This window comes from Caldimonas taiwanensis NBRC 104434, from assembly GCF_001592165.1.
In the GTDB taxonomy this organism is placed as follows: Bacteria; Pseudomonadota; Gammaproteobacteria; order Burkholderiales; family Burkholderiaceae_C; genus Caldimonas; species Caldimonas manganoxidans.
Window position 1 is genome coordinate 1 of the sequence record NZ_BCWK01000019.1, and the last position, 55,528, is coordinate 55,528.

The following is a 55,528-nucleotide window of genomic DNA, read 5'->3' on the forward strand; positions in this document are numbered from 1 at the left end:
AGTTCACCCAGGCGGCACGGGAATTCCGTCAAATCACCGACATCGTGCCAAGCCAGCCGGAGTCCGCGCGCGAACGTTCCGAGCGCTTGGTCGATGGCTTCCTCGACAAAATCGATGGGGCGCACGATACCTGCATTCGCTTGCTTCACGAGGCCGCCGGTGATCGCGCCTCCACCCATAGTCTGAACGTGACCGTTTTATCCATGCTCTTGGGCCGCGCCATGGGGATGGGGCCGCAGGAGCTGCGAGATTTGGGCCTGGGAGCGTTGCTGCATGATGTGGGCAAGCTCGAATTGCCCGACCGCGTGCGTTGGAAGGACGAGCTGTCCAGCTCGGCTGAATTGCAGTTTTATCAAGAACATGTGGCCCATGGCGTGAGCCTGGTGCGCAAAATGAAGCTCAGCCCCCAGGCCACGCTGGTCGTGGCTCAGCACCACGAGCAGGCCGACGGCCGGGGCTTTCCGCAGCGCTTGCCCGCCGAACGCATCAGTGCGCTGGCGCGCATCGTGGCGCTGGTCAACCGGTACGACAACCTGTGCAATCCACTGCATCCGGCCAAGAGCTTGACTCCGCATGAGGCCTTGTCGCTGATCTTCGCGCAAATGAAGCAGCGCTTCGATGCACCCACCCTCAGTGCCTTCATCAAGATGATGGGGGTGTATCCGCCGGGCTCGGTGGTCGAGCTCACCGATGGCCGCTATGCGCTGGTCGTCTCGGTCAATTCGGCCCGTCCACTCAAGCCGCGCGTGATCGTGCACGATCCCAAGACGCCTGCCGAAGAAGCCTTGATCGTCAACCTCGAGGCCCATCCGGAGCTAGGTGTGCGCCGCAGCCTCAAGCCTTTGCAACTGCCGCGTGAGGCGCTGGACTATCTGTCTCCCCGCCAGCGCATTTGCTACTTCTTTGAACGGGCCGTGGAATCGTCGGAGCCCGAGGACGAGGGGCCCGCATGAGTGCATCCCATCTGATGCCGGTTTTGCAGCATCTGATCGACGGCATGCTCGAAGCGGTTTGGATGGTCGATCCGGTGGATCTGCGCGTGGTCGCGGCCAACCAAGCCGCCCATGAGCTGCTGGGCGTCAGTCAGGGCAGCCTGGTCGGCAAGGCCGCCATCGAGCTGGCGGCCACGCCGGAAGACATGTTGTTCTGGGAGGATGTGGCCGCCGGCTTGAGCGACCGCATCCTGTCCGACAGCCTCGTGTGCCGGGCCGACGGCACGACCGTCCCGGTCGAGCGCCGGGTGAGTCTGCTGCGCTTGGCGCCAGGCCAATCGCTGTACCTCGTCGGCGTGCGGGACCGCAGCGAGCAGCGGCGTGTGGAAGACGAGCTCGAGCGCCTGGTGTCCGAGTTGCGCGCCACGCTCGAATCCACGGCCGATGGCATCCTCGCCGTGGACCTGCACGGCAACATCCGCGGTTACAACCAACGCTTGGCCGACCTGTGGGGCTTTCCTCGGGCGTTGACCTTGCGTCGTGACGACCAAGCCATCTTTGCGTGGCTGCGCGAGGCCGTGGCCGACGTACAAACCTACGACGACAGGCTCGCGCTCATTGCACGCTCGCCCTTGCTGGAGACGACGGATTTGATCGTCTTGAAATCGGGCCGCGTGATCGAGCGCGTCACCCGCCCTCAATACAGCCGGGGGCGGCCCATTGGTCGGGTTTTTTCATACCGCGACATCACGCAGCAGCTGGCGCAGGAGTCCCAGCTCCAGCTGGCGGCCAAAGTGTTCGATGCCAGCCCCGATGCCATCTTCATCACCGATGGCCAGCTTTCGGTGCTGGCGGCCAACCCTGCCTGCACCCGGTTGTGCGGTGCTCCACGCCAAACGCTGCTGGGTCGGCGGTGGAGCGAGTTGGTTCACGACCCGGCCGATCCAGGGGCCATCGATCGGCTGCGTGCCACGGTCGATGAGCGTGGCAGCGTCGAAGCGGAGCTGCACTACCTGCGCGCCGATGGCAGCAGCGGCCCCTGCCATGTCTCAATGGTCCGTTTGCAGGGGGACGCAGGCGACACCTTGCACTACATCGCCTTCGTCAAAGACCTCACTGACAAGCTTGCAGCCAAGCGACGCATCGAAGAGTTGGCCTACACCGATGCGCTGACGGCCTTGCCCAACCGCTTGGTCTTCGCCGAAAGAGTGGACTTCGCCATTGCGATGGCCAGGCGCGAGCAGGGCCGCTTCGCGGTGATGTTCATCGACCTGGACCGCTTCAAGCAAATCAATGACTCGCTGGGCCACCTCTACGGAGACCGCGTGCTGGTGGACGTGGCCGAGCGGATCAAGCGCTGCGTGCGTGAGGTCGATACCGTGGCCCGCTATGGCGGCGATGAGTTCGTCGTGTTGCTGCACCAAGCCGATGCTCGCGGGGCGGAGGCCACTGCCCGGCGCATTCTCGAGGCCTTGAGCTTGCCAGTGCAGCTCGACGAGCTCAGCTTCACGGTCACCGGAAGCGTCGGCATCGCGATGTATCCGGATGACGGGGCCACGGCCAACGACCTCATCAAAAATGCCGATGCGGCCATGTACCGGGTCAAGGAGCGGGGGCGGGCCAGTTTCCGGTTCTACCAGCCGCAGATGAACGTGGACCTGCTGGCGCGCATGAAGATCGACCATGCCATGCGCCAGGCCTTGCCCGCAGGTCATTTCCGCCTGGTGTACCAGCCGCAGGTGGACATCAAAACTCGCCAGGTGCTGTCGGCCGAGGCCCTGCTGCGCTGGCGCGATCCGGACCTCGGCGATGTCTCGCCGGCGCAGTTCATCCCGGTGGCCGAGGAAAGCGGCTTCATCGTCGCCTTGGGCGACTGGGTGCTGACCCAGGCGGTGCAACAGGCTGCGCGCTGGCAGGCCCAGGGGCGTGCGCTGCAGGTTTCGGTCAACGTGTCGGCCTTGCAATTTCAGCAAGCCAACTTCGTCGACCGCGTCGCCGGCGCGCTGTCGGCCGCCGGATTGGCGCCCGATCGGCTCGAACTGGAGCTGACCGAATCCATCCTGATCCAGGATGCCGAGGAGGCGCTCAGCCGCCTGCAACAGCTGGCGCAAATCGGTGTGCGCCTGGCGATCGACGATTTCGGCACTGGATACTCCAGCCTGGGCTACCTCAAGCGGTTCCCGATCGACAAGCTCAAGATCGACCGCTCCTTCATCGCTGGGCTGCCGGCCGATGAGAGCGATGCGGGCATCGTGCGCGCCATCGTCAGCATGGCACGGGCTTTGCATATCACGGTCATCGCCGAGGGCGTCGAGACCGATCTGCAGCGCCAGTTCCTGTGCGCGGCTGGCTGCGACCAGTTCCAAGGCTATCTGTATGCTCCGCCATCCGATCCCGACGAGTTCGAGCGTCTGCTCCAGACGGTGGCCCCGGCGGCGGGATGCCCGGGCAGCCGCTGAGGGGGGGCGCGCGTCGGAGGATGTGGAGATTGCGGATTGGTCCTTGACCGCCAGGAGTGTTAGAGTCTTGGCTTCAGACTTTCGGTCCTTCCCGTCCCCTTTGCTGGTTTCTGAGTGAATTCGCAGTGAAGGCGGGTCGCAATCCGCCAACCGGTCAAGCCGTGTCGCGGAAGGTTGATCAACCAGCCAACAGCCCTGGAAACCGGGGCATGAGGTGAGCGAGATGATGCAGCAATACAGGTCCAATTCGTACCTGTTCGGGGGCAATGCCCCCTATGTCGAGGAGTTGTATGAGACCTACCTTGACAACCCAGGGGCAGTGCCCGAGAACTGGCGCGCCTACTTCGACGCCCTTCAGAACGTGCCGGCCGTCGATGGCAGCGATTCGCGTGACGTGGCACACGCCCCGATCATCGAATCCTTCGCTCAGCGCGCCAAGTCCAATGCCTTCGCGGTCAAGGCCAGCAGTGCCGATCTGGCCGTGGCGCGCAAGCAGGTGCACGTCCAATCCCTGATCGCTGCATATCGCTTCCTTGGCTCCCGCTGGGCCGACCTCGATCCGCTCAAGCGCCACGAGCGTCCGCGCATTCCCGAACTCGAGCCGGCCTTCTATGACCTCACTGAAAGTGACATGGACATCACTTTCAGTGCGACCAACACCTACTTCACCAAGGCCGACCAAATGACCCTGCGGGAGATCCTGCAGGCGTTGCGCGAGACCTACTGCGGCACCATCGGTGCTGAGTTCATGCACATCACCGAGCCGGCCGAAAAGCGCTGGTGGCAAGAGCGTCTGGAAAGCACCCGCTCCAAGCCGGTGTTCACCGCCGAGAAGAAGAAAACCATCCTCGAGCGCCTGACCGCCGCCGAGGGCTTGGAGCGCTTCCTGCACACCAAATACGTCGGCCAGAAGCGATTTTCGCTCGAAGGCGGCGAGAGTTTCATTGCCGCGATGGACGAGCTGATCAAGCGCGCTGGCGAAAAAGGCGTGCAAGAAATCGTGATCGGCATGGCCCATCGCGGGCGCCTCAATGTGCTGGTCAACACCTTGGGCAAAATGCCCAAGGACTTGTTCGCCGAGTTCGAACACACCGCCAAGGAAGACCTGCCCGCTGGCGATGTGAAGTATCACCAGGGCTTCTCCAGCGACGTGTCCACGCCCGGCGGTCCAGTGCACCTCAGTTTGGCGTTCAACCCCTCGCACCTGGAGATCGTCAACCCGGTGGTCGAAGGCTCGGTCAAAGCGCGCATGGATCGGCGCGGCGACAAAGAGGGCGACCAGGTGCTGCCGGTCCTGGTGCATGGTGATGCGGCCTTCGCCGGCCAGGGGGTGGTGATGGAGACCTTGGCGCTGGCGCAAACCCGCGGCTATTACACCGGCGGCACGGTGCACATCGTCATCAACAACCAGATCGGCTTTACCACCAGCGACCCGCGCGACGCCCGCTCGTCGCTGTATTGCACCGATGTCGTCAAGATGATCGAAGCGCCGGTGCTGCACGTCAACGGCGACGATCCCGAGGCCGTGGTGTTTTGCACCCAGCTGGCGCTGGATTACCGGCAGGAGTTCAACAAAGACGTCGTCGTCGACATCGTGTGCTTCCGCAAGCTGGGTCACAACGAGCAGGACACGCCCTCGCTGACCCAGCCGCTGATGTACAAGAAGATCGCCAAGCATCCCGGCACTCGCAAGCTCTATGCCGACAAGCTCGAAGCCCAAGGCGTGCTGGCTTCCGGTGAGGCCGAAGAGATGGTCAAGGCCTATCGCGCGGCGATGGATGCGGGTCGCCATACCGTTGATCCGGTATTGACCAACTTCAAAAGCAAGTACGCCGTCGATTGGACGCCGTTCCTCGGCAAGAAATGGACCGATGCGGCCGACACCGCGCTGCCGCTGGCCGAGATCAAACGCCTGGCTGAACGCATCACCACCGTTCCGAGCAACTTCAAGCTGCACCCTCTGGTGGAAAAGGTCATTGCCGACCGCGCAGCCATGGGCCGTGGCGAGATCAACGTGGACTGGGGCATGGGTGAGCACCTGGCGTTTGCTTCCTTGGTGGCCAGTGGCTATCCCGTGCGGCTGTCGGGTGAGGACTGCGGTCGCGGCACCTTCTCCCATCGCCATGCCGTGCTGCACGATCAAAACCGCGAGAAGTGGGACGAAGGCACCTACATCCCGCTGCAGAACGTGGCCGACAACCAGGCTCCGTTCGTCGTGATCGACTCGATCTTGTCCGAAGAAGCCGTGCTGGGTTTCGAGTACGGCTATGCCTCGGCCGACCCCAATACGCTGGTCATTTGGGAAGCTCAGTTCGGCGACTTCGCCAACGGAGCCCAAGTGGTCATCGACCAATTCATCGCCTCTGGTGAAGTCAAGTGGGGGCGTGCCAACGGCTTGGTGTTGATGCTGCCCCATGGCTACGAGGGTCAGGGCCCTGAGCACAGCTCGGCACGCTTGGAGCGCTTCATGCAGCTGGCTGCCGACAACAACATGCAGATCTGCCAGCCCACCACGGCCAGCCAGATCTTCCATGTGCTGCGTCGCCAGATGGTGCGCATGTTCCGCAAGCCGCTGGTGCTGATGACGCCCAAGTCGCTGCTGCGCAACAAGGAAGCCACCTCGCCGCTGTCGGAGTTCACCAAGGGCGAATTCCGCACCGTGATCGGCGAAGTCGGTAGTGAAATCGACGCCGCCAAGGTCAAGCGCGTGATCGTCTGCTCCGGCAAGGTCTACTACGACCTGGTCAGGAAGCGTGAAGAGAAGAAGGCCTTCGACGTGGCCATCATCCGCGTCGAGCAGCTCTATCCCTTCCCGCACAAGGCCTTTGCCGCCGAGCTCAAGAAATATCCGAACGCCACCGATGTCGTGTGGTGCCAGGACGAGCCACAAAACCAAGGGGCGTGGTTCTTCGTGCAGCACTACATCCACGAGAACATGCTCGAAGGCCAGAAGCTCGGCTATGCCGGCCGTCCGGCCTCGGCCTCGCCGGCGGTGGGCTACGTTCACCTTCACCAAGAGCAGCAGAAGGCCTTGCTCGAGCAAGCCTTCGCCAAGCTCAAAGGGTTCGTGCTCACCAAGTAAGTCCTGTCCCCGGGTCGGCGACGGCGCCGCGCCTCGTCACCCGGACGCGTTGACACGGGCTGCCCGCGGTGGCCCCTGTGCGCGGCGACACGCATAGCGAAAGAACGATCATGGCAATCATCGAAGTCAAGGTTCCCCAACTGTCCGAATCGGTGGCCGAAGCCACCTTGCTGTCCTGGAAGAAGCGTCCGGGCGAAGCCGTCAGCGCCGACGAGATCCTCATCGAAATCGAAACCGACAAGGTCGTGCTCGAAGTGCCTGCGCCGGCCGCCGGTGTGCTCGTCCAACTCGTCAAGAACGATGGCGAGACGGTCGTCAGTGACGAAGTCATCGCCAAGATCGACACCGAGGGGCATGCCCAGGTCAGCCCGCTGGAAGTCAAGGCCGCACCGGTGGCCGCCCCGGCCGCAGCGCCGGCGCCCACAACCGCCGGTGGTGCCAAGTCCGGTGTGGCCATGCCTGCGGCAGCCAAGCTGATGGCCGACCATCACCTCAGCGCCGCCCAGGTCAGCGGCACCGGCAAGGATGGCCGCATCACCAAGGGCGATGTGCTGGGCGCCATCGAGGCTGGGGTGAAGCCGGCGGCCGCCCCAGCGCCGGCGGCCCCGGCCGTGGCCAAGCCGCTGCCGCAGGTCAACGTTCCCGGCCTGAACCTGGGCGATCGCCCCGAGCAGCGCGTGCCCATGAGCCGACTGCGCGCCCGCATCGCCGAGCGTCTGCTGCAATCGCAGGCCACCAATGCCATCCTGACCACCTTCAACGAGGTCAACATGGCTCCGGTGATGGAGTTGCGCAAGAAATTCCAGGAGAAGTTCGAGAAGGAGCACGGCGTCAAGCTTGGCTTCATGAGCTTCTTCGTGAAAGCGGCCGTGCATGCGCTGAAGAAGTTCCCGATTTTGAATGCCTCGGTCGATGGCAACGACATCGTCTACCACGGCTACTTCGACATCGGCATCGCAGTGGGTTCGCCGCGCGGCCTGGTGGTGCCCATCTTGCGCAATGCCGATCAGATGACCTTTGCCGAGATCGAGAAGAAGATCGCCGAGTTCGGCCAGAAGGCCAAGGACGGCAAGCTGGGGCTGGAAGAGCTCACCGGAGGAACCTTCTCCATCTCCAATGGCGGCGTGTTCGGCTCGATGCTGTCCACGCCGATCATCAACCCGCCGCAGTCGGCCATCTTGGGGGTGCATGCCACCAAGGACCGTCCGGTGGTCGAAAACGGCCAGATCGTGATTCGTCCGATCAACTACCTGGCCATGAGCTACGACCACCGCATCATCGATGGTCGCGAGGCCGTGCTGGGCCTGGTGGCGATGAAGGAAGCGCTGGAAGACCCGGCCCGCCTGCTGTTCGACATCTGAGGGGGCGCAGGAATGAGCCAACAATTCGACGTCATCGTCATCGGCGGGGGGCCTGGGGGCTACATTGCCGCCATTCGCGCAGCCCAACTCGGCTTCAACGTGGCCTGTATCGACGAGTGGAAAAACGACAAGGGTGCCCCGGCACCGGGGGGCACCTGCACCAACGTCGGCTGCATCCCCTCGAAGGCCTTGCTGCAGTCGTCCGAGCACTACGAACATGCGGCGCACCACTTCGCCGACCACGGCATCGGGCTGAGCAAGCTCAGCATCGACGTGGCGAAGATGCTGGCCCGCAAGGACAGCATCGTCAAGCAAAACAACGACGGCATCCTCTACTTGTTCAAGAAGAACAAGGTCAGCTTTTTTCACGGTCGCGGGTCTTTCTCCAAGGCCGTTGAAGGGGGATACGAGATCCAGGTCCGTGGTGAAAAGGTCGAGGAAACGCTGACCGGCAGGCACATCATCGTGGCCACCGGCTCCAGCCCGCGGGCCTTGCCCGGTGTGGCTTTCGACGAAGAAGCCATCCTCTCCAACGACGGGGCCCTGCGCATGGCGGCGGTGCCCAAGACGCTGGGTGTCATCGGCGCTGGTGTGATCGGCCTGGAGATGGGCTCGGTGTGGCGTCGCTTGGGCGCCCAGGTGACCATCCTCGAAGCCTTGCCCACCTTCCTGGGGGCTGCCGATGAGCAGATCGCCAAAGAGGCCAAGAAAGCCTTCGACAAGCAAGGGCTGAAGATCGAGCTGGGCGTGAAGATCGGCGAGGTTCAAGCCGGCAAGCATGGCGTGAGCGTGGCCTACACCGATGCCAAAGGCCAAGCCCAGGTGCTGAAGGTGGACAAGCTCATCGTCTCCATCGGCCGGGTGCCCAACACCACGGGCCTCAACCCCGAGGCGGTGGGCCTGAAGCTCGACGAACGCGGGGCCATCGTGGTGGATGACGACTGCCGCACCAACTTGCCCAACGTCTGGGCCGTGGGCGACGTGGTGCGCGGCCCCATGCTGGCCCACAAGGCCGAGGAAGAGGGCGTGGCCGTGGCCGAGCGTATCGCCGGTCAGCATGGGCATGTCAACTTCAACACCATTCCCTGGGTCATCTACACCAGTCCGGAGATTGCCTGGGTGGGCCAGACCGAGCAGCAGCTCAAGGCCGCGGGGCGTGCCTACAAAGCCGGCACCTTCCCGTTCATGGCCAATGGGCGGGCCCGGGCGCTGGGCGATACCACCGGGATGGTCAAGTTCCTGGCCGATGCCAAGACCGACGAAATCCTGGGCGTGCACATCGTCGGGCCGTTGGCTTCCGAGCTGATTGCCGAAGCCGTGGTGGCCATGGAGTTCAAGGCCAGCGCCGAGGACATCGCCCGCATTTGCCACGCGCATCCCTCGCTGTCGGAGGCCACGAAGGAGGCCGCCTTGGCGGTGGACAAGCGCAGCCTCAACTTCTGACGTCCAGGCACGCGGGCGTGAAGCAGGGCGACGGCCACGTCGCCCTTTTTCTTGAACACGCAGGATCGCCATGACCAGCGTCACCCAGCTGTACGAAGACACACTGAAGACACGCGGCTACCGCAGCGACCCGGCGCAACTTCGTGCCGTGGCTGCCTTGCAGCGCTGTCAGGATGAATGGGCGGCCTACAAGGCTCGGCGCTCGAACGCGCTGACCAAGCTGCTGCGTCATCCCCCCATTCCGCGGGGTGTGTACATGTACGGCGGGGTAGGGCGGGGCAAGAGCTTCCTGATGGACTGCTTCTTCCAGGCCGTCCCGCTCACGCGCAAGACCCGCTTGCATTTCCACGAGTTCATGCGGGAGGTGCACCGCGAACTGCAAGACCTCAAAGGGACGGTCAATCCGCTGGACGAACTCGGGCGACGCATCTCGCGACGCTACCGTCTGATTTGCTTCGACGAGTTCCACGTGGCCGACGTGACCGATGCGATGATCCTGCACCGACTGCTGGAGGCACTGTTCAAGCACCGAGTGAGTATCGTCACGACCTCGAACTTTCATCCCGACGAGCTCTATCCGAACGGGTTGCATCGGGACCGCATCTTGCCGGCCATCGAATTGCTCAAGCAGCATCTCGAGGTCATCAATGTGGACAATGGCACCGACTACCGGCAGCGCACGCTGGAGCATGTCCAGCTCTACCATTGCCCCCTCGGAGAACACGCCGATGCGCAAATGGCCCGGGCCTTCGAGGAGCTGGCCGAGGCGCGCGACGAGAGCCCCGTGCTGCACATCGAGCAGCGCGAGATCCGCGCGCGCCGACGTGCCGGCGGTGTGGTGTGGTTCGATTTCCAGGAACTGTGCGGTGGCCCGCGTTCGCAGAACGACTACCTCGAACTGGCCTCGCAGTTTCACACCGTGCTGCTGTCCAACGTGCCGCACATGCCGGTGCGCATGGCCTCACAAGCCCGGCGGTTTACTTGGTTGGTGGACGTCCTCTACGACCGTCGAGTCAAGCTCATCATGTCGGCCGAGGTGCCACCCGAGCAGCTATACACCGAAGGCCCCTTGGCGCATGAGTTTCCGCGCACGGTGTCACGACTGAAGGAAATGCAGTCGCGGGAATTCCTGTCCTTGCAGCGGCGCGATGTCGATACGCGACTGACCTGAGCCGCGGTGGGCGCCCCAAGGCGCCGATCGGTCCTCAGGTCAACAAGTCCACGCGCACCAAGGCCAGCGACAGGTTGTCGCCACCGCCGCGGGCACGTTGACGGGCTTTGCTCACCAGCATCTCGCTGGCCTCTCGGGGGGGCAGGGTGTTGACGATGGCGCCCAGCTCACGGGGAGTGAAGTAATGCCACAACCCGTCGCTACAGGCCAACAGCGAATCGCCGATTTCGAGTCGTTCGATGTGGTGCAGCGTGATGGGCGGATCCTGGAAGGTGCCCAAGCAGCCCGTTAGCAGGTTCGACTGCGGATGGGTGTTGGCCTCTTCCTCGGAGATTTGTCCCTCGTCGACCAGGCGCTGGACGTAGGAATGGTCCTTGGTGCGGCTGACCATCTCCGGCCCGCGGAAGTGATACACACGCGAATCGCCAGCATGGATGATGTCGCACTCGCGGTTCGGTCCTATCAGGAAAGCGGCCACCGTGCTGTGCGGTTCTTCCTCGGCGGTGATGGCCGTCAGCTTGATCATCAGGTGGGATTCCAACACCAGTTGCTTGAGCACATCGCGCGCGTCCTCGCTCGTGGGGGAGTAGCGGTCGAAGAGCTGACGGGCGGTGAGGATCACCTGGTCGGAGGCCTTGCGGCCCCCGCTCTTGCCGCCCATGCCATCGGCCACCACGGCCAGCACACAACCCGGCACGCGGGAATGGACCAGAATGTCCACCTGGTCCTGTTGGTACATGCGATCCCCCCGGTGGATGCCCGTGGCTGCACTCAGGCGGTATCCCTTGGATGATGTGCTCATGGAATTTGGGCGTGGATAGGCCAAAACTATAATCCAGGCTTCTTGCGCTGCGCCGAAAATTTTGAACGGTGATGGGCCATGGACGAAAACTTGCACTCGCCTCAGCGTCGGCTGATCGAGTTGCGCATGGAGCACGCCGACCTCGATGGCTTGATCGACGGCGCCCAATGCCGTACCCCTCTTGACGAACTTTCGCTGCGACGCCTCAAAAAACGCCGTCTCCTGCTGCGCGATGAAATCGCCCGCCTCGAGGCCGAGCTCGATCCGCCGCAGTCGGCCTGAGGCGCGGCGGCCGTGCAGCCGTGGTGGGGGATGCGGCCGATGAGGGCGTGCGACCAGGCGGCTGCCGCAGCTTTGGTGGCGGCCACCCGTCAGGCCTTTGGGCCTGAGGGGCCGCTGGCCCGTGCCGATGCGCACTATCGCGAACGCGAGATCCAAACCCAACTGGCTGCTGCCATCGCCGAGGCCGTGTCGCTGCGCCGGGTCTTGGTGGCCGAGGCCGGCACCGGAGTTGGCAAGACCTATGCCTACCTGGTGCCCGCGTTGCTGTGCGGTGGGCGGGTGCTGGTGAGCACGGCCACCAAGAGCCTGCAGGATCAGCTCTTCCTGCGCGACCTGCCCCATGTGCGCGATGCCCTTGGTTTGCCGCTGCGCATGGCGCTGCTCAAAGGACGAGCCAGCTACCTGTGCGTGCACCGGCTGCAGCAGGCCCGGCAGATGGCCCAGTGGCCCGACCGCGGCGCGGTGCGCACCCTGGCCCGCATCGAGCAGTGGGCCCAAACCACATCGACCGGCGACTTGGCCGAGTTGCCCGGACTGGACGATCGCTCGCCGGTGCTGCCCTGGGTCACCTCCACCCGCGACAATTGTCTGGGCAGCGACTGCCCCAGCTTCCAGGGCTGCCATGTGATGCAAGCCCGCCGCGAGGCGATGGCTGCCGACGTGCTGGTCGTCAACCACCACCTGTTCTTTGCCGACTTGGCCTTGCGTGAGACAGGCATGGCCGAACTCCTGCCGACGGTCGATGTCGTGGTCTTCGATGAAGCCCATCAGTTGGGCGAAGCCGGCGTGCAGTTTCTCGGGGCCTCGCTGAGCACGGGCGCGCTCATCGACCTGGCTCGCGATCTGCTGGCCGCTGGCTTGCAGCACGCCCGCGGAATGCGTGACTGGCAGCTCCTGGCCGCTGAGATCGAGCGCGCCGCACGTGAACTGCGGCTGGCCGCGGCCGGCCCACTGCACGACTTGCGGGGGGCGGTCAAGCTGCGTTGGCAGGAACGATCACTTCGCCGTGAGTTCGCTGAAGCGTTGATGGTCCTGGACCAGGCGCTGCGCGCTGTCCATGAGGCGGTGCAGTCAGTGGCGGGTGCAGCCCCGGATTTCGTGCGACTGGCCGAGCGCTTGAATCTGTTGGCCGAGCGTGCACGTTCCTTTGCGCAGCCGGTGCCCACGGGGCGGGTGCGATGGATCGATGTCGGTCACCAGCAGGTGCGGCTGATGGAGTCGCCACTGGACATTCGTGAGACCATGCGCGAGCAGCTCGCAGCCTCCTCGAAGGCTTGGATCTTCACGTCGGCCACGCTGGGCGACGACGAGCGGCTGAGCTGGTTCACCGAGCCCTCAGGCCTGGACGAAGCCACCGTGCTGCGCGTGGGCAGCCCCTTCGACTACCCGTCTCATGCCTGTGTCTATGTGCCGCGCCGCTTCCCCAGGCCCAACGAGGCCGGGCACCCGGCGGCCGTGGCGGCGCTGGCCGCACGGTGCGCTGCGGTGTTGGGTGGGCGTAGCTTTGTGCTGACCACCACGCTCAAGGCCTTGCAGCCCATTGCGCAGGCCCTGCGCGAACGGTTCGAAGCCGAGGGGCTGGGCATTACCGTGTTGCGCCAGGGGGATGCGCCCAAACGTCAACTCATCCAGGACTTTCTGGCCCATCCGCGAGCCGTGCTGGTGGGATCGCAGAGTTTCTGGGAAGGCATCGACGTGCCTGGCGATGCCTTGCAGTGCGTGGTGATCGACAAGCTGCCATTTCCACCGCCCAACGATCCGCTGATCGAAGCTCGCGTGCGCCGTCTCGAGGCCGAAGGCCGTAGTGCATTCAACGACTTGTTCCTGGCCGAGGCGGCCGTGGCGCTCAAGCAAGGCGCGGGACGCTTGATCCGCACGGAAAGCGACCGGGGCTTGCTGGTCGTGTGCGACCCGCGCATGGCCACCATGGCCTATGGGCGCCGCCTGCGAGCCGCGCTGCCGCCCATGCGTTGGCTCGATCGCGAAGAAGAGGCGCTGGCTTGGTTGTCGGAACTGGCCGCAGCGGCCCCGACGGTTTGACCGGGCGGGTGGAAGCGTCTCCCGAGCCCTTCAGTTCATGCGGGGCATGCCGGCTTGCCCCAGATAGATGCTTTGCGGGAAGTTCCTCTGCAGCACGCGCAGGGCATCGTCGCGCAGCTGGGGCAGCCCCAAGCGGTCGTAACTTTGCGCCATCAGGTACAAGGCTTCCTCCACTGCAGGCGACAGCTGGTATTCGCGCACGGCGAGCTGAGCCCGATTGGCCGCTGCCAGGTAGGCGCCACGCCGGAAGTAGTATCGCGCCACGTGCACCTCGTACTGGGCGAGGGAATTCACGATGAAATTCATGCGCGCCTGAGCATCGGCGGCATAGACCGATTCGGGATACAGCTCGACGAGTTGGCGGAAGGCCTGGTAGGCTTCCTTCGAAGCTTGTTGGTCACGCTCGGACAGGCTTTGCCGCGAGAAGCGTCCGAACAGCCCGAGGTTGTCGTTGAAGTTGATCAGCCCCTTGAGATAGAGGGCGTAATCCGAAGCCGGGCTGGCCGGATAGAGCTTCATGTAGCGCTCGATCGTGGCCAAGGCCTGGGCGCGTTCGCCGCTGCGATAGTAGGTGTGGGCCAGTTCGAGCAGGGCCTGCTGGGCCAGCAGGCTGCCCGCGGCGCGACCTTCGAGGCGTTCGTAGAGGCGAATGGCACGCTCGTAGTTGCCGGCCGCCGCATCGGCGCGGGCCTCTGAGTACACTCGCTCGACGCTCATGCCGGCCGTCTCGTCCTTCGGGGTCGAGCTGCAGGCCGTCAGCAAGGCTGCGCAGGCCAGCGCCAGTGCGCCACGTCGGCCCAACAAGGCAAAGGGAGTGTGCATTGCGGTTCCATCTGGCGCGAGCCCTGAGGCGCTGCGCCTGTACCAATCTAGACAAGTCACGGATTCTATATGGCGCATGTCAGTTCCCCGCCCGGGTCGCAGGTCCGCCAAGAGCGTTGGCACGAGGCGGACCAGCTCGACGGTGCGGACGATCTGCACGAGGAAGAAGCGATCGAAGTCCGCGAGACGCTGATCGATGCCGAGGCGCACGGCCAGCGGTTGGACCGCGTGCTCGTGAGCTTGGTGCCGGAGTTCTCGCGCACGTGGTTGCAGCAGTTGGTGGCCCAAGGGGCGGTGCAGCTGGATGGTCAGTCGGTGTGCCAGCCCAGCCGCAAGCTCAAAGCAGGCCAGCGCTTGCGGGTCGAGTTGCGTCCCACGCCGCAAAGCCAGGCCTTCCGTCCCGAAGCGATCGCCTTGTCCGTGGTGTACGAAGACGAGCACCTGCTGGTGATCGACAAGCCCGCTGGTCTGGTCGTGCATCCGGCGGCGGGACATTGGTCGGGCACGCTGCTCAATGCATTGCTGGCTCACCATGCGGGGGCCTCGGCCTTGCCGCGAGCGGGCATCGTGCACCGGCTGGACAAAGACACCAGTGGCCTGCTGGTGGTGGGCAAGACCCAAGAGGCCGTGACCGCGCTGACCCGGGCCATCGCGGCGCGCAATGTGCATCGCGAGTATCTGGCCCTGGTGCATGGCGAGATCCGGCAGCCTCAGGCCCTGTCCACGATCGATGCGCCCATCGGGCGCGACCCGCGTTCGCGGGTGCGCATGGCGGTGGTGCCCAGTGGGCGGAGCGCGCGCACGGACGTGGCCCTCGTGGCCGTGGCCGCCGGCTGTTCCGCAGTGCGCTGCACGCTGCACACCGGCCGCACGCATCAGATCCGCGTGCACCTGGCCTGCCGAGGCTTTCCATTGGTGGGCGATAGCCTGTACGGGGGGCACGAGGCCCTCGGTCTGCGGCGTCAAGCCTTGCATGCCTGGAGGCTGCGACTGGAGCACCCCGTGGAGGCCCGTCCGCTGGCCTTCGAAGCGCCGCTGCCGGCCGATTTCGCGGCAGCCTGGCATGCCGTGGTAGATGGGCCACGGACTGGACCGCCCGCCGGGCTACAATAGGCCCCGACGCACATACTGCCGCCCGCTGCCCCGAAGTGGACTTCCAGGGGCCGTGCCGGGCGAAGAGGGTGGCCGCGCACCCGGCGCGGCGATCCCCGTGGCGATCACTGGCATGGCTGGATCCGCAGCGACGCGGCACGACGCCGCTGGCGGCGTCTGCGCCGCCAGACCGCCCGGTCCCAGACGAGGACGACAAACGGCCCATGAACACACAGGATGCAAAGCGCGTCCTCGAGACCGCGCTGATTTGCGCGCACCAGCCTCTGGCGCTGCGCGACATGCGTGCGCTCTTCAATGACGAGCTCGGCGCAGACACCTTGCGCATGCTGCTCGATGAGCTGGCGCGCGATTGGGAAGGCCGTGGGGTCGAGCTGGTGGCGGTATCCACGGGGTGGCGCTTTCAGAGCCGGCCCGAGATGCGCGAGTACCTCGACCGACTCCACCCCGAGAAGCCTCCGAAGTATTCGCGCGCCACGATGGAAACCCTGGCGATCATCGCCTACCGCCAGCCCGTCACCCGTGGCGACATCGAAGACATCCGTGGCGTGACGGTGAGCAGCCAAATCATCAAGCAGCTCGAGGAGCGCGGTTGGATCGATACCATCGGCTACCGTGACGCCCCCGGCCGTCCTGCGCTGTACGCCACGACCAAGCAGTTCCTCGACGATCTTGGGCTGTCCTCGCTGGACCAGCTGCCCGCGCTGGAGGGCCTTTCGTCTGCCGCGGCGTCCGCCGAGGAGGCGCCTCGGCAGACTTCCTTGCTCGATGCGATCGAGGCGTCTGCCGCCCAAGAGCAGGAGGGGGCTTCCGACCCGGCCCAGGCCACTGCTTCATCCACGTTGCCGTCCACCGAGGGCCTGGAGGAGGCCGACCCTGTGACCGCAGCGTCCAGCGACACCGGTGCCTCCATGCCGGCCGAAATAGCCGCCACGGAGGCCCATTTCCACACACCTGCAACTCCCCCCCAGCATGTCGGGCCTGGTTCGGACACGGCCTGGGAGCCCATGGACGCCCCATCGACCTCGGCCCCTGTCGAACCCGAGTCCCCTTCCGACGCTGAACCTTTGACGCGCCATGAACCCTGAAGCCCACGAAACCTCGTCGCCCGAGTCCCTCCCGACCGTGCAGGCCGAGGCCCCACCAACGACGGCCAAGCCCAAGCGGCGCAGCCCTCGCAAGCCCAAATCCGAAGTGTCCGCCGTGATGGGGGATGAGCAGGCTGCAGACGGCTCGCCTGCAGCGCCGCAGGAAGCATCGGCGCCCAAGCCGCGGTCTGCCCGTCGACGCAAGACCGGCCCTTCGGCGCCGGAGGCGCTGGACGGCGACCTCCAAGGCGCCCAGCCCGCAGCCGCCGGGCAGGACGTGCCGACTCCCGAGTCGCAGGTGCCACAGGCCGAATCGGTCGCGCCGGAGGCCGTGGAGCCGCCTGCGGCCCCTGCCGAGGAGGCGGCCGACGGCGGAGGTCGTCGCCGTCGCAATCGCCGTGGCCGACGCGGCGCCGAGCGCGCGGCCGAGGCGGCCACGGGCTCGGGCAAGGGCGGCAACGGTGGGCGCAAGCCGGCGGCTCCGAACCCGGGGGTGAGCCCGGATGCGAGCCGCGAAGTCGCCGAGCGGTTTGCCGATGTCGTGGAGGGTCGCTACGACGAGATGCAAGCCGAAGACGCTGCCCAGGAGGTGGAGGCGACCACCAAGCGCGTGCTGGCGCCGGAGCCCGATGCGCCCAAGCTGCACAAGGTGCTGGCGCAGGCTGGCATCGGCTCGCGCCGCGACATGGAGCAACTCATCCTCGAAGGCCGCATTTCGGTCAACGGTGAGCCCGCGCACATCGGCCAGCGTATTTCCTACGGGGACCAGGTGCGGGTCAACGGCAAGCCCATCAAAGTGCAAATCGCTCCGCCGCCGCCGCGGGTGCTGGCCTATCACAAACCGGCTGGCGAGGTGGTCACGCACGATGACCCGCAAAACCGTCCAACCGTTTTCCGGCGTCTGCCCAAGCTCAAGCAGGGCAAGTGGCAGTCGGTGGGGCGGCTGGACCTCAACACCGAAGGTTTGCTGCTTTTCACGAATTCAGGGGAGCTGGCCAACCAGCTCATGCATCCGCGATTCGGTGTCGAGCGCGAATATGCCGTGCGTGTGTTGGGCACGCTGGAGCCCGAGGCGCGTCAAAAACTGCTCGAAGGCGTGAAGATCGACGGCCAATTGGCCAGCTTCAAGTCCATCGAAGACGGTGGTGGTGAAGGGGCCAATCGCTGGTACCGGGTGGTCATCACCGAAGGCCGCAACCGCGAGGTGCGCAAGCTGTTCGATGCCGTGGGCTTGACCGTCAGCCGACTCATCCGTATCCGTTACGGCAACATCGTGCTGCCCCGCGGCCTCAAGCGCGGGGTGTGGGTCGAACTGGGCGATCAAGATGTGCGCATGATCCGGCGCCTGACCGGGACCGACCAGCCTCGCGGTGGCAACGCTGGCGGGGGCAAAGGCGGCAAGTCTGGCAAGCGGCGCGGCGCCGGGGGGCGTCCGAACGGGGGGCGTCCGGTCATTCCCGATCCGCTGGAGCAAACCTACGACAAGCGCTTTGCGCAATCGACCCGGGCGCGCCAAAACAGCCCGCGCCAGCCCGATCCGATGCAGACCAGCGTGGGCTACATTGGCGCCGACGCCTATCTCGGACGCGGCAAAGCCGGGCGGCACAAAGGCGGTAAGCGGGGCGGGCGCGGCCGCTGAAGGGGCGCGCCGGCGGGTCGGGTGATCGGAGGGCGTGCCAGTGAACGCTTGGCAAGAGTTACAATCCAAGGTTTTGCCAAGTCCTTGATTCAGGAGAAAATTCATGGCGATCGAACGCACCCTTTCGATCATCAAACCCGATGCCGTGGCCAAGAACGTGATCGGCCAAATCCTCAGCCGCTTCGAGAGCGCTGGCTTGAAGATCGTCGCGGCCAAGATGGTGCATCTGTCGCGCGCGCAGGCCGAGGCCTTTTATGCCGTGCACAAGGAGCGCCCCTTCTTCAAGGACCTGGTCGAATTCATGATCTCGGGCCCGGTGATGGTTCAGGTGCTGGAAGGCGAAAACGCCATCGCGAAGAACCGCGAGCTGATGGGCGCGACCGACCCGAAAAAGGCGGCCAAGGGCACCATCCGCGCCGACTTTGCCGAAAGCATCGACGCCAACGCGGTGCACGGCTCGGACGCGCCTGAAACCGCCGCTGCGGAAGTGGCTTTCTTCTTCCCTGGCATGAACGTCTACAGCCGCTGAGCGCGGTTGCAGACCTTCGCTTTCTTGCGCGGGGCGCTCCCATGGCGGTCAACCTTCTCGACTTCGATCTCGACGGGCTGGCTGCCTACTGCGAAGGGCTGGGCGAGAAGCGCTTCCGCGCGGTCCAGCTCTTTCGCTGGATCCATCAAAAGGGGGTGCGTGACTTTGGCCAGATGAGCGATTTGGCCAAGTCCTTGCGCGAAAAGCTCGTCGGTGTGGCGCAGGTGCGGCCGCTGCCGGTGCTCAGCGAACAGGCTTCCGCCGACGGCACCATCAAGTGGCTGTTCGACGTGGGCGGCGGCGATGCCGTCGAAGCCGTCTTCATTCCCGAGGATGACCGCGGCACCCTGTGCGTGTCTTCCCAGGCCGGTTGCGCCGTGGGTTGCCGTTTCTGTTCCACCGGCCACCAGGGCTTCAGCCGAAACCTCAGCACCGGCGAGATCCTTGCCCAGTTGTGGTTTGCCGAGCATCACCTGCGCCAGCGCTTGGGGCTGCCGGCTGGGGAACGCGCCATCACCAATGTGGTCATGATGGGCATGGGTGAGCCCCTGCAGAACTACCATGCCCTGGTGCCGGCGTTGCGCACCATGCTCGATGACCATGGCTATGGTCTGTCGCGGCGGCGCGTCACGGTGTCGACCTCGGGTGTGGTGCCGATGATGGACCGGCTGCGTCAAGACTGCCCGGTGGCCTTGGCGGTGTCCTTGCATGCGCCCAATGACGCGTTGCGCAACGAGCTCGTGCCTTTGAACCGCAAATATCCGCTGGCCGAGTTGCTCGATGCCTGCGGCCGTTATCTGCAGGCCGCGCCTCGAGACTTCATCACCTTCGAGTACTGCATGCTCGAGGGCGTCAACGACACCGAGGCCCATGCGCGCGAGCTGGTCGCGCTGGTGCGCGATCGGGTGCGCTGCAAGTTCAATCTCATTCCCTTCAACCCGTTCCCAGCCTCGGGGCTGAGGCGCTCTGGGCGGGATCGGGTGCAGGCATTTGCCCGCGTGCTGGCCGACGCGGGCCTGGTCACCACCGTGCGCAAGACGCGAGGTGATGACATCGACGCTGCCTGCGGGCAACTGGCCGGCGAGGTGCGAGACCGCACCAATGTCCAGCGCCGCCTGACCCGCCAGCCCATCCGCATCCAAGCCCTGCCCGCATCGGGAGGAGCTCTCGCGAAGGAGACCCGTTCATGAGCGTGCGACAAGGCCCCATGTCCGTCTGGCTGGCTGCCGTGCTGTCCCTGGCACTGCTGCTGGGGGCTTGCGCTTCGGCGCCGCCGTCGTCGGGTCGCAGCAGCACGCAGTCCGCACGCGGCGACGATGGCGAGGTCCAACGCCGAGCACGCATTCGTTTCGATTTGGCCGTGGCGTATTTTGGGCAGGGCCAGCATGCCACGGCCCTCAATGAGGTGCGCCAGGCGCTGGCCTTGCAGCCCAACATGGCCGACGCTCACAACCTGGCCGGGTTGATCCATGCGGCGTTGGGACAAGCCGCTGCGGCCGAGGACAGTTTCAACCGTGCCATGCAGCTCGATCCCCGCGATGGGGGCGTGGTGCACAACTACGGGTGGTTCCTGTGTCAGCAGCGGCGCTATGCCGATGCCTTCGCCCAGTTCGACCGGGCCTTGGCGATGCCGGAATATCGAGACGTGACGCGCACCTTGGTGGCCAAGGGCGTGTGTCAGGCCAATGCCGGGCAGGTGGCCGAGGCCGAGAAAACCTTGTCGCGGGCCTATGAACTCGATCCCAGCAATCCGGTGACCGCGATGAATCTGGCCATGGTGCTGTATCGAGAGGGCGAGTACGAGCGGGCCCGTTTCTATGTGAGACGCGTCAATGCCGTGCCCGAGCTGGTCAATGCCGAAAGCCTGTGGCTGGCAGCGCGCATCGAGCACCGGCTGGGCAACCGGGGCGGTGCCAACGAACTTGGTCGAGAACTGCGCCAGCGTTTCCCGCAATCGCGCGAGGCCGCCAATTTCGAGCGGGGGCGTTTCGATGACTGACGAGCAGCCCCAACAAGCCACCATCGAATCCAGCGCCGGCGCGATGATCCGGGCCGCGCGTCAGGCTCAGGGCGTGCACATCGCCCAGCTTGCCGCGTCGATCAAGGTGTCTGTACGCAAGCTCGAGGCGCTCGAGGCGGACCGTCTGGACGAGCTGCCCGATGCGACCTTCGCCCGGGCGTTGGCCCAGACCGTCTGTCGCTCGCTCAAGATCGACCCGGCCCCCGTGCTGGCCTTGCTGCCTTCGCCGGGCACGCTGTCGCAGCTCGAGGAAGTGGCCCAAGGCCTGAATCAACCCTTTCGGGAACCCGGTGGGCCTGGCGCCGGCTCCGCCGTCCTGGGCGTGCTCAAGCGTCCGGTCGTCTGGGTGGTGGTGTTGCTGGTGGCCGGCGCGGCCGTGTTGTGGTCGATTCCTTCGAGCACTTGGCAGGAGTGGCTTGGCCGCCATGACCCCACGGCCGCAAGCGGCCTGCGCGTGGAGGTGGTGCCCGTAGAACCGTCGGCCAGCCTCGAGGTGCCGGCCTCTGCAGCGCCCGTGGTGTCCGCAGCGGCATCGGCTCCAGCGCCGGCGGTGCAACAGGCAGCGCCGGCGTCGCCCGCGGCCCCCACGGCTGCCGTGCTGGTGCGAACCCGCGCCGAGAGCTGGATCGAAATCCAGGATGCCAACGGTCGGATTCTGCTGTCCCGGCTGTTGGCGCCTGGCGAGGAAGTGAGCTTGGACGGCGCGTTCCCGATGCGTGTGCGTGTGGGCAATGCCGAGGCGACCGAACTTCGCGTGCGCGGTCAGGTCTTCGACATGACCCCTTTCCGGCGCGAGAACGTCGCCCGTTTCGAAATCCGGTGAGCATGATGAGCTCCGCAAGCCTGCTGCAGCCTTACGACGACGACAGCCCCATTGCCGCGGCGCAAGCCGCGCCTCGGCGAAGCTTGCAGGCCCGTGTGGTCTGGGGGGGGCGCGTGGTCACCATCGGCGGCGATGCGCCGGTGCGTGTGCAGTCGATGACCAACACCGACACCGTCGATGTCATCGGCACGGCCATCCAGGTCAAGGAGCTGGCGCTGGCCGGCTCGGAGATGGTACGCATCACCGTCAATACCCCCGAGGCGGCGCAGGCGGTGCCTGCCATTCGGGAGCAGCTCGATCGTATGGGCATCGATGTGCCCCTCGTGGGCGACTTCCATTACAACGGCCACAAGCTGCTCACCGATTTCCCCGGTTGTGCCGAAGCCTTGTCGAAGTACCGCATCAATCCCGGCAACGTGGGCAAAGGCGACAAGCGCGACCGCCAATTCGCGCAGATGATCGAGGTGGCACTGCGGTACGACCGTCCGGTGCGCATCGGCGTGAACTGGGGTAGCTTGGACCAGGAGCTCTTGGCGCAGTTGATGGATGACAACGCCAAGCGGGCGCAGCCCTGGGATGCCAAGCAGGTCATGTACCAGGCTCTGGTCACCTCGGCCTTGGGCTCGGCCCGCCGCGCGCAGGAGCTGGGCATGCGGCCCGAGCAAATCATCCTGTCGTGCAAGGTCAGCGGTGTGCAAGACCTGATCAGCGTCTACCGGGCCTTGGCCGCTCGTTGCGATCATCCGCTGCATCTGGGGTTGACCGAGGCAGGCATGGGAACCAAGGGCACCGTCGCCTCGACGGCGGCTCTGTCGGTGTTGTTGCAAGAAGGCATCGGCGACACGATTCGTGTCTCATTGACTCCGCAGCCTGGCCAAGCGCGCACCCAGGAAGTGGTCGTGGCCATGGAGATTTTGCAGGCTTTGGGCTTGCGCGTTTTCGTCCCCAGCGTGACGGCTTGCCCGGGCTGTGGACGCACCACCAGCACCGTGTTCCAGGAGCTGGCCAAGCAGATCGACGATTACCTGCGCGCGCAGATGCCGGTGTGGAAGGCCCGCTACCCCGGGGTGGAGGCGATGAAGGTGGCGGTGATGGGGTGCATCGTCAACGGCCCAGGCGAAAGCAAGCATGCCGACATCGGCATCAGCCTGCCTGGCACGGGTGAGGCGCCGGCCGCCCCCGTCTACATCGATGGCCAGAAGTCCGTCACGCTGCGCGGTGAGAACATCGCGCAGGAATTTCAGCGCCTGGTCGAGGCGTATGTCGAGCGCCGTTTCGGTCCGTCTTCACGGCTCGAACCGGCGGCATGAACCTGAGACGCTGCGCATGCGGGGGATGGGCCCCGGCGGCATCACGAGAAGATCACACATGGCAGAGGCATTGAAGGCCATCAAAGGCATGAACGACATCCTGCCGCCGGAGTCGGCGCGTTGGGAGTGGCTCGAAGACAAGGTGCGCGCCCTGATGCGGCGCTACGGCTACAGCAACATCCGCACGCCCATCGTGGAGCCCACGTCGCTGTTCGTGCGAGGGTTGGGGGAAGTCACCGACATCGTGGAAAAGGAGATGTACTCCTTCGAGGATCGCATGAACGGTGACCAGCTCACCCTGCGTCCGGAAAACACCGCCGGTGTGGTGCGTGCCGTGGTCGAGCATTCGATGCTGTATGACGGGGGCAAACGTGTCTACTACATGGGGCCGATGTTCCGCCACGAGCGGCCTCAACGGGGCCGTTACCGTCAGTTCCACCAGATCGGAGCCGAGGCGCTGGGCTTCGCCGGCCCAGACGTGGACGCGGAGTTGATCCTCATGTGCCGCAGCCTGTGGCGCGACATCGGCTTGAACGATGTGCGCCTGGAGCTCAACAGCTTGGGGCAGCCGCAGGAGCGCCGCGCGCATCGCGAGGCGCTGATTGCCTATTTCGAGCGCCACCGCGACCAACTCGATGCCGATGCGCAGCGCCGGCTGCACAGCAATCCGCTGCGCATCCTCGACACCAAGAACCCGGCCATGCAAGCGCTGGTCGAGGAGGCCCCCAAGCTGATGGACTTCCTCGGCGAAGCCTCGCTCAAGCATCTGGATGCCGTCAGGGCAGTGCTCGATGCCAACGGCCTGGCCTATCGCATCAATCCGCGCTTGGTGCGCGGCATGGATTACTACAACCTCACCGTCTTCGAATGGGTGACCGACCGCCTGGGCTCGCAGGGCACGGTGTGCGGTGGTGGGCGTTATGACTACCTCATCGAGCAGATCGGTGGCAAGCCCGCGCCAGCGGTGGGGTGGGCCTTGGGAGTCGAGCGTGTGCTGGAGTTGCTCAAGGAGCTTGGGATGCAGTCCGCGGCTTGCGCTCCGCACGCCTATGCCGTGATTCCGCACGCCGGCGCCTTGCCGCGCGCCATGCAGTTGATCGAGGCGCTGCGTGGCGCCGGGGTCTCGGTGCTGATGCATGCGGCCGGCAAGGACGGTCTGGGCAGCATGAAGAGCCAGTTCAGGAAGGCCGATGCCAGTGGTGCACGCTTTGCACTGGTTTTCGGCGAAGACGAGCTGGCGCAGGGGCAGGTGGCCGTCAAGGCCTTGCGTGATGCTCAACAACCTCAGGTGCTGCGTCCCTTGGATGATCCGGCCGCATGGGCGGCCGAATTGCTCGACGCATAATTGTCAGTTTGCCGGCCGCCGCGCCGCACATGGATGAACCTCCTCATGGCCACCCATCTCGATCTCGAAGAACAAGAGCAAGTCGAACGACTCAAGCACTTTTGGCGCCAGTACGGCAACCTGATCACCTGGACGGTGATCCTGGTCCTCGCGGCGTTTGCCGCTTGGAACGGATGGAACTACTGGCAGCGCGACCAGGGGGCCAAAGCCAGTGCGCTGTACGATGCGCTGGAGCAGGCGGCTCAAGCTGGCGATGTCGACAAAGTGCGTCAAGCCTTCGAGGACCTGCGGGCCCGCCACCCACGCACGGCCTATGCCAGCCAGGCGGGGCTGATGGCGGCCCGCAGTCTGGTCGATCGCGGCCAGCTTGCTGCGGCCCGCGACACCTTGCGCTGGGTGGCCGAGAAGTCCTCGGAGCCTGATTTGCGTGCGATTGCCCGTTTGCGTTTGGCTGGCTTGTTGCTGGACGAAAAGGCCTACGACGAGGCCTTGGCGTTGGTCAGCAAGGACATTCCGCCGGCCTTCGAAGGTCTGGCGGCCGACCGCCGTGGCGACATTCAACTGGCTCAAGGACATAAAGATGCCGCGCGCCAGGAATACGAAAAGGCCTACCGTGCGCTCGATCCCAGTCTGGACTATCGGCGCGTGGTCGAGGCCAAACTGACCGCGCTGGGCGCGGCCCCGTCGACCGAGGAGGTGCGCTGATGCGGCGTTTGGCAGCCCTGGGGGCGGTGGGATTCCTGCTGGCGGCGTGTTCGAGTGCGCCGCAACGCCCCGATCCAACGCCGCTGGTGCAGCCGGCGCCCCACATCGTGCGTGTGGCGGTGGCCTGGCAGCAATCGCTGGGGGCGGTTCGCATGCCGGTGCAGCTGTACGCTGCGGGCAATGGGCTCGCGGTGGCATCCGACGACGGGGCCGTGGGCATGATCGACGTGAGCACCGGGCAGTGGCGCTGGCGTGCTCGACTCGAGGCGCCACTGTCGGCGGGGGTGGGCAGCGATGGCCAGCATGTGGCGGTGCTCACGCGGGACAACGAGGTGGTCGTATTGCGCGATGGGGACGTCCTGTGGCGCCAGCGTCTGGCCACGCGCTCGCTGACGGCGCCCTTGGTGGCCGGCGAGCGGGTGTTCGTGTATGCCTTGGACCGATCCGTGCATGCCTTCGATGCGGCCAGCGGCGCACGTCTGTGGCAGCATCAGCGCCCCGGCGATCCGCTGACGCTGGCTCAGCAAGGCGTGTTGCAACCGATGGGTGACACCTTGTTGGTGGGGCAGGGGGCCAAGCTGGCCGGTCTCGATCCTCTGCGCGGCAGCGTGCGCTGGGAGGTGCCGATTGCCACACCGCGCGGCACCAACGAGATCGAACGCCTGGCCGACCTCGTTGGCCCCGTGGGGCGTGCGGCACAGATCGTGTGCGCACGTGCCTTCCAGGCGGCTGTGGGTTGTGTGGACACGCGCCGCGCGGTCTTGCTGTGGAGCAAGGCCTCCAATGGATCGGTGGGCTTGGCCATGGACGCCGATCAGGTCTATGGCGTCGACGGCACCGATCGCGTCACGGCCTACCGTGTCCGAGACGGTGAGGTGGCCTGGTCGCTGGATGCTCTGCGTTTCCGCGGTTTGACGCCGCCCTTGGCCGCCGGAGACAGCGTGATCGTCGGCGACGCGCAGGGCTATGTGCACTTCCTGTCGCGGCGCGACGGGCAGATCGTCGGCCGTGCCGCCACCGATGGCAGCGGCATTGCAGCGGCCCCTTTGCTCGTGGGAGACCGCTTGGTGGTGTTGACTCGCGCTGGCAGCCTCATCGCGTGGCGTCCTGAATGAACCGCTGCACGAGGAGCTCGCCATGAAACCCGTGATCGCGCTCGTCGGGCGTCCCAACGTGGGGAAATCCACGCTGTTCAATCGTCTGACGAAGTCTCGCGACGCCATCGTGGCCGACTTTGCCGGCCTCACGCGCGATCGCCACTACGGTGATGGCCGGCTTGGCGGGCGGGATTTCATCGTCATCGATACGGGCGGGTTCGAGCCCGATGCCGACAATGGCATCGTGCGAGAGATGGCCAAGCAGACCCGCCAAGCCGTGGCCGAAGCCGATGCCATCGTGTTCGTCGTCGATGTGCGGTCGGGGCTGTCTGCCCAGGACCATGACATCGCGCGTTACTTGCGCGCGACCGGCAAGCCCGTGGTGCTGGCCGCCAACAAGGCCGAAGGCATGCGAGAGGGGCCTCAGCTGGCCGAGTTCTACGAGCTCGGGCTGGGCGAGCCCCTGCCCGTGTCCGCGGCCCATGGCCAAGGCGTCCGCGGCTTGGTCGATGCGGTGTTCGAGCATTTGCCACCGTTGCCCGAAGACGACGAGGCCGAGGAGGACGCCCAAACGCAGGGCCACATCATTCGCCTGGCGGTGGCGGGGCGGCCCAACGTCGGCAAATCCACGCTCATCAACACCTGGCTCGGTGAGGAGCGCTTGGTGGCCTTCGACCTTCCCGGCACGACACGCGATGCCATTCGTGTCCCGTTGGAGCGCGATGGCCAGCGCTTCGAAATCATCGACACCGCGGGCTTACGTCGCAAGGGGCGGGTCTTCGAAGCCATCGAAAAGTTCTCCGTGGTCAAAACCCTGCAGGCGATCTCCGAGGCCCACGTGGTGGTGCTTCTGCTCGATGCCACGCAAGGGGTGAGCGACCAGGATGCACACATCGCGGGTTACATCCTCGACAGCGGACGGGCGGTGGTCATTGCGATCAACAAGTGGGATGCGGTGGACGACTATCAGCGCCAGATGCTCGAGCGTTCGATCGAGCAGCGCTTGGCATTCCTACGCTTTGCCCCGCGGCTGCACATTTCTGCCCTGCGGCGCCAAGGGCTCGGTCCCTTGTGGAAGGCCATCGCCCAGGCCCATGCATCGGCCTTCAAGAAGATGAGCACCCCGGTGCTGACCCGGCTGGTGCACGAGGCCGTGCAGCACCAAGCGCCCAAGCGATCCGGCATGTTCCGTCCCAAGTTGCGTTACGCGCACCAAGGGGGAATGAATCCGCCGGTGGTGGTCGTGCATGGCAACTCGCTGGAGCATGTCACCGATGCTTACAAGCGCTATCTCGAAGGGCGCATCCGAGACCATTTCAAGCTGGTGGGCACGCCCTTGAGGATAGAAATGCGTTCGTCCCGCAACCCCTTCTCAGACAAGGATTCCTGACTAATCCGCGGAATGCGCCCGGTGGTGTGTTAACGTGCGGCTTCCAAAATATCCAACACGGAGAATATCGTGAGCAACAAAGGGCAACTCCTCCAAGACCCGTTTTTGAACCTGCTTCGCAAAGAGCATGTGCCGGTGTCGATCTACCTGGTCAACGGCATCAAGTTGCAGGGGCATATTGAGTCTTTTGATCAATATGTGGTGCTCTTGCGCAATACCGTCACCCAGATGGTCTACAAGCATGCCATTTCTACGGTCGTGCCTGGGCGTGCGGTGAATTTTCATCCCAACGACCCGGCCGATTCCCACTGATGCCTGAAGGCCCGCCCGGCGCGACCGGGCGGCGTTGGCGACCCGCTTGAGGTGACACCGACCTTGAATGCCCCGGCAGCGCACGTGACCCAGCCCACCATCTTGGTGGGGGTGGACCTCGGCCCCGGTTTTTCCTTCGATCCGACACTGGACGAGTTGGCGCTGTTGGCGCAGTCGGCCGGAGACACTCCGGTGGCGCGTTTGACGACACGGCGCAAGGCCCCGGACGCAGCCTTGTTCGTGGGGCTGGGCAAGGCCGAGGAGATCAAGGCCCTGGTCGGTCAACATGGGGCGACCCGCGTGCTGTTCGATCAGGCCTTGTCGCCGGCGCAGCAGCGCAACCTCGAGCGCTTTCTCGGCGTGCCGGTGGTCGATCGCACGATGCTCATCCTGGAAATTTTCGCGCAGCGTGCTCGCAGCCATGAAGGCAAGCTGCAAGTCGAACTGGCGCGGTTGCAGTACCTGTCCACGCGCTTGGTGCGGCGTTGGAGTCACCTGGAGCGGCAGCGCGGCGGGGTAGGGCACCGAGGGGGGCCTGGAGAGACGCAGATCGAGCTCGACCGACGCATGATCGGCCAGCGCATCAAGTCGCTCAAGGCCCAACTCGATCGTGTCAAGCGCCAGCGGCAGACGCAGCGTCGCTCGCGGCAGCGCAACGGCACCTTCAAGGTCTCGCTGGTGGGCTATACCAATGCCGGCAAGTCCACGATGTTCAACGCCTTGGTGAAGGCCCGCGCCTATGCGGCGGACCAGCTCTTTGCAACCCTGGATACCACCACACGCCAACTCTATCTGGCCGATGCCGAGCGCACGGTCAGCCTGTCCGATACGGTGGGCTTCATCCGCGATTTGCCGCACGGCCTGGTGGAAGCCTTCCAGGCCACCTTGCAAGAAGCGGCCGATGCCGACCTCTTGTTGCACATCGTGGATGCGTCCAGCCCTACGTGGCGGGAACAAGTCGATGAAGTGATGCGGGTGTTGGCCGACATCGGCGCAGCCGAACTCCCTCAAATCTTGGTATTCAACAAGCTGGATCGTCTGCAGGCCAGTCAGCGTCCCCGGGAGCTGGTCGATACCTTCGAACTGACACCGCACCGTTCGGCGCCGCGGGTATTCGTCAGCGCGGCCACGGGCCAAGGGCTGGACCGCCTGCGCCGGGTGCTTGCCGAAGCGGCGCTTGGGGCACCGATCTCCACCGACCCCTTGGCCCGGGACGCTTTGACCGAACCTGGAGCGCTCCTGCCTGACGCTCCCCCACACACCATCCTTGTCGCATGAGCATGAACATTCGCTCCTTTCCCGAATCCCCTACCGCTGCGGCCGGCTTCGTCCAGCGTCTGGCCCACGTGGGGCGCGCGCTGTTCAAGGCCCTTGTGGCAACCATGCTGCGCCCCGTGCGCGGACTGTTCAATCTGAACGATCCCCGGTGGGGACGCCGCCTCGATCCCCTGGGCAATGAGCCGACGCGCAATCAAGGCTCAGGCGGCGGTGGGCGCAATGAAGGCCCTCCGGACCTGGACGAACTTTGGCGCGATTTCAACCGCAAGCTCAGCGGCCTGTTCGGCGGCCGTCCGGGGGGACCGCAGCGTCCCGAGGGCCATGGTAATGGTGGAGGCTTCCAGCCGCCGGACATGAAAGGCGCCGGCATCGGCGCGGGGTTGATCGTCGGCGTGGTGGTATTGATCTGGCTGGGCAGTGGCTTCTTCATCGTTCAGGAAGGTCAACAAGCCGTGGTCATGACGTTCGGCCGCTACAGCCACACCACCGAAGCCGGCTTCAAGTGGCGTTTGCCGTATCCCTTCCAGTCTCATGAGACGGTGCCGGTCACGCAGCTGCGCTCGGTGGATGTGGGCAGCGCCTCGGTCGTGCAGGCCACCGGCTTGCGTGACTCGTCCATGCTGACCCAAGACGAGAACATCGTCGACATTCGCTTCACGGTGCAATACCGCCTGAAGGATGTCAAAGACTATCTGTTCGAAAACCGTCGCCCCGATGATGCCGTGGTTCAGGCCGCCGAGTCGGCTGTGCGCGAGATCGTCGGTCGCAGCGCGATGGATGCAGTGCTGTACGAGCAGCGTGATGCGATCGCTGCCGAGTTGGTCAAGTCCATTCAAACCCAACTCGATCGGCTGCGCGCCGGGATCGTGATCTCTAACGTCAACATCCAAAGCGTACAAGCCCCCGAGCAAGTGCAAGCGGCTTTCGACGATGCCCTCAAAGCCAGCGCCGACCGTGAACGTCTGAAGAACGAAGGCCAGGCCTATGCCAACGATGTGATCCCCCGTGCACAGGGCACCGCGGCGCGTCTGCGCGAGGAGGCCGAAGCCTATCGGGCGCGCGTCATCGCCCAGGCCGAGGGTGATGCCGACCGCTTCCGCAGCGTGCTGGCCGAGTATCAGAAGGCTCCGGCGGTCACGCGCGACCGTCTCTACATCGAGACCATGCAACAGATCTACAGCAACGTCAGCAAGATCATGGTCGACACGCGCAACAACAGCCTGTTGTACCTGCCACTGGACAAGCTGATGCAGCTCAGCGCGGTGCAGGGGGCGGCCCAGACGCCGCCGGCCGCAGAGGCCCAAGCCCAGACGCAACAGCCGCTGCCCCTGTCCAGTGACAACCGCCTGCGCGACCCGCAACGCAGCCGCGAGCGCGATGTGCGTTGATGACCGAGTGCAGACCAAGAGGAACTCATGAATCGCATCGGAATGATCGTCTCGACCCTGCTGCTGGCCGTCGTCCTGGCCGGGTCGATGCTGTTCGTCGTCGATCAGCGCCAATTCGCCGCGGTGTACGCGCTGGGCGAGATCAAGGAAGTCATCAGCGAGCCCGGCTTGAAGTTCAAGCTGCCGCCGCCTTTTCAGAACGTCGTTTTCCTGGACAAACGCATCCAGTCGCTCGACAGCCCGGAGACCCGCCCTATCTTCACCGCTGAAAAGCAAAGCTTGGTGATCGACTGGCTGGTCAAGTGGCGCATCACCGACCCTCGGCAGTTCATTCGGAACAACAACGGCGCCGATGTGCGCAACGCCGAGGTGCGTCTGGCGCCGATCGTGCAGGCTGCATTCAACGAGGAAGTGACTCGACGTACCGTCAAGGCGGTGCTGTCGACCGAACGTGATCGTGTGATGCAGGCCGTGCAAGCGCGCTTGACTGAAGATGCCAAAAGTTTTGGCATCGAAATCGTGGACGTGCGGATCAAGCGTGTGGATTTTTCCGCCAGCATCACCGATGCGGTGTACCGTCGCATGGAGTCCGAGCGTCGTCGCGTGGCCAATGAGCGCCGTTCCACTGGCGCGGCCGAGAGCGAGAGCATCCGGGCCGATGCCGATCGTCAGCGGGAAATCATCGTGGCCGAAGCCTACCGTGACGCTCAGAGAATCAAGGGTGAGGGTGATGCCCGGGCCGCGGCGATCTATGCCGCAGCCTTCGGGCGCGATCCGCAGTTCGCGCAGTTCTACCGCAGCCTCGAAGCCTACCGTCAGAGCTTCCGCAGCAAATCCGATGTGATGATCCTCGACCCCGACAGCGAGTTCTTCCGTGCCATGCAAGGCAGTGGCGCTGGGGCGAGCCGCCGTTGACCGCATGGGGGACCTCATCTTCGTGGCGCTGGGGCTGATGCTGGTCTTCGAGGGCCTGTTGCCTTTCGTGAGTCCGGGCGTCTGGCGCCGGGTGTTCGAACAGGCGCTTCGGCTCACCGACGGGCAATTGCGTTTCCTGGGCCTGCTCAGTCTTGCTGCGGGCCTGCTGCTGCTCATGCTGGCCACCTGAAGCCGCAGGCTCGGCGCTGCGGGGATGGGCGCCGAGTCACCGGTACAATCGCGTTTTCAATCCCCTGGCACGTTCCCATGTCTTCTGCTTGGCTGCTGCCCGAGCACATTGCCGATGTCTTGCCCTCCGAGGCGCGGCGCATCGAGGAATTGCGGCGGGTCTTGCTCGATAGCGCGCGTTGCTGCGGTTATGAGCTGGTCATGCCGCCCCTGCTCGAACACCTCGAATCTTTACTCACCGGTGCGGGCGGCGAGTTGGATCTGCGCACCTTCAAACTCGTGGACCAACTCAGTGGCCGCACGCTCGGTGTGCGGGCCGACGCCACGCCACAGGTTGCGCGTATCGATGCCCATTTGCTCAACCGCGCGGGCGTGACGCGTTTGTGCTACTGCGCACCGGTGCTACACACCCGGCCGGCCGGTCTGCGCGCCACCCGCGAGCCGCTGCAGTTCGGCGCCGAAATCTACGGTCATGCCGGCTTGGAGGCCGATCTGGAGGTGCAAGAGCTGGCGCTGACCGCCTTGCAGCGTGTCGGCGTGCAGGGGCTGACGCTCGATCTGGCCCATGCCCGTATCGTGCGAGCGCTGCTGGCGGGGGTGCCGGTGGATGCGGCCTCGTTGGAGGCGGTTTATCGCAGCTTGGTAGCCAAGGATGCGGCCGCACTGCAAGACCTCACCGCCGGGTTTCCGGCCGAGTCCCGCGAGGGGCTCCTCAGCTTGACGCAGCTATACGGTGGGCGGGAGGTGCTGGACGAGGCCCGGCGCCGCTTGCCCCCGCGTGCGGGCATTGCCGCGGCGCTGGACGACCTGGCTTGGCTGACCGAGCATCTCGCCCGCACCTTCCCGGGCGTGAGCTTGGGGGTGGACTTGGCCGATCTGCGTGGCTACGGGTACTACAGCGGAGCCCGCTTTGCGATTTACGCGGCAGGCTACCCTGACGCATTGGTGCGCGGAGGGCGCTACGACGAGGTCGGCGCGGTCTTCGGCCGCAACCGTCCGGCCGTGGGATTCAGTACCGACTTGAAGGAACTGGTGGGCCTGGCCCAGGTGGCCGGCACGCGGGCGGCTGTGCGCGCGCCGTGGGGAGAAGATCCCAGTCTGCGCGAGGCAGTGCGCCGGCTGCGCGAACAGGGGGAGGTCGTCGTGTGCGTGCTGCCGGGGCACGAGCACGAGGTGCAGGAATTCGAATGCGATCGCGAGCTCGTCGCGCACGGCGATCGCTGGGTCGTCCGTCCGCTGTGAACGCCGAGGGGCGCCGACAGACATCTTTTCGTTTGGGATCGTGAGACATGACTGAGCACACCAGCGGCCGCAACGTCGTTGTGGTCGGAACGCAGTGGGGCGACGAAGGCAAGGGCAAGGTGGTGGACTGGCTCACCGACCATGCCAGTGCCGTGGTGCGCTTCCAGGGCGGACACAACGCCGGCCATACCCTGGTCATCCAGGGCAAGAAGACGGCCCTTCAGCTCATTCCCTCGGGCATCATGCGCGAGGGGGTGGCTTGCTACATCGGCAACGGCGTGGTCGTCGATCCCGCGCATCTGTTGTCGGAAATCGAACGTCTGGAAGCCGCTGGCCTGGAGGTGCGTTCACGCCTGTTCATCAGCGAGTCCTGCCCGCTGATCCTGCCTTTCCATGTGGAGCTGGACCGCGCGCGCGAAGCCCTGCGGGAGTCCAGTGGCGCTGGCAAGATCGGCACCACGGGCAAAGGCATCGGTCCGGCCTACGAGGACAAGGTGGCGCGCCGGGCGCTGCGCGTGCAAGACCTCAAGCATCCCGAGCGTTTTGCGGCCAAGCTGCGCGAGTTGTTGGATCTGCACAATTTCGTGTTGCAGGGCTACCTCAAGTCCAGCGCCTTGGCCTTCGAGCCCATCTTCGAGCATGCGATGCAGGTGGCCGAGCAGCTCAAGCCCATGATGGCCGATGTGGGCGTGCGCATCCACCAGACCAATTTGCAGGGCGGCCATGTCCTCTTCGAAGGGGCCCAGGGCACCTTGCTCGACGTTGACCATGGCACCTATCCCTATGTGACCTCCAGCAACTGTGTGGCCGGCAATGCCGCGGCCGGTTCGGGGGTGGGGCCGGACAAACTGCACTACATCCTGGGGATCACCAAGGCTTACACCACCCGCGTGGGCTCCGGGCCGTTCCCCACGGAGCTGCCCATCGACGAGCCGGGCACGGTGGGCTACCACCTGTCTACCGTGGGCCAAGAGCGCGGCACCGTCACGGGGCGCGCGCGCCGTTGCGGCTGGCTCGATGCGGCCGCGCTCAGGCGCTCCGTGCTGATCAACGGCATTTCGGGTCTGTGCATCACCAAGCTCGATGTGCTCGATGGCCTGGAGGAGATCAAGATCTGCGTGGGCTATGAGCTCGGTGGGCAACGCATCGACATCTTGCCCTTGGACGCCGATGACATCGTCAATTGTCGGCCCGTGTACGAAACTCTGCCGGGCTGGAAGGACAGCACCGCCGGCATCACCCAGTGGGACCGATTGCCGTCCAATGCGCGCGCTTATCTGGAGCGCATGCAAGCGCATATCGGAGCCCCCATCGACATGGTGTCTACCGGACCAGACCGAGAGCACACCATTTTGCTGCGTCATCCGTACAAGGCCTGAGCCTGTGCCCAGGCCCAGCCCCTCAACCCATTCATCCGTATCTCTCAGACGATGAGCAAGCGCAAGGAGCCTGCATGCTGACCGACGATGGCAAACACCTTTATGTGTCCTGGGACGAGTACCACATGCTCATCGAGCGTCTGGCGCTGAAGGTGCACAACTCGGGGTGGGTTTTCGACCAGATTCTGTGCTTGGCGCGGGGCGGCATGCGGCCTGGTGATGTGCTGTCGCGTGTGTTCGACAAACCGCTGGCCATCATGTCCACCAGCTCATACCGTGCCGAAGGCGGCACCATCCAAGGCCGCTTGGACATGGCCAAATACATCACGATGCCCAAGGGCGAACTGGCCGGCCGAGTGTTGTTGGTCGATGATCTGGCCGACTCCGGTGTGACACTCAAAGCGGTGGTCGAGCGCTTGCGCGGCATGCCTGCCATCACGGAGCTGCGCTCGGCAGTCATCTGGGTCAAGGGCGTGTCCAGCTACATGCCGGACTACCATGTCGAGTTGCTGCCCACCAGTCCATGGATCCACCAGCCCTTCGAAGAGTACGACACGTTGCGTCCCGAAGGGTTGGCCAAAAAGTACCAGGTTTGAGCGCCGCCCCGTCTTCCGGTCCGCCCTCGATTCGCAGGAACATGGCCTCGCGGGTGGGCTGTGGCTTTGCAGCCGCCCCACCCGCTTGGCTCGTGCCGGCCAGGGATGGTGCCAGTGATGGAAAGTGTGGCCGCGGATGCGGCTGCGCATGCGATACCGCATGCGATGTCGTGTGCGTCGTCATCGTGTGCGTCGTCAAATTGGCACCCGCAGACGCACCGGAAATGAAAAAGCCCCGCATCAGAGATGCGAGGCTTTGGTATCTGGTGCCCAGGAGAGGACTCGAACCTCCACGGTGTTACCCGCTAGTACCTGAAACTAGTGCGTCTACCAATTCCGCCACCTGGGCTCAGGTGCTCGACTCACATCACGCATGCAATCAAGCGTCGTGTGCGTCAGAACAGAAGGAGATTCTATCATCAATCATTTGAAAACTGCAAGCACCACGATGGCCACCACCTTGTTCGACGAGGTCGAAGGGACGGTCATCGGTCACCGTGACGGCCATGGCTTCGTGCGCCGTGACGATGGACAGGCCGATGTCTATCTTTCGCCGCAGGAAATGCGCGCCGTGCTGCACCGCGACCGCGTGCGCGTGCGTGTGGTGCGGCACGATCGCAAGGGCCGCCCGGAAGGGCGTGTGCTCGAGATCATCGAGCGCAAGAAGTCGCCCCTCATCGGCCGTTTGTTGCATGAGGGGGGTGTGTGGATCGTGGCGCCCGAAGACAAGCGCTACGGGCAAGACATCCTGATCCCGAAAAACGCGATCGCGAAAGCCCAGGCTGGGCAGGTGGTGGCCGTGGAGTTGACGGAGCCACCGTCGATGTACTCACAGCCGGTCGGTCGCGTCACCGAGGTGCTGGGCGAGATCGACGATCCTGGCATGGAGATCGAGATCGCGGTGCGCAAGTACGAAGTGCCGCATCAGTTCTCGCCGGCGACCTTGGCCCAGGCGGCCAAGCTGCCCGACAAGATCCGCCCGGCCGACCGCAAACACCGCATCGACCTGACCGACGTGCCTTTGGTGACCATCGACGGTGAGGACGCACGCGACTTCGATGATGCGGTCTACTGCGAGCCGGCACGCGTTGGCCGTGGCAAAGGATGGCGCTTGGTGGTGGCCATTGCCGACGTCAGCCACTATGTCAAGCCCGGCGACCCGCTGGATGCCGATGCCTACGAGCGCGCCACTTCGGTGTACTTCCCTCGTCGGGTCATCCCGATGCTGCCGGAGAAACTGTCCAATGGGCTGTGTTCGCTCAACCCGGACGAGGACCGGTTGGCGATGGTCTGCGACATGCTCATCAATGCCAAAGGTGAGATCCACGCCTATCAGTTTTTCCCGGCGGTGATTCGCTCGCATGCGCGGCTCACGTACACCGAGGTGGCGGCCATTCTGGCCAATACCCGCGGCCCCGAGGCCCAGCGCCGCCAAGCCTTGGTGCCGCACTTGCTGCATCTGCACGAGGTGTACCGCGCATTGCTGCGCGAGCGCACCCAGCGTGGAGCGGTGGACTTCGAGACCGTCGAGACACAGATCGTGTGCGACGACAACGGTCGCATCGAAAAAATCGTGCCGCGGGTGCGCACCGAGGCGCATCGCCTCATCGAGGAGGCCATGCTGGCGGCCAATGTGTGCGCGGCCGACTTCATTGCTCGCGCCAATCACCCGGCGTTGTATCGGGTGCACGAGGGTCCCACGCCGGACAAGCGCGTGGTCTTGCAGAACTATCTGCGCGCCTTGGGCTTGGGGCTGACCATCAGCGACGAACCGCATCCCAGGGAGTTTCAGGCCATTGCCGAGGCGACCAAGGGGCGGCCCGATGCGGCGCAGATCCACTCGATGTTGCTGCGATCCATGCAGCAGGCCATTTACACCCCGGTCAACTCGGGGCATTTCGGCTTGGCTTACGAGGCTTACACGCACTTCACCAGCCCGATTCGCCGCTACCCCGATTTGCTCGTGCACCGGGTCATCAAGGCGTTGTTGCAGGGGCAGCGCTATCGTTTGAGCGGCTTGCTCGACGTGCCGAAGCCGCAGCGGCGTGGGGCGCAAAAAAAGACCCCGGCCGCTGAAATGGCGCAGTGGGAGGCCGCGGGCATCCATTGCAGCGCTTGCGAGCGACGTGCCGACGAAGCCTCCCGCGATGTCGAAGCCTGGCTCAAATGTCGCTTCATGCGAGATCACCTCGGCGAGGAGTACTGCGGCACGGTCAGTGCGGTCACGAGCTTCGGTGTGTTCGTGCAGCTCGATGCGCTCTATGTCGAAGGCTTGGTGCATGTCACCGAGCTTGGTGGCGAGTATTTCCGCTTCGACGAGGTGCGCCAGGAGCTGCGCGGTGAGCGCAGCGGGGTGCGCTACGCGATCGGTGCGCGGGTGCGGGTGCAAGTCATCCGTGTGGACCTGGACGGACGCAAGATCGATTTCCGCATGGTGCACGAGGCGGCCGACGAGCGCGCCGGCTCCCGCGCGGGCAAAGGCCTGGGCGGGAGCCGACAGGCTCGGCTGGCGGAGGTGGAGGCGGCCGATCGGCAGGTGAAATCCCGCGCACGTGCGGTCAAAGCGGGGGCTGCGGCGGTCAGTCGCGGCGCTCGCGGTGGATCCAAGAAGACGGCCGTCAAGCCGCCCAAGCCACGCAGTGCTCGCCGGGTCAGATAGTCGGCGTCGAGGCGGACCATGAGGCCGCCAAGCGCTCGATGAGCACGCTGGCGCGCAGTGGGGCGCCGTGCCCCTCGGCGATCCAGCGGTCGGCTGCCGCCCCGTGTAGAAACACCGCGGCGGTGGCGGCCGTCCAGGCATCGAGCCCTTGGGCCCACAGACCGGCCAGCCAGCCCGCCAGTACATCGCCCGTGCCTGCAGTGGCCAAGGCTGCGTTGCCAGTGCGGTTGATCCATGGGGTGCCGCAGGCCTGAGCGATCACGGTGCCCGACCCTTTGAGCACCACGGTGCAGTCCAGGTGTCTGGCCAAGGTTTGGGCTGCGGCCAGCCGGTCGGCTTGGACCTCCCGGGACGATGTGGCCCCCAGCAGGCGTGCAGCCTCCAGCGGATGCGGCGTCAGCACGGTGGACTGCCCACGGCGGGCGCGGCGTTGCAGTTGGGCCTGCAGGCCGGCGTCCGCGGCCACGGCGTTGAGCGCATCGGCATCGAGCACCAGGCGTGGAGCCCGTCCAAGCCACCAAGGCAGGGCGGACCCGATGGCCGATCCTCCCCCGCAACCGCACACCACGGTCAGTGAGTCGATGGGCAGTGAGGCGGCCGTTGCCGCATCCCGCCCCATCAACTCGGGTTGCTGGGGGTCCAGCAAGGGCGCCTGCGGGTCCAAGGGGTGGGCGTAGACCCGTCCTGCACCGGCTGCCAACGCGGCACGGGCGGCCAGCCACAGCGCGCCGCCCATGCCGGCGGCGCCGCCGACGACCAGCACCTCGCCGAAGCTGCCTTTGTGGTGCGCGTGGCGTCTGTGGGGCCGCGGCACCTGGCCCGCGCCGAGCCAAGCATCGGCGGGCCGTTGGGGGTGGACCCCCAAGTCGTCGAACCATACGCGTCCGGCCAGATCGCGTCCGTCGGCGGTGAACAGGCCGGGTTTGAGGGTCAGCAAGCTCAGGGTGTGGTCGGCGCGTACCACGTCGTCGGGGCCGCTGCCCAGACTGCGCCCGGTGTCGGCATCCAATCCGGTGGGTAGATCCACGGCCAGCACCGGGCCTGGATGGCGTCGCAGCGCCTGCACGGCTGCAGCGATGGGGCCTTGCGGCGCACGGCGCCCCCCCAGGCCGAGCAAGGCATCGATGGCCAGGCTGCCGGCAGGTCGCTCGGCAGGCGCGTCGATATCCGGGCCGGCGACGATGGGCACGCCGGCTCGTCGCGCGCGCTCCAAGGCATGCGCGGCATCGGTAGGCAAACGCTGCGGATCGGCCCACAGATGGACCTGCACGATCCGCCCGGCTTCACGCAGGCAAGCGGCTGCCTCCAGGCCATCGCCCCCGTTGTGGCCGGGCCCAGCCGCAATCCATACCTGGGGCGCATGGGGGGCTACGGCTTGGGCCAATCGGGCGAGCGAGCGGCCGGCGCGTGCCATCAGCGTGTACGGCGGCACGTCGGCCAGGGCGCGGGCTTCGATGTCACGGCTGCTGGCCACGCCGTACAGCGGCCAAGCCTTTGGGCTTGACAGCACCGGCGTGGGTGAGCGCAAGGCAGAGGGCACGGAACGAGGAGTAAACAGTGTTGGACGAACAGGCTCGCACGATAGCGCAGCGGCCACAGGCTGCAAAGCCGCTCACCGCCCGTGCAAGGCGGCTTCCACCGACAGCCCGAGGTTCAGCACGATGTCGTCCTGACCCGCGCCGGCCCACAGCATCAGCCCCACTGGCCAGTCCTCGGCCGGTGGGCAAGGCATGGACAGCGCGCAGCCGTCCAGGAAGTTCACCACCGAAGGATTGCGCAGCAGCCGGGCATTGAGGCGGAAGAACGCCTCATCATCGGTGGCGATGTGGGCGATGGGCGGCGCCACACAGGGCACGGTCGGCGAAAGCAACGCATCGAAGCCGGCGATGCGGGCCTGCACGCGCGCGATCCAGTCCGCCCGTGCGCGTTGCAGGGCCAGATAGTCGGCTGCCAGGATGTGCTGCCCACTGCGGATGCGACGCGCCACACGGGGGTCGTACCGTGCTTCATGGGCCTCGATCAGCCGGCGGTGCCAGGCCCAGCTTTCTGCAGCCGGGAAGTTGCAGTGGGCTTGCAGGGCCGGCAATTCGCTCAACTCGGGCAGATCGAAGTCCTCGATTGGGTAGCCGGCGGCGCGCAGCTGCGCCACAGCGGCTTCGAAGCGTCGTTGCACCAGTGGCTCCAATTCATCGAGCATCAGGGTGCGTGGCACCCCCAGGCGCCAACCATGCGGTGGACGGGGGCGCATCGAGACCGTTCGGTCGGCCAACACTTCGTGCAACAGCACGGCGTCGCGCACCGAGCGGGTGATCGCGCAGGCCGTGTCCAGCGTGGGCGACAGAGGGATGCAGCCTTCCAGCGGGACGAGTCGCGCGGTGCATTTGAAGCCGACCAGTCCTTGCAAGGCCGCTGGAATGCGGATCGAGCCGCCCGTATCCGATCCCAGGGCTGCCCAGGCCGCCCCGACGGCCACCGAGACGGCAGCGCCTGAGCTGGAGCCGCCGGGGATGCGCGGATTCGCAGGGTCGAGCGCGGCTGTGGCCGGATTGGCCGGCGTGGGGTGATGAGGGTTCCAGCCCACCCCCGAGTAGGCGAACTCCGTCATATGGGTATGGCCGATGAGGGCGGCCCCGGCGCGGCGCAGGCGGGCGACGGCCGCGGCGTCACGGCCAGCCGGTGCGCGCTCGGCGAGCACTCGCGAGCCTGCCGTGGTCGGGTGGCCAGCCACATCGAAGAGGTCTTTGATACTCACCGGCACTCCGGCCAACGGCCCTGTGGGCGCGCCGGCAGCCCGAGCCTGGTCGGCCGCGCAAGCCGCTGCCCGGGCCTGCGCTTCGAAAAGACGAATGAAGGCCTCGCGAGCCGAGCCCTGGGCCAAGGCCAGCGCCGATTCGACCATGTCCACGGCATGCCGTTGTCCGGCCTGCCATTGCGCGCGCGCAGTGATGAGGTCTTCAGGCATGACGTGTCGTGCTACAATCTTCGGGTTTACCTGCAGGCTTTGCGCAGAGCGCAAGTCCGCGGGGGACGAAATCGCGGATCCGGCCATCGATTGGCCTCGGGGCGGGGCTCCGAGAGATGCGAAAAGGTGTCGTTCAGGTGCGCGGCCTGGAAGGTGCGCAGCCTGGCGATTGACGCCGGATTCTAGACCCAACCTTTTGGAGCGCTCACATGCCCGTCACCATGCGTGAAATGCTGGAAGCCGGTGTCCATTTCGGGCACCAGACTCGCTTCTGGAACCCCAAGATGGCCCCCTACATCTTCGGCCATCGCAACAAGATCCACATCATCAACCTCGAAAAGACGCTGCCGATGTTCGAGGAGGCGATGAAGTTCATTCGCCAACTCAGCAGCCGTCGCGGCACCATCCTGATGGTGGGCACCAAGCGTCAAGCCCGCGAAATCGTCGCCCAGGAGGCTCAACGGGCCGGCATGCCCTATGTGGACCAGCGTTGGCTGGGTGGCATGCTGACCAACTTCAAGACCGTCAAGGCTTCGCTGAAGAAGCTCAAGGACATGCAGGCTCAGGTCGAAGCCGGCCTGGATCAGCTCAGCAAAAAGGAAGCTCTGCTGTTCCAGCGTGAGCTGGCCAAGCTCGAGAAGGACATTGGCGGCATCCAGGACATGACGGCGCTGCCGGATGCGCTGTTCGTGATCGACGTCGGTTATCACAAGATCGCCGTGGCCGAAGCCAAGAAGCTGGGCATTCCGGTCATCGGTGTGGTCGACACCAACCACTCGCCGGCCGAAATCGACTATGTGATCCCAGGCAATGACGACTCGGCCAAGGCAGTGGCGTTGTATGCCCGCGCGGTGGCCGATGCCGTGCTCGAGGGCCGCGCCAACGCGGTGAACGAGGTGGTGCAGGCGGCTGCCGCCGAAGACGAGTTCGTGGAAGTGAGCGAGACGGCCTGAACGTCGCCCACGTGCTCGTCCAGGGGGCTGGTTCAGCCCCTTTTTTTCAACGAAAACCGTACACCCGACCCCGGCCGCGCCGTCGATGCGCGCGGCCCGTGATACAGGAGAGCAACAATGCCCGCAATTACCGCAAGCATGGTGGCCGAGCTGCGTGCCAAGACCGATGCCCCGATGATGGAGTGCAAGAAAGCGCTGACCGAAGCCGAAGGCGATATGGCCCGTGCCGAGGAGATTCTGCGCGTCAAGCTGGGCAACAAAGCTGGCAAGGCCGCCTCGCGAGTGACCGCCGAGGGCGTGATCGCCGCGTCGATCGAGGGCACCACCGGTGCGTTGGTCGAGGTCAACTGCGAGACCGATTTCGTGTCCAAGAACGACGCCTTCCTCGCGTTTGCCAAGGCAGTGGCTGGTCTGGTGGCCGAGCATGATCCGGCCGATGTGGCGGCCCTGTCGGCGCTGCCTTTGTCGATGGAGGGCTTCGGGCCGACCGTCGAGGACGTGCGCAAGGGTCTCATCGGCAAGATCGGTGAGAACATGACGATTCGCCGCTTCAAGCGCTACGCTGGGGGCGGCAAGCTGGCCCATTACCTGCACGGCACCCGCATCGGAGTGATCGTCGAGTTCGACGGTGACGAGGTGGCTGCCAAGGACGTGGCCATGCACGTGGCGGCCATGAAGCCGGCAGCTCTGGCGGCGGCCGACGTGCCCGCGGAGTTGGTGGACAAGGAGCGCAAGATCGCCGCCGAGAAGGCAGCCGAAAGCGGCAAGCCGGCCGATATCGTCGCCAAGATGGTCGAGGGCTCGGTGCAGAAATTCCTCAAGGAGGTCTCGCTGCTCGAGCAAGTCTTCGTCAAGGCGGCCGATGGCAAGCAGACCGTGGGGCAATACCTCAAGGGGGCAGGCACCACCGTCAAGAGCTTCACGCTGTACGTCGTGGGCGAAGGCATCGAGAAGAAGCAGGACGACTTTGCTGCCGAGGTGGCCGCTCAGGTGGCCGCGGCCAAGGCTCAGTGAGTCTCGCCGCTGGCCAAACCGATACACTTCTCACGCGCTGCGCTGCCCACGATCGGAGGATCTGCATGCCGACCTATCAACGCGTCCTGCTCAAACTCTCGGGTGAAGCCCTGATGGGCGATGATGCGTACGGTATCAACCGCGCCACGATCGTGCGCATCGTGCGTGAGATCCAGGAAGTCACCGCCCTGGGCTGTGAGGTGGCCGTGGTCATCGGAGGCGGCAACATCTTCCGCGGGGTGGCCGGTGGCTCGGTCGGGATGGACCGTGCCACGGCGGATTACATGGGCATGCTGGCCACGGTGATGAACGCGTTGGCCCTGGCCGATACGATGCGTCAGGAAGGCATGACTGCCCGTGTGATGTCGGCCATCGGCATCGAACAGATCGTCGAGCCCTACGTTCGGCCCAAGGCGCTGCAATACCTGGAAGAGGGCAAGGTGGTGGTGTTTGCCGCAGGCACGGGCAATCCCTTTTTCACCACCGATACCGCTGCCGCGCTGCGCGGCGCGGAGATCGGTGCGCAAATCATGCTCAAGGCCACCAAGGTCGATGGGGTGTATACCGCGGATCCGAAGAAGGATCCCGAAGCCACTCGCTACACCAGCATCAGCTTCGACGAGGCCATCGTCAAGAACCTGCAGGTGCTGGACGCCACGGCGTTCGCGTTGTGCCGCGATCAGAAGTTGCCGATCAAGGTGTTCAGCATCTTCAAGCCCGGAGCGCTCAAGCGCGTGGTGCTGGGTGAGGACGAGGGCACCCTGGTCCATGTTTGAGGAGCACGTTTTCCATGAGCATCGCTGACATCAAGAAGACTGCCGAGCAGAAGATGGCCAAGTCGGTCGAGGCCTTCAAGCAAGAGCTTGCCAAGATCCGGACCGGCCGGGCCCACCCAGGTCTGCTGGATCAGGTGCATGTCGAGTACTACGGTTCGATGGTGCCCATCAGCCAAGTGGCCAATGTCACGCTGCTGGATGCCCGCACGATCAGCGTGCAGCCCTGGGAGAAGGGCATGGGGCCCAAGATCGAAAAGGCCATCCGGGAATCCGACCTCGGTTTGAACCCGGCGGCGCAAGGCGACTTGCTGCGCGTTCCCATGCCCCCGTTGACCGAGGAGCGCCGCAGGGAGCTGACCAAGGTGGTCCGCCACGCGGGCGAAGAAGCCAAGGTGGCAGTGCGCAACCTGCGCCGGGATGCCAATGAGCAGGCCAAGAAGCTGCTCAAGGAAAAGCAGATCACCGAGGACGAGGAACGTCGCTCGCAGGACGAAATCCAAAAGCTCACCGACCGCACCGTGGCCGAGATCGACAAGTTGATCGCGGCCAAGGAAGCGGAGATCATGGCCGTCTGAGGGCCCGCTTGATCGCGCGCTCGAGCTTCGTGGGTAGGGGGTTGCAGCCATGATGCCGCGCCACGTGGCGATCATCATGGACGGCAACGGACGATGGGCCAGCCGTAGGTTGATGCCTCGTGGCATGGGCCACCGAGCCGGCGTGGACGCCCTGGTGCGCACGGTGCAAGCTTGCGCTCGCCGCGGCATTGCCTATTTGACGGTCTTTGCCTTTTCGTCCGAGAACTGGCAGCGTCCACAGGAGGAGGTCAGTGGCTTGATGTCGCTGGTGCTCAGCACCGTGGGGCGCCACCTGGAAGAACTGGCCAGCAAAGGGGTGCGGGTGCGCATCATCGGGGACCGTTCTGCGGTGTCCGACAAGGTCAATCAAGCGTGGCTTCAGGCCGAGGAAGCCACGCGACACAATCAGGGTCTGACGCTCACCGTGGCCTTCAGTTATGGGGGGCGGTGGGACGTGGTGCAGGCTTGTCGCCGCGCCCTCGAGTCAGGAATTCGTCCGCAAGATTTGGATGAGGCGGCCATCGCGCGCCACCTGTCCTTGTCCTATGCCCCGGATCCCGACCTGTTGATTCGCACCGGCGGGGAAATGCGCATCAGCAATTTCCTGCTGTGGCAGTCGGCCTACACGGAACTGTATTTCACCGACTGCCTCTGGCCCGATTTCAACGAGGTGGAGCTCGACCGCGCGCTGCAGTCCTATGCGCGCCGCGACCGCCGTTTCGGTCGTGTGTCGGACGCGGACGCTGGCGTGCCCAAGGTCTGAAGATGCTCAAGCAACGGGTCATGACGGCCGTGGTGCTGCTGCTGCTGGCGCTGCCGGCGCTGCTGGTGTCGAATCCCGCGCCGTTTGCACTGTTGAGCGCACTGCTGTTGGCCGCGGCCGGTTGGGAGTGGTCTCGTCTGAATCTGCGTTCCGTGCCGATGGCCTATGCCACGGGCGGCCTGATGGTGGCCGGCTGTGCGGGCTTGTGGTGGACCGGATGGTCGGCTCAGAGTCTGACGCCGCTGTGGTGGCTGGCCTTGATGGTGTGGGTGATGGGCGGTGCTTGGGCACTGCGCGTCGGAGCGTCGGGCTGGTCGAGCGCGCCGGCTTCGCTGCGCTGGCTCTTGGGTGTGTTGCTGCTGTGGCTGGCCTGGCTGGCCTTGAATCAGTCCAAGGCCACAGGGGTCAACCATCTGCTGTCGATTCTTTGTTTGGTATGGGCCGCCGACATCGCTGCCTACTTCGGTGGGCGCGCCTTCGGTCGGCGTAAACTGGCGCCGGCGATCAGCCCCGGGAAGAGTTGGGAAGGGGTGTGGTGCGGTGTGGTCGGTGTGCTCGTGCTGGCGGCTGCATGGATGGTCTTCGATCGCACGGGCCTGGCCGATGGCCCCAGTCTCTACTCTGCCTTGCATGCGCGCTGGGGGTGGGTCGGCCTGGTGGTGGTGTGCGTGTTCCTGACGGCCATGAGCGTGGTGGGAGATTTGTTCGAGTCCCTGGTCAAGCGTGCCGCAGGTGTGAAGGACAGCAGTCGCTTGTTGCCGGGCCATGGCGGGGTGCTCGACCGCATCGATGCCTTGTTGCCGGTCTTTCCGATTGCGATGACCCTGGGGAGCCTGTGAGGATGGTTCAGCGTCTTTGCATCCTGGGCTCGACGGGCTCGATCGGCACGAGCACGCTGGACGTGGTGGCGCTGCATCCGGATCGCTTCGAGGTGGTGGCGTTGACGGCACACGCGCGTGTGCAGGCCCTGCTGGAGCAATGCCTGCGCTGGAAGCCTCGTTATGCCGTGATGACCGATGCCGCGGCCGCACGCAGCTTGCGCCAGGCGGTGCGCGAGGCCGGCTTGCGCACCGAGGTGCTCGAAGGCAGCCAAGCCTTGGAGGAGATGGCCGCGCATCCCGAGGTGGATGCGGTGATGGCGGCCATCGTCGGCGCGGCTGGCCTGCGCCCTTGCCTGGCCGCCGCTCGCGCAGGCAAGAAGCTGATGCTGGCGAACAAAGAAGCCCTGGTGGTCGGCGGGGCGATGTTCATGGAGGCGGTGCGCGCCGGTGGGGCCACCTTGCTGCCCATCGACAGCGAGCATTCGGCGATCTTTCAGTGTCTGCCCGAAGATGCGTCCACTTGGTCGCGACGCATCGAACGCATCGTCTTGACCGCCTCGGGCGGGCCGTTTCGCCAACGCGACCCGGCCACGTTGTCGGCCGTCACGCCGCAGGAGGCTTGCGCCCATCCGAACTGGGTGATGGGACGCAAGATTTCGGTGGATTCGGCCACGATGATGAACAAGGCGTTGGAAGTCATCGAAGCGCGCTGGCTCTTCGATTTGCCGCCCGAACGCATCGAGGTGCTGATCCATCCCCAAAGCATCGTGCACTCCATGGTGGTGTGCAAGGATCGATCGGTGTTGGCCCAGTTGGGCACGCCGGACATGAAGGTGCCCATTGCCTACGGCTTGGCCTATCCCGAACGTATCGCCTCGGGCGCCGAACGGCTGGACCTCACGCGCATCGGTGCGCTGAGCTTCGAGACGCCTGATCCCCAGCGCTTTCCGGGCCTGAGCTTGGCTTGGCAGGCGCTTTCGGCACGGCACGGAACCACGGCCGTGCTCAACGCGGCCAACGAAGAGGCCGTGGCCGCCTTTTTGGAGGGAACCATCCGGTTCGACCAGATTCACACCGTGAATCTGCTCACGCTCGAGAGGGTGCTGCCCGAAGCGGAAGTGCGTGACTCCCTGGACGCACTGCTGGCCCTGGATGCTCGGGCCCGGCACCAGGCACGCAGCATCGTCACGGAGTTGTCGGCATGATCACCACCGTTTTGGCCTTCCTGGTCACGCTCGGTGTCCTCATCGTGGTGCACGAGTGGGGGCACTACCGCATGGCCAAGGCCTGCGGTGTGAAGGTGTTGCGTTTTTCGATCGGTTTCGGGCCGGTGTTGTGGCGTCGCCAGGCGCATCCCGAGGCCACTGAGTTCGTGGTCTGTGCGCTGCCTTTGGGCGGCTATGTGCGCATGCTCGATGAACGCGAGGGCGTGGTCCCTGCGGAGCTGGCGCCTCGGGCCTTCAACCGCCAGCCGCTGAGGGCGCGCGCGGCCATCGTGGCCGCCGGACCGGCGGCCAACCTCGTGCTGGCGGTGCTGTTGTATGCGGCCGCGGGCTGGATCGGCATGGACGAGCCCAAAGCCGTGTTGGGAGCGCCGGCGGCAGGCAGCCTGGCCGAGCGCGCCGGCCTGCGGGCGGGCGATTGGGTGCAGGGCGTGCGCACTGGGGAGGGCGATGTCGAGCCGGTGCGTTCGTTTGGTGATCTGCGCTGGCGTATCACCGAAGCCGCGGTGGATCAGCGCGATCTCGATCTGGAGGTCACCGATGCCCAGGGCTACCACCCCCGAACGGTGAGGCTGGCATTGGCGTCGCTGGGCGCACGCGAGGTGGATGCCCGACTCATGTCCAAGGTGGGGCTTGGGGCGCCATACAGCGAGCCGGTGCTCGGCGAAGTCCTGGCCGACGGGCCAGCCGCCCGTGCGGGTCTGCGGCAGGGCGATCGCGTGCTCAGTGTGAACGGTCAGCCCATTCAAGACGCTGCCCGTCTACGAGAGCTCATTCGGCACTCGGTGCGGGGCGGCGCGGCCGTGCCCATGCAGTGGCGCGTCGATCGCTCCGGGCAGGTGCTGGAGCTGGAAGTCACGCCTTCGGTGCATCGCCAGGGTGATCAGGCGTGGGGGCGCATCGAAGCTTTCGTGGGGCGGCCTGTCGAGTTCGTCACTGTCCGTTACGGCTTTTTCGAGGGATGGGGATATGCCTTGGCCCGCACCTGGGAGGTGTCGGTTCTGAGCCTGCGCATGTTGGGCAAGATGCTCGTCGGCGATGCCTCGTTGAAGAATTTGAGTGGTCCGCTGACGATTGCCGACTTTGCGGGTCAGTCGGTGCAGTTGGGCGTGGCTTACTATCTGGGCTTTCTCGCGCTGGTGAGCGTGAGTCTGGGCGTGCTCAACCTGCTGCCGTTGCCCGTCCTCGATGGCGGGCACCTGATGTATTATCTTTTCGAAGCAGTGACGGGGCGGCCGGTCTCCGAGGTGTGGCTCGAACGGCTGCAACGCGGCGGCGTCGCCATCATGCTCATGCTGATGTCACTGGCGCTCTACAACGACGTCGCCCGCCTTTTGGGTCTGCACTGACCGCATGCTGCGTAAAAACTCCACAACATCCTCCAAGTCCCGTTTCTCCCCCCGGTTTCGCACGCTGACGGTGGCTGTCTTGGCCACCTTGCACGGAGCGTTTGCCTGGGCTGTCGATCCTTTCGTGCTGCGCGACATTCGCGTCGAAGGGCTGCAGCGCACGGAGCCGGGCACGGTTTTCGGCTCGCTGCCATTTCGCATCGGCGACACTTACAACGATGACAAGGGGGCGGCCGCGCTGCGTGCGTTGTTTGCTACCGGTCTTTTCAAGGACGTGCGCATCGAGGTCGAAGGCGATGTGGTCGTGGTCGTGGTCGAGGAGCGGCCCATCATCGCCGGTGTCGAGTTCGTGGGTATCAAAGAATTCGATCGCGAGACGCTGACCAAGGCCCTGCGCGAAGTGGGTATCACCGACGGGCGACCGTACGATCAAGCGCTGATCGATCGGGCCGAGCAGGAGCTCAAGCGACAATACCTTTCGCGCAGCCTCTATGGCGTCGAGGTGATCACCACGGTGACGCCGTTGGAGCGCAATCGCGTCAATGTGACCTTCTCCGTGACCGAGGGGGGGCAGGCCCGTATCCGCGAGATTCGCATCACCGGCAACCGGGCGTTCTCGCAGCGAGAGCTGCTCGGCTTGTTCGACCTGAGCACCGGTGGGTGGATGAGCTGGTATACCAAATCCGACCGGTACTCACGTGCCAAGCTCAATGCCGACCTGGAGAAGCTGCGCTCGCACTATTTGAATCGTGGCTATTTGGAGTTTGCGATCGAGTCGACCCAGGTGGCGATTTCACCGGACAAGCAAGACATCACGATCACGATCAATGTCCGCGAGGGGCAGCCCTATGTGGTGACCGGTGTGCGCCTGGAAGGGGACTACCTGGGCAAGGAGGATGATTTCAAAGCCCTGGTGCGCATCCAGCCCGGTGAACCCTACCGTGCCGAGGCGGTGGCCGAGACCGTGCGCGCCTTTGCGGAGCGCTTTGGCGCCTTTGGGTATGCGTTTGCGCGCATCGAGCCGCGTACGGACATCGACCGCGCCAGCGGGCGGGTGTCCATTGCGTTGGTGGCCAACCCCCAGCGCCGTGTGTATGTGCGGCGCATCAACATCAGCGGTAACGCCCGCACGCGGGACGAAGTCATCCGACGGGAGTTCCGCCAGTTCGAGTCGGCTTGGTATGACGGCGAGCGCATCCGCTTGTCGCGCGATCGGGTCGACCGCTTGGGGTTCTTCAGTGAGGTCAGCATCGACTCGGAGGAGGTGCCCGGCTCGCTCGATCAGGTGGATTTGAACTTGCGCGTGGTCGAGAAGCCCACCGGCAATCTGCTGCTTGGTGCGGGTTTCTCCAGTGCCGAGAAGCTCACGTTGACGGCCGCGATCAAGCAGGAAAACATCTTCGGTTCGGGCAACTATCTGGGGGTGGAGTTCAATACGAGTCGGTATAACCGCACGCTGGTGGTCAGCACGGTCGACCCGTATTTCACGATGGACGGAGTCTCGCGGTCCATCGACGTGTACTACCGCACGACCCAGCCGCTGTCCAGCCAAGGCAGCGATTACAAGTTGGTGACTCCCGGGGCTTCGATCCGCTTTGGCGTTCCGGTGACGGAGTACGACCGCGTGTTTCTCGGCATTGGCGTGGAACGCACGGAAATCCGCGGCGAGCCAGGCGCGCTGCCCAACAGCTATTTCCGTTATCGTGAACGCTTCGGTCCGACGAGTTTGAGTGTGCCCTTGACGCTGGGCTGGACGCGTGACGACCGTGACAGTGCGTTGGTGCCCACACGAGGGCGTTATCAGCGCGTCAATGCCGAATGGAGTGTGGCTGGCGATACGCGCTATTTGCGCACGAATTATCAGTTCCAACAGTACCTCTCACTGACCCGCGATTTCACTTTGGCGTTCAATACCGAGCTGGGGTGGGGCAAGGGCTTGCAAGGTCGTCCGTTCCCAGTGTTCAAGAATTTCTACAGCGGGGGGCTGGGAACCGTCCGCGGTTTTGCGCAAGGCTCGCTGGGCCCGGTGGATGCCACTGGCGCCTATGTGGGCGGGGCCAAACGGCTGAATCTCAATGGCGAGCTCTACGTGCCTTTCCCAGGCTCGGGCAACGATCGTACGCTGCGGCTGTTTGGTTTCGTCGATGCCGGCAATGTCTTTGGCGAAGAAGATCGCATCCGCTTTGACGAGTTGCGCCTGTCCAGCGGTGTTGGGCTGAGCTGGATCTCTCCGGTGGGGCCGTTGAAGCTGGCGTATGGCGTGCCGCTGCGCAAGCAGCCGGGCGATAGAATCGAGCGCATTCAATTCCAGATTGGAACCGCATTCTGATGAAGAAACTCTTGGGGGCCGCCCTGACGGCCATTGTCCTGTCTTTCGGCGCGGCTGAGCTCGCGCAGGCTCAGGAACTGAAGATCGGCTATGTGAACAGCGACCGCGTCATGCGAGAGTCTGCGCCGGCCAAAGCGGCCACCAGCCGCCTGGAGGCGGAGTTTTCTCGCCGCGACCGAGAGCTCAATGAACTGGGGGCCCGCTTGAAGGCCAACTCCGAGCGTTTGGAGAAGGATGCGCCGACGTTGTCGGAGTCCGAGCGAGCACGCCGTCAACGCGAGCTGGTCGAGCAGGACCGCGAGTTTCAGCGCCGCCGCCGTGAGTTGCAGGAAGACTTCAACCAGCGCCGCAATGAGGAGTTGGCGGCCATCATCGAACGGGCCAACCGGGTCATCAAACAGATCGCCGAGAGTGAGAAATACGATCTCATCGTCCAGGATGCGGTGCACTACAGCCCGCGGGTGGACATCACAGACAAGGTGATCAAGGCCCTCAACGCCAACGGTGGCAAGTGAGCGATGTCCGACTGAGCGAGATCGTTGCCGAGCTGGGAGGGGAACTCGTCGGCTCGGGTGAGCTGCGCATCCACCGGATCGGGCCGTTGGAAGGGGCGGATGCCTCAACGCTCAGCTTTTTGGCGCACGCGCGCTATCAGTCTCAGTTGCAGTCGACCGGGGCGGGCTGTGTGATCGTGGCGCCGGCCTTTCGGGAGGCAGCCGCTGCCCGGGGGGCGGCCATCGTCACGGCCGATCCTTATCTTTACTTTGCCCGCTTGACCCAATGGTGGGCGGCGCGGACGCGAGCTGCCCGTCCTGCCGGCATCCATCCGACGGCCGTGGTCAGTGAGCAGGCCCGCATCGGCCATGATGTGCGGATCGAGGCTTACGCCGTGGTCGAGGAGGGGGCGGTGATCGGTGATGGCGTGGTGATCGGCGCGCATGCCTTCGTTGGCGCTGGCGTCGTGATCGGCCGCGGCACGCGGCTGGCGCCTCGTGTGACGCTGATGCCGGGCACGCGCCTGGGCGAGCGCTGTGTGCTGCACAGCGGTGTGGTGATCGGTGCCGATGGTTTTGGCTTCGCACCGAACGAGGGTCGCTGGGAGAAGATCGAGCAGCTTGGCGGGGTGCGCATCGGCAACGATGTGGAGATCGGCGCCAACAGTTGCGTGGACCGTGGCGCCCTGGAGGACACGGTGATCGAGGACGGGGTCAAGTTGGACAACCTGGTGCAGATCGCCCACAACGTGCACATCGGGGCGCACACGGCCATGGCGGGCTGCGTTGGGGTGGCCGGCAGTGCGCGCATTGGTCGGCATTGCACGGTCGGCGGTGGTGCAGGCATTTTGGGTCATCTGACGATTGCCGATCATGTGCATATCTCGTCGATGTCGCTGGTGACGCGCTCATTGCTGCAGCCCGGGCTCTACAGCGGCGTGTTCCCCATCGACGAGAATGCGTCCTGGGAAAAGAATGCCGCGACACTGCGCCAGTTGCACAAGTTGCGCGAGCGTGTGCGCGCCCTCGAAAAGAAACTGACACCATGATGGATATCCACTCGATCCTCAAGCAGCTGCCTCATCGCTACCCCATCCTCCTGGTGGACCGGGTGCTGGAAGCCGAGCCGGGCAAGCGCATCTTGGCCCTGAAGAACGTCAGCGCCAACGAGCCGTTCTTTCAAGGTCATTTCCCGAACCGTCCCGTCATGCCAGGGGTGTTGATGCTCGAAGCGTTGGCCCAGGCCTCTGCGCTGCTGGCCTTCACCTCGGCCTCGGTGGAGCGCGATCCTCGGGCGGTTTACTACTTCGTTGGCATTGATGGGGCTCGTTTCAAGCGACCGGTGGAGCCCGGCGATCAGTTGCTGCTGGAGGTGACGCTGGACCGAGCGCGGGCCGGTATCTACAAGTTCAAGTGCCAAGCGCGGGTGGGCGAGGAGGTGGCGGTGGAGGCCGAGATCATGTGCACCCAGCGATTGGTGGAGGCCTGAGCAGGGGCGTCGTCATGGCTCAGATCCATCCCACCGCCTTGGTCGACCCGAAGGCCGAGTTGGCGTCCGATGTCCGCGTGGGACCCTATGCGGTGATCGGCCCGGATGTGCGCATCGATGAGGGGACCAGCATCGGTGCTCATTGCGTCATCGAGGGGCGCACGACCATCGGCCGCCGCAATCGCATCTTCCAATTTTGTTCCCTGGGCGCTGCGCCGCAAGACAAAAAATATGCAGGCGAGCCCACCGAGTTGGTGATCGGCGACGACAACACGATTCGAGAGTTTTGCACCTTCAACACCGGGACGGTGCAGGATGCCGGGGTGACGCGCATCGGTAACGACAACTGGATCATGGCCTATGTCCACGTGGCGCATGACTGCCAGTTGGGCAGTCACATCATTTTGGCCAATGCGGTCCAGTTGGCCGGGCACGTGCATTTGGGCGACTGGGTCTTTCTCGGGGGGTTGTCGGGGGTGCATCAGTTCGTGCGGGTGGGCGCGCACGCGATGACCGGTTTTCAGACCCGCTTGTCGCAAGATCTGCCGCCCTTCGTGACGGCCGCGGGCAACCCTGCGCAAGCGCAGGGCATCAATCAGGAAGGGCTGCGCCGCCGGGGCTACTCCCCCGAGCGCATCGCCGTCGTCAAGCAGATGCACCGCACGCTGTACCGCAAAGGGCTGACGCTGGCGCAGGCCAAGGAGGAACTCGCCGCGCTGGCGGACTCGGCCGCCGAGGCGCAAGCCGATGTGCGCCTGATGCTGGACTTCCTGGCTCAGGCCGAGCGCGGTATCGTGCGCTGACTGTGGTGGCACAGGCGAAGACTGCCCCCCGTCTGGCGCTGGTGGCCGGCGAGGCGTCGGGGGATTTGCTGGCCGGGCTGCTGATGGACGGGCTGCGTCAGCGTTGGCCCGATCTGAGTGCCGTGGGCATTGGCGGGCCGCGCATGGCCGAGCAAGGCTTCCAGGCCTGGTGGCCGCACCACAAGCTGGCCGTGCGGGGGTATGCCGAGGTGCTGCGGCATTATGCCGAGATTGCCGGCATCCGCCGGCAGCTGGCGCGTCGGTTGCTTCTAGAGCGTCCGGATGTCTTCATCGGTGTGGACGCGCCGGATTTCAATCTGGGGTTGGAGTCCTGGTTGCGCGAGGCCGGCATCAAGACGGTGCACTTCGTCTGTCCGTCGATTTGGGCCTGGCGCGGCGGGCGCGTGACCCGCATCGCCAAGGCCGCCGACCACGTGCTCTGTTTGTTTCCCTTCGAGCCTGAACTGTTGGCTCGCCACGGCATTGCCGCCAGCTATGTGGGCCATCCGCTGGCCGATGCAATTCCGCTGGAAGTACCTCGGGCCGCGGCGCGGCAGGCCTTGGGGTTGTCGGCGTCGGAGACGGTGGTGGCGTTGCTGCCGGGCAGCCGACGCAGCGAGATCCAGTACATCGCCGCACCGCTTTTGGCCGCTGCGGCGTTGTTGCATCGTCGGCGACCGGAGCTGCGCTTCGTGCTGCCGGCGGCGCCCGGTCTGCGTGAGATGATCGATCCGTTGGTGGCCACGCATGCCCCCGAGGTGCCGCTGCGGGTGCTCGACGGTCGGTCGCACGAGGCTTTGGCCGCCTGCGACGTGACGCTCATCGCCAGTGGCACGGCCACACTGGAGGCCGCGCTGTTCAAGCGGCCTATGGTCATCACTTATCACATGCACTGGTTGACCTGGCAGCTCATGAAGCGCATGGGCTACCAGCCCTGGGTGGGGCTGCCCAACATCTTGTGTGGCGATTTCGTCGTGCCCGAATTGCTGCAGGATCGAGCCACCCCACAAGCCCTGGCCGATGCGGCCCTGGCCTGGCTGGATGATCCGGCGCGCTGCGAGCGTGTGCAGCAGCGTTTCATCGAATTGCACCATCTCCTGCGTCGCAACACGGCGCAGGCCGCTACCGATGCGATCGCGCAAGTCCTTGGGCGCTGAACAGTTGGCTCTGTGCTGGGAGTCACCCGGATTGGTGGCTGGGGTCGATGAAGCCGGCCGCGGGCCGTTGGCCGGACCCGTCGTGGCTGCCGCCGTGATCCTGGACGACCAGCAACCGGTGAAGGGGCTGGCGGATTCCAAGCGGCTCAGCGCATTGCGCCGTGAGCGCTTGTATGACGAGATTCGCGCCAAGGCTTTGTGCTGCAGCATCGCTGTGGCCTCGCCGGAGGAGATCGACCGGCTGAACATTCTTCAGGCGACACTGCTGGCCATGCGCCGGGCGGTGGAGGGGCTGCGTCTGAAGCCGGCGCGGGTCTTGGTCGATGGCAACCGGCTGCCGGTGCTCAAGGTCCCGGCCGAGGCCATCGTCCAAGGAGATGCCAAGGTGCCCGCCATCTCGGCCGCTTCGATTCTGGCCAAGGTGCATCGCGATCGCCTGTGCATGGCGTTGCACGAGGCCCATCCAGAGTATGGGTTTGCCACGCACAAGGGATATCCCACGCGCGAACATTTGGCGGCCTTGCGCGAACACGGACCCTGTCCAGCGCACCGACGCAGTTTTGCCCCGGTTCGTGACGCTTTGCGGGGGCAGGCATGAAGGTGGAGATGCTGCATTCGCGGGACAACCCGCTGTGCGTGAAAGTGCGCAAACTCCTGCGCGACCCCAGCGCCTACCGCAAGCTAGGCTCGGTCTGGCTCGAGGGGGATCATCTGGGCTCGGCCTGGCGGGCCCGGGGCGGCCATGGTGACGAGGCGGTGTTTACCGAGGCGGCCTGGGCGCGGCCCGAGCGGCGTGTGCTGGCCCAGGGCGCGGTACGGGTGGCGGTGGTGAGCGAGACCTTGATGCGCGAACTCAGTGCGCTCGAATCGGCCCCGGATTGTGGGTTTCTGGTGCCCTGGCCGGGGGCCGGCCAAGTGCGCACAGGGCTGGATACCGTGGTGCTCGATCGCTTGCAGGACGCCGGCAACGTGGGGGCGATTTTGCGCAGCGCTGCGGCGCTGGGGGTCAAGCAGGTCGTGGCCATGAAGGGGACGGCCGCGCTGTGGTCACCGAAGGTGTTGCGCGCGGGCATGGGCGCGCATTTCGCGCTGCATCTGGTGGAATTGGCCCATCCCGAGGGGCTGGACGGCCTGGGCGTGCCGCTGGTGGGCACGAGTTCGCACACGGCGCTGGAACTGCACCGATGCCGGCTTGCTTCGCCGCTGGCCTGGGTCTTTGGCCATGAGGGCCAGGGCATGGACCCGGCCCTGGCCTCGCGCTGCGAACAGGTCGTGTGTATCCCCCAGCCTGGCGGCGAGGAATCGCTCAATGTCGCGGCGGCTGCGGCGATCTGCCTGTACGAGTCACTGCGGCAGCGTCTTGTTTGAGCGGCTTGGGGCACCCAAGGAGCTCAGTAGTCGGCCCTGCAAAA

Annotated in this window: 49 protein-coding genes and 1 tRNA gene; 45 read left to right on the forward strand and 5 right to left on the reverse strand. The window is 65.2% G+C overall.

The genetic code is table 11. The features are described 5' to 3' along the window. The 6 genes from CTA01S_RS13380 to zapE form a co-directional block, all read left to right on the forward strand. Positions 1-953 (forward strand): HD-GYP domain-containing protein (locus tag CTA01S_RS13380; RefSeq protein WP_062196265.1); only part of this gene is annotated, 953 nt, incomplete at its 5' end. Further along, positions 950-3,391 carry a sensor domain-containing protein gene (locus CTA01S_RS13385; protein WP_232301064.1) on the forward strand — a complete coding sequence of 814 codons (2,442 nt, stop codon included), beginning with the start codon at positions 950-952 and terminating at the stop codon, positions 3,389-3,391. The genes CTA01S_RS13380 and CTA01S_RS13385, both read left to right, overlap by 4 nt. Before the next feature lie 223 nt (positions 3,392-3,614). Then, complete coding sequence (locus tag CTA01S_RS13390; RefSeq protein ID WP_062196318.1) at positions 3,615-6,473, forward strand: 2-oxoglutarate dehydrogenase E1 component; 2,859 nt, start codon at positions 3,615-3,617, stop codon at positions 6,471-6,473. Between the two features lie 110 nt (positions 6,474-6,583). Then, positions 6,584-7,834 carry a 2-oxoglutarate dehydrogenase complex dihydrolipoyllysine-residue succinyltransferase gene (odhB, locus tag CTA01S_RS13395; protein ID WP_062196269.1) on the forward strand — a complete coding sequence of 417 codons (1,251 nt, stop codon included), beginning with the start codon at positions 6,584-6,586 and terminating at the stop codon, positions 7,832-7,834. Between the two features lie 12 nt (positions 7,835-7,846). Continuing rightward, positions 7,847-9,277, forward strand: a complete 1,431-nt coding sequence (gene lpdA, locus CTA01S_RS13400; RefSeq protein WP_062196271.1) for a dihydrolipoyl dehydrogenase — start codon at positions 7,847-7,849, stop codon at positions 9,275-9,277. Positions 9,278-9,347: 70 nt separating this feature from the next. Next, on the forward strand, positions 9,348-10,448 hold the full coding sequence (gene zapE, locus CTA01S_RS13405; protein ID WP_019560259.1) for a cell division protein ZapE: 1,101 nt from the start codon (positions 9,348-9,350) through the stop codon (positions 10,446-10,448). Between the two features lie 34 nt (positions 10,449-10,482). On the opposite strand, the gene CTA01S_RS13410 is transcribed toward zapE, so the two are convergent. Further along, complete coding sequence (locus CTA01S_RS13410; protein WP_026330072.1) at positions 10,483-11,250, reverse strand: PP2C family protein-serine/threonine phosphatase; 768 nt, start codon at positions 11,248-11,250, stop codon at positions 10,483-10,485. Positions 11,251-11,328: 78 nt separating this feature from the next. On the opposite strand from CTA01S_RS13410, the gene CTA01S_RS13415 reads away from it, so the two are divergent. After that, positions 11,329-11,532, forward strand: a complete 204-nt coding sequence (locus CTA01S_RS13415) for a DUF465 domain-containing protein (RefSeq protein ID WP_019560257.1) — start codon at positions 11,329-11,331, stop codon at positions 11,530-11,532. Positions 11,533-11,571: 39 nt separating this feature from the next. Next, positions 11,572-13,572 carry a DNA repair helicase YoaA gene (yoaA, locus tag CTA01S_RS13420; RefSeq protein WP_062196273.1) on the forward strand — a complete coding sequence of 667 codons (2,001 nt, stop codon included), beginning with the start codon at positions 11,572-11,574 and terminating at the stop codon, positions 13,570-13,572. Between the two features lie 30 nt (positions 13,573-13,602). On the opposite strand, the gene CTA01S_RS13425 is transcribed toward yoaA, so the two are convergent. Further along, positions 13,603-14,394 carry an outer membrane protein assembly factor BamD gene (locus CTA01S_RS13425; protein ID WP_062196276.1) on the reverse strand — a complete coding sequence of 264 codons (792 nt, stop codon included), beginning with the start codon at positions 14,392-14,394 and terminating at the stop codon, positions 13,603-13,605. Between the two features lie 69 nt (positions 14,395-14,463). Here CTA01S_RS13425 and CTA01S_RS13430 point away from each other — a divergent pair, with 69 nt between their 5' ends. The 20 genes from CTA01S_RS13430 (at position 14,464) to CTA01S_RS13525 (ending at position 34,749) form a co-directional block, all read left to right on the forward strand. After that, positions 14,464-15,507 (forward strand): RluA family pseudouridine synthase, encoded by a 1,044-nt coding sequence (locus CTA01S_RS13430; RefSeq protein WP_062196278.1) that lies wholly within the window; start codon positions 14,464-14,466, stop codon positions 15,505-15,507. Between the two features lie 203 nt (positions 15,508-15,710). Continuing rightward, a complete protein-coding gene (gene scpB, locus CTA01S_RS13435; protein ID WP_062196280.1) occupies positions 15,711-16,592 on the forward strand; it encodes an SMC-Scp complex subunit ScpB in 882 nt (293 codons plus the stop codon). After that, positions 16,582-18,231 carry a pseudouridine synthase gene (locus CTA01S_RS13440; RefSeq protein ID WP_062196283.1) on the forward strand — a complete coding sequence of 550 codons (1,650 nt, stop codon included), beginning with the start codon at positions 16,582-16,584 and terminating at the stop codon, positions 18,229-18,231. The genes scpB and CTA01S_RS13440 overlap by 11 nt, the downstream gene beginning before the upstream one ends. Before the next feature lie 103 nt (positions 18,232-18,334). After that, positions 18,335-18,760 carry a nucleoside-diphosphate kinase gene (gene ndk, locus CTA01S_RS13445; protein ID WP_019560251.1) on the forward strand — a complete coding sequence of 142 codons (426 nt, stop codon included), beginning with the start codon at positions 18,335-18,337 and terminating at the stop codon, positions 18,758-18,760. 41 nt (positions 18,761-18,801) lie between these two features. After that, positions 18,802-19,950 (forward strand): dual-specificity RNA methyltransferase RlmN, encoded by a 1,149-nt coding sequence (gene rlmN, locus CTA01S_RS13450; protein ID WP_019560250.1) that lies wholly within the window; start codon positions 18,802-18,804, stop codon positions 19,948-19,950. Then, a complete protein-coding gene (gene pilW, locus CTA01S_RS13455) occupies positions 19,947-20,759 on the forward strand; it encodes a type IV pilus biogenesis/stability protein PilW (RefSeq protein ID WP_019560249.1) in 813 nt (270 codons plus the stop codon). Before rlmN ends, pilW begins: the two co-directional genes overlap by 4 nt. Next, complete coding sequence (locus CTA01S_RS13460) at positions 20,752-21,603, forward strand: helix-turn-helix domain-containing protein (protein ID WP_062196285.1); 852 nt, start codon at positions 20,752-20,754, stop codon at positions 21,601-21,603. The genes pilW and CTA01S_RS13460 overlap by 8 nt, the downstream gene beginning before the upstream one ends. Positions 21,604-21,608: 5 nt before the next feature. Next, complete coding sequence (gene ispG, locus CTA01S_RS13465; RefSeq protein WP_062196321.1) at positions 21,609-22,913, forward strand: flavodoxin-dependent (E)-4-hydroxy-3-methylbut-2-enyl-diphosphate synthase; 1,305 nt, start codon at positions 21,609-21,611, stop codon at positions 22,911-22,913. Positions 22,914-22,971: 58 nt separating this feature from the next. Continuing rightward, on the forward strand, positions 22,972-24,258 hold the full coding sequence (gene hisS, locus CTA01S_RS13470) for a histidine--tRNA ligase (protein ID WP_019560246.1): 1,287 nt from the start codon (positions 22,972-22,974) through the stop codon (positions 24,256-24,258). Positions 24,259-24,303: 45 nt separating this feature from the next. Further along, positions 24,304-24,963, forward strand: a complete 660-nt coding sequence (locus tag CTA01S_RS13475; RefSeq protein ID WP_062196323.1) for a YfgM family protein — start codon at positions 24,304-24,306, stop codon at positions 24,961-24,963. Then, positions 24,963-26,078 (forward strand): outer membrane protein assembly factor BamB, encoded by a 1,116-nt coding sequence (gene bamB, locus CTA01S_RS13480; RefSeq protein ID WP_062196287.1) that lies wholly within the window; start codon positions 24,963-24,965, stop codon positions 26,076-26,078. Before CTA01S_RS13475 ends, bamB begins: the two co-directional genes overlap by 1 nt. Positions 26,079-26,100: 22 nt before the next feature. Further along, a complete protein-coding gene (der, locus tag CTA01S_RS13485) occupies positions 26,101-27,450 on the forward strand; it encodes a ribosome biogenesis GTPase Der (protein WP_062196289.1) in 1,350 nt (449 codons plus the stop codon). Between the two features lie 69 nt (positions 27,451-27,519). Next, the gene (hfq, locus tag CTA01S_RS13490; protein ID WP_019560242.1) at positions 27,520-27,762 is read left to right on the forward strand and encodes an RNA chaperone Hfq; all 243 of its coding nucleotides are present in this window, start codon (positions 27,520-27,522) and stop codon (positions 27,760-27,762) included. Positions 27,763-27,825: 63 nt separating this feature from the next. Next, positions 27,826-29,040 (forward strand): GTPase HflX, encoded by a 1,215-nt coding sequence (gene hflX / locus CTA01S_RS13495; protein WP_062196291.1) that lies wholly within the window; start codon positions 27,826-27,828, stop codon positions 29,038-29,040. 2 nt (positions 29,041-29,042) lie between these two features. After that, entirely contained in the window at positions 29,043-30,428 is a 1,386-nt protein-coding gene (hflK, locus tag CTA01S_RS13500; protein WP_019560240.1) for an FtsH protease activity modulator HflK, read from the forward strand. 27 nt (positions 30,429-30,455) lie between these two features. Beyond that, positions 30,456-31,343, forward strand: a complete 888-nt coding sequence (hflC, locus tag CTA01S_RS13505) for a protease modulator HflC (protein ID WP_019560239.1) — start codon at positions 30,456-30,458, stop codon at positions 31,341-31,343. Between the two features lie 4 nt (positions 31,344-31,347). Then, entirely contained in the window at positions 31,348-31,533 is a 186-nt protein-coding gene (locus tag CTA01S_RS13510) for a DUF2065 domain-containing protein (protein ID WP_026330069.1), read from the forward strand. Positions 31,534-31,610: 77 nt separating this feature from the next. Continuing rightward, complete coding sequence (locus tag CTA01S_RS13515; RefSeq protein ID WP_062196293.1) at positions 31,611-32,774, forward strand: ATP phosphoribosyltransferase regulatory subunit; 1,164 nt, start codon at positions 31,611-31,613, stop codon at positions 32,772-32,774. A gap of 47 nt (positions 32,775-32,821) precedes the next feature. Further along, a complete protein-coding gene (locus tag CTA01S_RS13520) occupies positions 32,822-34,153 on the forward strand; it encodes an adenylosuccinate synthase (protein ID WP_062196295.1) in 1,332 nt (443 codons plus the stop codon). Between the two features lie 74 nt (positions 34,154-34,227). After that, positions 34,228-34,749 (forward strand): phosphoribosyltransferase, encoded by a 522-nt coding sequence (locus CTA01S_RS13525; RefSeq protein ID WP_019560235.1) that lies wholly within the window; start codon positions 34,228-34,230, stop codon positions 34,747-34,749. A 264-nt stretch (positions 34,750-35,013) separates the two neighbouring features. On the opposite strand, the gene CTA01S_RS13530 is transcribed toward CTA01S_RS13525, so the two are convergent. Then, positions 35,014-35,098: transfer RNA gene (locus tag CTA01S_RS13530), tRNA-Leu, on the reverse strand. A 99-nt stretch (positions 35,099-35,197) separates the two neighbouring features. Here CTA01S_RS13530 and rnr point away from each other — a divergent pair. Then, positions 35,198-37,408, forward strand: coding sequence for a ribonuclease R (rnr, locus tag CTA01S_RS13535; RefSeq protein ID WP_062196298.1), 2,211 nt, complete (start codon positions 35,198-35,200; stop codon positions 37,406-37,408). Here the strand turns inward: rnr and CTA01S_RS13540 are convergent. Continuing rightward, complete coding sequence (locus CTA01S_RS13540) at positions 37,401-38,948, reverse strand: NAD(P)H-hydrate dehydratase (RefSeq protein ID WP_371326099.1); 1,548 nt, start codon at positions 38,946-38,948, stop codon at positions 37,401-37,403. The two genes, rnr and CTA01S_RS13540, sit on opposite strands and share 8 nt — an antisense overlap. 72 nt (positions 38,949-39,020) lie before the next feature. Further along, positions 39,021-40,370: an amidase gene (locus CTA01S_RS13545; RefSeq protein WP_062196300.1), complete on the reverse strand. Its 1,350-nt coding sequence runs from the start codon at positions 40,368-40,370 to the stop codon at positions 39,021-39,023. Between the two features lie 209 nt (positions 40,371-40,579). Here CTA01S_RS13545 and rpsB point away from each other — a divergent pair, with 209 nt between their 5' ends. The 16 genes from rpsB to CTA01S_RS13625 all read left to right on the forward strand — a co-directional run bounded on the left by rpsB (position 40,580) and on the right by CTA01S_RS13625 (position 55,484). Next, positions 40,580-41,323 (forward strand): 30S ribosomal protein S2, encoded by a 744-nt coding sequence (gene rpsB / locus CTA01S_RS13550; RefSeq protein ID WP_062196302.1) that lies wholly within the window; start codon positions 40,580-40,582, stop codon positions 41,321-41,323. A 117-nt stretch (positions 41,324-41,440) separates the two neighbouring features. Next, positions 41,441-42,337: a translation elongation factor Ts gene (gene tsf / locus CTA01S_RS13555; RefSeq protein WP_026330068.1), complete on the forward strand. Its 897-nt coding sequence runs from the start codon at positions 41,441-41,443 to the stop codon at positions 42,335-42,337. Between the two features lie 65 nt (positions 42,338-42,402). Next, a complete protein-coding gene (pyrH, locus tag CTA01S_RS13560) occupies positions 42,403-43,113 on the forward strand; it encodes a UMP kinase (protein ID WP_019560229.1) in 711 nt (236 codons plus the stop codon). A 14-nt stretch (positions 43,114-43,127) separates the two neighbouring features. After that, on the forward strand, positions 43,128-43,688 hold the full coding sequence (frr, locus tag CTA01S_RS13565) for a ribosome recycling factor (protein WP_062196304.1): 561 nt from the start codon (positions 43,128-43,130) through the stop codon (positions 43,686-43,688). Between the two features lie 52 nt (positions 43,689-43,740). After that, the gene (gene uppS, locus CTA01S_RS13570) at positions 43,741-44,451 is read left to right on the forward strand and encodes a polyprenyl diphosphate synthase (protein WP_062196328.1); all 711 of its coding nucleotides are present in this window, start codon (positions 43,741-43,743) and stop codon (positions 44,449-44,451) included. A gap of 2 nt (positions 44,452-44,453) precedes the next feature. Then, on the forward strand, positions 44,454-45,290 hold the full coding sequence (locus CTA01S_RS13575; protein WP_062196306.1) for a phosphatidate cytidylyltransferase: 837 nt from the start codon (positions 44,454-44,456) through the stop codon (positions 45,288-45,290). A gap of 2 nt (positions 45,291-45,292) precedes the next feature. Beyond that, positions 45,293-46,477 (forward strand): 1-deoxy-D-xylulose-5-phosphate reductoisomerase, encoded by a 1,185-nt coding sequence (gene ispC, locus CTA01S_RS13580; protein ID WP_019560225.1) that lies wholly within the window; start codon positions 45,293-45,295, stop codon positions 46,475-46,477. Then, positions 46,474-47,844, forward strand: coding sequence for an RIP metalloprotease RseP (gene rseP, locus CTA01S_RS13585; protein WP_062196309.1), 1,371 nt, complete (start codon positions 46,474-46,476; stop codon positions 47,842-47,844). The genes ispC and rseP overlap by 4 nt, the downstream gene beginning before the upstream one ends. A 4-nt stretch (positions 47,845-47,848) precedes the next feature. Further along, positions 47,849-50,173, forward strand: a complete 2,325-nt coding sequence (gene bamA / locus CTA01S_RS13590; protein WP_232301067.1) for an outer membrane protein assembly factor BamA — start codon at positions 47,849-47,851, stop codon at positions 50,171-50,173. Then, the gene (locus tag CTA01S_RS13595) at positions 50,173-50,688 is read left to right on the forward strand and encodes an OmpH/Skp family outer membrane protein (protein WP_019560222.1); all 516 of its coding nucleotides are present in this window, start codon (positions 50,173-50,175) and stop codon (positions 50,686-50,688) included. The genes bamA and CTA01S_RS13595 overlap by 1 nt, the downstream gene beginning before the upstream one ends. Continuing rightward, entirely contained in the window at positions 50,685-51,716 is a 1,032-nt protein-coding gene (lpxD, locus tag CTA01S_RS13600; RefSeq protein WP_019560221.1) for a UDP-3-O-(3-hydroxymyristoyl)glucosamine N-acyltransferase, read from the forward strand. Before CTA01S_RS13595 ends, lpxD begins: the two co-directional genes overlap by 4 nt. Then, positions 51,713-52,156 carry a 3-hydroxyacyl-ACP dehydratase FabZ gene (gene fabZ / locus CTA01S_RS13605; RefSeq protein WP_062196311.1) on the forward strand — a complete coding sequence of 148 codons (444 nt, stop codon included), beginning with the start codon at positions 51,713-51,715 and terminating at the stop codon, positions 52,154-52,156. Before lpxD ends, fabZ begins: the two co-directional genes overlap by 4 nt. A gap of 14 nt (positions 52,157-52,170) precedes the next feature. After that, on the forward strand, positions 52,171-52,959 hold the full coding sequence (gene lpxA / locus CTA01S_RS13610) for an acyl-ACP--UDP-N-acetylglucosamine O-acyltransferase (RefSeq protein WP_019560219.1): 789 nt from the start codon (positions 52,171-52,173) through the stop codon (positions 52,957-52,959). 2 nt (positions 52,960-52,961) lie between these two features. Then, positions 52,962-54,116: a lipid-A-disaccharide synthase gene (lpxB, locus tag CTA01S_RS13615; protein ID WP_062196314.1), complete on the forward strand. Its 1,155-nt coding sequence runs from the start codon at positions 52,962-52,964 to the stop codon at positions 54,114-54,116. Further along, positions 54,088-54,714, forward strand: coding sequence for a ribonuclease HII (gene rnhB, locus CTA01S_RS13620; protein WP_019560217.1), 627 nt, complete (start codon positions 54,088-54,090; stop codon positions 54,712-54,714). Before lpxB ends, rnhB begins: the two co-directional genes overlap by 29 nt. An 8-nt stretch (positions 54,715-54,722) precedes the next feature. Next, complete coding sequence (locus CTA01S_RS13625) at positions 54,723-55,484, forward strand: TrmH family RNA methyltransferase (RefSeq protein ID WP_232301068.1); 762 nt, start codon at positions 54,723-54,725, stop codon at positions 55,482-55,484. Positions 55,485-55,528: the final 44 nt, after the last annotated feature.

Excerpts from the sequence above, each read along its gene's own strand:
- der (WP_062196289.1), top strand. The coding sequence starts at position 26,101 with ATGAAACCCGTGATCGCGCTCGTCGGGCGTCCCAACGTGGGGAAATCC.
- CTA01S_RS13430 (WP_062196278.1), top strand. The coding sequence starts at position 14,464 with ATGGCGCATGTCAGTTCCCCGCCCGGGTCGCAGGTCCGCCAAGAGCGT.
- CTA01S_RS13410 (WP_026330072.1), bottom strand. The coding sequence starts at position 11,250 with ATGAGCACATCATCCAAGGGATACCGCCTGAGTGCAGCCACGGGCATC.
- bamB (WP_062196287.1), top strand. The coding sequence starts at position 24,963 with ATGCGGCGTTTGGCAGCCCTGGGGGCGGTGGGATTCCTGCTGGCGGCG.
- CTA01S_RS13575 (WP_062196306.1), top strand. The coding sequence starts at position 44,454 with ATGCTCAAGCAACGGGTCATGACGGCCGTGGTGCTGCTGCTGCTGGCG.
- uppS (WP_062196328.1), top strand. The coding sequence starts at position 43,741 with ATGCCGCGCCACGTGGCGATCATCATGGACGGCAACGGACGATGGGCC.
- CTA01S_RS13545 (WP_062196300.1), bottom strand. The coding sequence starts at position 40,370 with ATGCCTGAAGACCTCATCACTGCGCGCGCGCAATGGCAGGCCGGACAA.
- hflC (WP_019560239.1), top strand. The coding sequence starts at position 30,456 with ATGAATCGCATCGGAATGATCGTCTCGACCCTGCTGCTGGCCGTCGTC.
- CTA01S_RS13385 (WP_232301064.1), top strand. The coding sequence starts at position 950 with ATGAGTGCATCCCATCTGATGCCGGTTTTGCAGCATCTGATCGACGGC.
- rlmN (WP_019560250.1), top strand. The coding sequence starts at position 18,802 with ATGGCGGTCAACCTTCTCGACTTCGATCTCGACGGGCTGGCTGCCTAC.
- CTA01S_RS13510 (WP_026330069.1), top strand. The coding sequence starts at position 31,348 with ATGGGGGACCTCATCTTCGTGGCGCTGGGGCTGATGCTGGTCTTCGAG.
- ispG (WP_062196321.1), top strand. The coding sequence starts at position 21,609 with ATGAGCTCCGCAAGCCTGCTGCAGCCTTACGACGACGACAGCCCCATT.
- CTA01S_RS13415 (WP_019560257.1), top strand. The coding sequence starts at position 11,329 with ATGGACGAAAACTTGCACTCGCCTCAGCGTCGGCTGATCGAGTTGCGC.
- bamA (WP_232301067.1), top strand. The coding sequence starts at position 47,849 with ATGCTGCGTAAAAACTCCACAACATCCTCCAAGTCCCGTTTCTCCCCC.
- ndk (WP_019560251.1), top strand. The coding sequence starts at position 18,335 with ATGGCGATCGAACGCACCCTTTCGATCATCAAACCCGATGCCGTGGCC.
- CTA01S_RS13460 (WP_062196285.1), top strand. The coding sequence starts at position 20,752 with ATGACTGACGAGCAGCCCCAACAAGCCACCATCGAATCCAGCGCCGGC.
- rpsB (WP_062196302.1), top strand. The coding sequence starts at position 40,580 with ATGCCCGTCACCATGCGTGAAATGCTGGAAGCCGGTGTCCATTTCGGG.
- lpdA (WP_062196271.1), top strand. The coding sequence starts at position 7,847 with ATGAGCCAACAATTCGACGTCATCGTCATCGGCGGGGGGCCTGGGGGC.
- scpB (WP_062196280.1), top strand. The coding sequence starts at position 15,711 with ATGAACACACAGGATGCAAAGCGCGTCCTCGAGACCGCGCTGATTTGC.
- rseP (WP_062196309.1), top strand. The coding sequence starts at position 46,474 with ATGATCACCACCGTTTTGGCCTTCCTGGTCACGCTCGGTGTCCTCATC.
- CTA01S_RS13625 (WP_232301068.1), top strand. The coding sequence starts at position 54,723 with ATGCTGCATTCGCGGGACAACCCGCTGTGCGTGAAAGTGCGCAAACTC.
- fabZ (WP_062196311.1), top strand. The coding sequence starts at position 51,713 with ATGATGGATATCCACTCGATCCTCAAGCAGCTGCCTCATCGCTACCCC.
- odhB (WP_062196269.1), top strand. The coding sequence starts at position 6,584 with ATGGCAATCATCGAAGTCAAGGTTCCCCAACTGTCCGAATCGGTGGCC.
- CTA01S_RS13595 (WP_019560222.1), top strand. The coding sequence starts at position 50,173 with ATGAAGAAACTCTTGGGGGCCGCCCTGACGGCCATTGTCCTGTCTTTC.
- rnr (WP_062196298.1), top strand. The coding sequence starts at position 35,198 with ATGGCCACCACCTTGTTCGACGAGGTCGAAGGGACGGTCATCGGTCAC.
- CTA01S_RS13440 (WP_062196283.1), top strand. The coding sequence starts at position 16,582 with ATGAACCCTGAAGCCCACGAAACCTCGTCGCCCGAGTCCCTCCCGACC.
- zapE (WP_019560259.1), top strand. The coding sequence starts at position 9,348 with ATGACCAGCGTCACCCAGCTGTACGAAGACACACTGAAGACACGCGGC.
- CTA01S_RS13390 (WP_062196318.1), top strand. The coding sequence starts at position 3,615 with ATGATGCAGCAATACAGGTCCAATTCGTACCTGTTCGGGGGCAATGCC.
- ispC (WP_019560225.1), top strand. The coding sequence starts at position 45,293 with ATGGTTCAGCGTCTTTGCATCCTGGGCTCGACGGGCTCGATCGGCACG.
- tsf (WP_026330068.1), top strand. The coding sequence starts at position 41,441 with ATGCCCGCAATTACCGCAAGCATGGTGGCCGAGCTGCGTGCCAAGACC.
- hflK (WP_019560240.1), top strand. The coding sequence starts at position 29,043 with ATGAACATTCGCTCCTTTCCCGAATCCCCTACCGCTGCGGCCGGCTTC.
- CTA01S_RS13520 (WP_062196295.1), top strand. The coding sequence starts at position 32,822 with ATGACTGAGCACACCAGCGGCCGCAACGTCGTTGTGGTCGGAACGCAG.
- pilW (WP_019560249.1), top strand. The coding sequence starts at position 19,947 with ATGAGCGTGCGACAAGGCCCCATGTCCGTCTGGCTGGCTGCCGTGCTG.
- CTA01S_RS13425 (WP_062196276.1), bottom strand. The coding sequence starts at position 14,394 with ATGCACACTCCCTTTGCCTTGTTGGGCCGACGTGGCGCACTGGCGCTG.
- frr (WP_062196304.1), top strand. The coding sequence starts at position 43,128 with ATGAGCATCGCTGACATCAAGAAGACTGCCGAGCAGAAGATGGCCAAG.
- yoaA (WP_062196273.1), top strand. The coding sequence starts at position 11,572 with ATGAGGGCGTGCGACCAGGCGGCTGCCGCAGCTTTGGTGGCGGCCACC.
- rnhB (WP_019560217.1), top strand. The coding sequence starts at position 54,088 with ATGCGATCGCGCAAGTCCTTGGGCGCTGAACAGTTGGCTCTGTGCTGG.
- CTA01S_RS13475 (WP_062196323.1), top strand. The coding sequence starts at position 24,304 with ATGGCCACCCATCTCGATCTCGAAGAACAAGAGCAAGTCGAACGACTC.
- pyrH (WP_019560229.1), top strand. The coding sequence starts at position 42,403 with ATGCCGACCTATCAACGCGTCCTGCTCAAACTCTCGGGTGAAGCCCTG.
- hisS (WP_019560246.1), top strand. The coding sequence starts at position 22,972 with ATGGCAGAGGCATTGAAGGCCATCAAAGGCATGAACGACATCCTGCCG.
- CTA01S_RS13525 (WP_019560235.1), top strand. The coding sequence starts at position 34,228 with ATGCTGACCGACGATGGCAAACACCTTTATGTGTCCTGGGACGAGTAC.
- lpxA (WP_019560219.1), top strand. The coding sequence starts at position 52,171 with ATGGCTCAGATCCATCCCACCGCCTTGGTCGACCCGAAGGCCGAGTTG.
- CTA01S_RS13515 (WP_062196293.1), top strand. The coding sequence starts at position 31,611 with ATGTCTTCTGCTTGGCTGCTGCCCGAGCACATTGCCGATGTCTTGCCC.